At 68.8% G+C, this 56,717-nt stretch carries 52 protein-coding genes and 1 pseudogene (1 of these 53 running past the window's edge); 17 read left to right on the plus strand and 36 right to left on the minus strand.

Going from position 1 to position 56,717, the window contains the following annotated elements; translation table 11 throughout:
* The coding region (locus ABEB28_RS16400) for a helicase HerA domain-containing protein (RefSeq protein WP_345728968.1) at positions 1-1,793 on the minus strand (1,793 nt) is incomplete at its 3' end.
* Positions 1,794-2,073: 280 nt separating this feature from the next.
* Between ABEB28_RS16400 and ABEB28_RS16405 the strand changes: the two genes are divergently transcribed.
* Positions 2,074-2,412 carry a hypothetical protein gene (locus tag ABEB28_RS16405; protein ID WP_345728969.1) on the plus strand — a complete coding sequence of 113 codons (339 nt, stop codon included), beginning with the start codon at positions 2,074-2,076 and terminating at the stop codon, positions 2,410-2,412.
* Positions 2,413-2,507: 95 nt separating this feature from the next.
* On the opposite strand, the gene ABEB28_RS16410 is transcribed toward ABEB28_RS16405, so the two are convergent.
* From ABEB28_RS16410 to ABEB28_RS16435, 6 genes are all read right to left on the minus strand, one after another.
* Positions 2,508-4,322: a VirB4 family type IV secretion system protein gene (locus ABEB28_RS16410; protein ID WP_345728970.1), complete on the minus strand. Its 1,815-nt coding sequence runs from the start codon at positions 4,320-4,322 to the stop codon at positions 2,508-2,510.
* A complete protein-coding gene (locus ABEB28_RS16415; protein WP_345728971.1) occupies positions 4,319-5,254 on the minus strand; it encodes a PrgI family protein in 936 nt (311 codons plus the stop codon). Before ABEB28_RS16415 ends, ABEB28_RS16410 begins: the two co-directional genes overlap by 4 nt.
* Positions 5,251-5,574: a hypothetical protein gene (locus ABEB28_RS16420; RefSeq protein WP_345728972.1), complete on the minus strand. Its 324-nt coding sequence runs from the start codon at positions 5,572-5,574 to the stop codon at positions 5,251-5,253. The genes ABEB28_RS16415 and ABEB28_RS16420 overlap by 4 nt, the downstream gene beginning before the upstream one ends.
* On the minus strand, positions 5,571-6,740 hold the full coding sequence (locus tag ABEB28_RS16425) for a conjugal transfer protein TrbL family protein (RefSeq protein ID WP_345728973.1): 1,170 nt from the start codon (positions 6,738-6,740) through the stop codon (positions 5,571-5,573). Before ABEB28_RS16425 ends, ABEB28_RS16420 begins: the two co-directional genes overlap by 4 nt.
* A gap of 4 nt (positions 6,741-6,744) precedes the next feature.
* A complete protein-coding gene (locus tag ABEB28_RS16430) occupies positions 6,745-7,131 on the minus strand; it encodes a pilin (RefSeq protein WP_345728974.1) in 387 nt (128 codons plus the stop codon).
* A gap of 128 nt (positions 7,132-7,259) precedes the next feature.
* Positions 7,260-8,258: a hypothetical protein gene (locus ABEB28_RS16435; protein WP_345728975.1), complete on the minus strand. Its 999-nt coding sequence runs from the start codon at positions 8,256-8,258 to the stop codon at positions 7,260-7,262.
* Positions 8,259-8,895: 637 nt separating this feature from the next.
* Between ABEB28_RS16435 and ABEB28_RS16440 the strand changes: the two genes are divergently transcribed.
* The 4 genes from ABEB28_RS16440 (at position 8,896) to ABEB28_RS16455 (ending at position 12,935) form a co-directional block, all read left to right on the plus strand.
* The gene (locus ABEB28_RS16440; protein WP_345728976.1) at positions 8,896-10,509 is read left to right on the plus strand and encodes an ATP-dependent nuclease; all 1,614 of its coding nucleotides are present in this window, start codon (positions 8,896-8,898) and stop codon (positions 10,507-10,509) included.
* The gene (locus ABEB28_RS16445; protein WP_345728977.1) at positions 10,506-12,158 is read left to right on the plus strand and encodes a UvrD-helicase domain-containing protein; all 1,653 of its coding nucleotides are present in this window, start codon (positions 10,506-10,508) and stop codon (positions 12,156-12,158) included. Before ABEB28_RS16440 ends, ABEB28_RS16445 begins: the two co-directional genes overlap by 4 nt.
* A 126-nt stretch (positions 12,159-12,284) precedes the next feature.
* A complete protein-coding gene (locus tag ABEB28_RS16450; RefSeq protein WP_345728978.1) occupies positions 12,285-12,464 on the plus strand; it encodes a hypothetical protein in 180 nt (59 codons plus the stop codon).
* Between the two features lie 105 nt (positions 12,465-12,569).
* Entirely contained in the window at positions 12,570-12,935 is a 366-nt protein-coding gene (locus ABEB28_RS16455) for a Tn3 family transposase (protein WP_345728979.1), read from the plus strand.
* A 49-nt stretch (positions 12,936-12,984) separates the two neighbouring features.
* Here the strand turns inward: ABEB28_RS16455 and ABEB28_RS16460 are convergent, their stop codons facing one another.
* From ABEB28_RS16460 to ABEB28_RS16470, 3 genes are all read right to left on the minus strand, one after another.
* Entirely contained in the window at positions 12,985-13,902 is a 918-nt protein-coding gene (locus ABEB28_RS16460; RefSeq protein WP_345728980.1) for a sterol desaturase family protein, read from the minus strand.
* A gap of 61 nt (positions 13,903-13,963) precedes the next feature.
* Positions 13,964-14,680 (minus strand): helix-turn-helix transcriptional regulator, encoded by a 717-nt coding sequence (locus tag ABEB28_RS16465; protein WP_345728981.1) that lies wholly within the window; start codon positions 14,678-14,680, stop codon positions 13,964-13,966.
* Complete coding sequence (locus tag ABEB28_RS16470) at positions 14,677-16,215, minus strand: DHA2 family efflux MFS transporter permease subunit (RefSeq protein ID WP_345728982.1); 1,539 nt, start codon at positions 16,213-16,215, stop codon at positions 14,677-14,679. The genes ABEB28_RS16465 and ABEB28_RS16470 overlap by 4 nt, the downstream gene beginning before the upstream one ends.
* A gap of 72 nt (positions 16,216-16,287) precedes the next feature.
* Here ABEB28_RS16470 and ABEB28_RS16475 point away from each other — a divergent pair, with 72 nt between their 5' ends.
* The 3 genes from ABEB28_RS16475 to ABEB28_RS16485 all read left to right on the plus strand — a co-directional run bounded on the left by ABEB28_RS16475 (position 16,288) and on the right by ABEB28_RS16485 (position 18,085).
* Positions 16,288-16,656 (plus strand): ArsR/SmtB family transcription factor, encoded by a 369-nt coding sequence (locus ABEB28_RS16475; RefSeq protein WP_345728983.1) that lies wholly within the window; start codon positions 16,288-16,290, stop codon positions 16,654-16,656.
* Positions 16,653-17,309 (plus strand): cation diffusion facilitator family transporter, encoded by a 657-nt coding sequence (locus ABEB28_RS16480; protein ID WP_345728984.1) that lies wholly within the window; start codon positions 16,653-16,655, stop codon positions 17,307-17,309. Before ABEB28_RS16475 ends, ABEB28_RS16480 begins: the two co-directional genes overlap by 4 nt.
* A 611-nt stretch (positions 17,310-17,920) precedes the next feature.
* A complete protein-coding gene (locus ABEB28_RS16485) occupies positions 17,921-18,085 on the plus strand; it encodes a hypothetical protein (protein ID WP_345728985.1) in 165 nt (54 codons plus the stop codon).
* Between the two features lie 351 nt (positions 18,086-18,436).
* On the opposite strand, the gene ABEB28_RS16490 is transcribed toward ABEB28_RS16485, so the two are convergent.
* The 10 genes from ABEB28_RS16490 to ABEB28_RS16535 all read right to left on the minus strand — a co-directional run bounded on the left by ABEB28_RS16490 (position 18,437) and on the right by ABEB28_RS16535 (position 28,512).
* Positions 18,437-19,573, minus strand: a complete 1,137-nt coding sequence (locus tag ABEB28_RS16490) for a tyrosine-type recombinase/integrase (protein WP_345728986.1) — start codon at positions 19,571-19,573, stop codon at positions 18,437-18,439.
* On the minus strand, positions 19,574-19,762 hold the full coding sequence (locus ABEB28_RS16495) for an excisionase family DNA-binding protein (protein ID WP_345729036.1): 189 nt from the start codon (positions 19,760-19,762) through the stop codon (positions 19,574-19,576). It abuts the gene before it with no gap.
* A gap of 233 nt (positions 19,763-19,995) precedes the next feature.
* On the minus strand, positions 19,996-21,258 hold the full coding sequence (locus tag ABEB28_RS16500) for a DUF3631 domain-containing protein (RefSeq protein WP_345728987.1): 1,263 nt from the start codon (positions 21,256-21,258) through the stop codon (positions 19,996-19,998).
* Positions 21,255-22,916, minus strand: coding sequence for a DNA cytosine methyltransferase (locus ABEB28_RS16505; protein ID WP_345728988.1), 1,662 nt, complete (start codon positions 22,914-22,916; stop codon positions 21,255-21,257). The genes ABEB28_RS16500 and ABEB28_RS16505 overlap by 4 nt, the downstream gene beginning before the upstream one ends.
* Positions 22,913-24,103, minus strand: coding sequence for a bifunctional DNA primase/polymerase (locus ABEB28_RS16510; RefSeq protein WP_345728989.1), 1,191 nt, complete (start codon positions 24,101-24,103; stop codon positions 22,913-22,915). The genes ABEB28_RS16505 and ABEB28_RS16510 overlap by 4 nt, the downstream gene beginning before the upstream one ends.
* Positions 24,084-24,545, minus strand: coding sequence for a single-stranded DNA-binding protein (locus tag ABEB28_RS16515; protein ID WP_345728990.1), 462 nt, complete (start codon positions 24,543-24,545; stop codon positions 24,084-24,086). The genes ABEB28_RS16510 and ABEB28_RS16515 overlap by 20 nt, the downstream gene beginning before the upstream one ends.
* Positions 24,546-24,558: 13 nt before the next feature.
* Entirely contained in the window at positions 24,559-24,861 is a 303-nt protein-coding gene (locus ABEB28_RS16520; protein ID WP_345728991.1) for a hypothetical protein, read from the minus strand.
* A gap of 163 nt (positions 24,862-25,024) precedes the next feature.
* The gene (locus ABEB28_RS16525) at positions 25,025-27,208 is read right to left on the minus strand and encodes a cell division protein FtsK (protein WP_345728992.1); all 2,184 of its coding nucleotides are present in this window, start codon (positions 27,206-27,208) and stop codon (positions 25,025-25,027) included.
* Between the two features lie 94 nt (positions 27,209-27,302).
* Positions 27,303-28,127 carry an ABC transporter permease gene (locus ABEB28_RS16530; RefSeq protein ID WP_345728993.1) on the minus strand — a complete coding sequence of 275 codons (825 nt, stop codon included), beginning with the start codon at positions 28,125-28,127 and terminating at the stop codon, positions 27,303-27,305.
* 118 nt (positions 28,128-28,245) lie between these two features.
* Entirely contained in the window at positions 28,246-28,512 is a 267-nt protein-coding gene (locus ABEB28_RS16535; protein WP_345728994.1) for a DUF6284 family protein, read from the minus strand.
* Positions 28,513-28,839: 327 nt separating this feature from the next.
* Here ABEB28_RS16535 and ABEB28_RS16540 point away from each other — a divergent pair, with 327 nt between their 5' ends.
* Positions 28,840-30,231 (plus strand): NsdA family TPR-like regulatory protein, encoded by a 1,392-nt coding sequence (locus ABEB28_RS16540; protein ID WP_486323378.1) that lies wholly within the window; start codon positions 28,840-28,842, stop codon positions 30,229-30,231.
* Here the strand turns inward: ABEB28_RS16540 and ABEB28_RS16545 are convergent.
* Both ABEB28_RS16545 and ABEB28_RS16550 read right to left on the minus strand, forming a co-directional pair.
* Positions 30,228-31,139 (minus strand): phosphotransferase enzyme family protein, encoded by a 912-nt coding sequence (locus tag ABEB28_RS16545; protein WP_345728996.1) that lies wholly within the window; start codon positions 31,137-31,139, stop codon positions 30,228-30,230. The two genes, ABEB28_RS16540 and ABEB28_RS16545, sit on opposite strands and share 4 nt — an antisense overlap.
* A 30-nt stretch (positions 31,140-31,169) precedes the next feature.
* Positions 31,170-31,442 carry a helix-turn-helix domain-containing protein gene (locus tag ABEB28_RS16550; RefSeq protein ID WP_345728997.1) on the minus strand — a complete coding sequence of 91 codons (273 nt, stop codon included), beginning with the start codon at positions 31,440-31,442 and terminating at the stop codon, positions 31,170-31,172.
* 392 nt (positions 31,443-31,834) lie between these two features.
* Here ABEB28_RS16550 and ABEB28_RS16555 point away from each other — a divergent pair, with 392 nt between their 5' ends.
* The gene (locus ABEB28_RS16555; RefSeq protein WP_345728998.1) at positions 31,835-33,283 is read left to right on the plus strand and encodes a hypothetical protein; all 1,449 of its coding nucleotides are present in this window, start codon (positions 31,835-31,837) and stop codon (positions 33,281-33,283) included.
* 118 nt (positions 33,284-33,401) lie between these two features.
* Here ABEB28_RS16555 and ABEB28_RS16560 read toward each other — a convergent pair whose 3' ends face one another.
* From ABEB28_RS16560 to ABEB28_RS16570, 3 genes are all read right to left on the minus strand, one after another.
* The gene (locus ABEB28_RS16560) at positions 33,402-34,259 is read right to left on the minus strand and encodes a TIR domain-containing protein (protein ID WP_345728999.1); all 858 of its coding nucleotides are present in this window, start codon (positions 34,257-34,259) and stop codon (positions 33,402-33,404) included.
* Between the two features lie 73 nt (positions 34,260-34,332).
* Positions 34,333-35,061, minus strand: coding sequence for a DUF6414 family protein (locus ABEB28_RS16565; RefSeq protein WP_345729000.1), 729 nt, complete (start codon positions 35,059-35,061; stop codon positions 34,333-34,335).
* Between the two features lie 488 nt (positions 35,062-35,549).
* On the minus strand, positions 35,550-36,437 hold the full coding sequence (locus tag ABEB28_RS16570; protein WP_345729001.1) for a LysR family transcriptional regulator: 888 nt from the start codon (positions 36,435-36,437) through the stop codon (positions 35,550-35,552).
* A 134-nt stretch (positions 36,438-36,571) separates the two neighbouring features.
* Here ABEB28_RS16570 and ABEB28_RS16575 point away from each other — a divergent pair, with 134 nt between their 5' ends.
* The 4 genes from ABEB28_RS16575 (at position 36,572) to ABEB28_RS16590 (ending at position 40,540) form a co-directional block, all read left to right on the plus strand.
* Positions 36,572-37,348 (plus strand): GNAT family N-acetyltransferase, encoded by a 777-nt coding sequence (locus ABEB28_RS16575; RefSeq protein WP_345729002.1) that lies wholly within the window; start codon positions 36,572-36,574, stop codon positions 37,346-37,348.
* Positions 37,349-37,569: 221 nt separating this feature from the next.
* Complete coding sequence (locus ABEB28_RS16580) at positions 37,570-39,753, plus strand: MMPL family transporter (RefSeq protein WP_345729003.1); 2,184 nt, start codon at positions 37,570-37,572, stop codon at positions 39,751-39,753.
* A 158-nt stretch (positions 39,754-39,911) separates the two neighbouring features.
* Complete coding sequence (locus ABEB28_RS16585; RefSeq protein ID WP_345729004.1) at positions 39,912-40,130, plus strand: type II toxin-antitoxin system VapB family antitoxin; 219 nt, start codon at positions 39,912-39,914, stop codon at positions 40,128-40,130.
* Complete coding sequence (locus ABEB28_RS16590; RefSeq protein WP_345729005.1) at positions 40,127-40,540, plus strand: PIN domain-containing protein; 414 nt, start codon at positions 40,127-40,129, stop codon at positions 40,538-40,540. The genes ABEB28_RS16585 and ABEB28_RS16590 overlap by 4 nt, the downstream gene beginning before the upstream one ends.
* Before the next feature lie 10 nt (positions 40,541-40,550).
* Here the strand turns inward: ABEB28_RS16590 and ABEB28_RS16595 are convergent, their stop codons facing one another.
* Entirely contained in the window at positions 40,551-42,503 is a 1,953-nt protein-coding gene (locus ABEB28_RS16595; RefSeq protein ID WP_345729006.1) for an Hsp70 family protein, read from the minus strand.
* A gap of 81 nt (positions 42,504-42,584) precedes the next feature.
* Between ABEB28_RS16595 and ABEB28_RS16600 the strand changes: the two genes are divergently transcribed.
* Complete coding sequence (locus ABEB28_RS16600; RefSeq protein ID WP_345729007.1) at positions 42,585-44,234, plus strand: diguanylate cyclase domain-containing protein; 1,650 nt, start codon at positions 42,585-42,587, stop codon at positions 44,232-44,234.
* A gap of 18 nt (positions 44,235-44,252) precedes the next feature.
* Here the strand turns inward: ABEB28_RS16600 and ABEB28_RS16605 are convergent, their stop codons facing one another.
* From ABEB28_RS16605 to ABEB28_RS16650, 10 genes and pseudogenes are all read right to left on the minus strand, one after another.
* The gene (locus ABEB28_RS16605) at positions 44,253-44,750 is read right to left on the minus strand and encodes a flavin reductase family protein (protein ID WP_345729008.1); all 498 of its coding nucleotides are present in this window, start codon (positions 44,748-44,750) and stop codon (positions 44,253-44,255) included.
* Entirely contained in the window at positions 44,750-45,502 is a 753-nt protein-coding gene (locus tag ABEB28_RS16610; protein WP_345729009.1) for an alpha/beta hydrolase, read from the minus strand. The genes ABEB28_RS16605 and ABEB28_RS16610 overlap by 1 nt, the downstream gene beginning before the upstream one ends.
* Entirely contained in the window at positions 45,499-47,235 is a 1,737-nt protein-coding gene (locus ABEB28_RS16615; RefSeq protein WP_345729010.1) for an FAD-dependent oxidoreductase, read from the minus strand. The genes ABEB28_RS16610 and ABEB28_RS16615 overlap by 4 nt, the downstream gene beginning before the upstream one ends.
* Complete coding sequence (locus ABEB28_RS16620) at positions 47,232-48,563, minus strand: LLM class flavin-dependent oxidoreductase (protein WP_345729011.1); 1,332 nt, start codon at positions 48,561-48,563, stop codon at positions 47,232-47,234. Before ABEB28_RS16620 ends, ABEB28_RS16615 begins: the two co-directional genes overlap by 4 nt.
* 12 nt (positions 48,564-48,575) lie before the next feature.
* On the minus strand, positions 48,576-49,394 hold the full coding sequence (locus ABEB28_RS16625; RefSeq protein ID WP_345729012.1) for an ABC transporter ATP-binding protein: 819 nt from the start codon (positions 49,392-49,394) through the stop codon (positions 48,576-48,578).
* Positions 49,384-50,262 carry an ABC transporter ATP-binding protein gene (locus tag ABEB28_RS16630; protein ID WP_345729013.1) on the minus strand — a complete coding sequence of 293 codons (879 nt, stop codon included), beginning with the start codon at positions 50,260-50,262 and terminating at the stop codon, positions 49,384-49,386. The genes ABEB28_RS16625 and ABEB28_RS16630 overlap by 11 nt, the downstream gene beginning before the upstream one ends.
* A complete protein-coding gene (locus ABEB28_RS16635; RefSeq protein ID WP_345729014.1) occupies positions 50,262-51,143 on the minus strand; it encodes an ABC transporter permease in 882 nt (293 codons plus the stop codon). The genes ABEB28_RS16630 and ABEB28_RS16635 overlap by 1 nt, the downstream gene beginning before the upstream one ends.
* Position 51,144: 1 nt before the next feature.
* Positions 51,145-52,178, minus strand: a pseudogene (locus ABEB28_RS16640) (ABC transporter permease).
* 5 nt (positions 52,179-52,183) lie between these two features.
* The gene (locus ABEB28_RS16645; RefSeq protein WP_345729015.1) at positions 52,184-53,707 is read right to left on the minus strand and encodes an ABC transporter substrate-binding protein; all 1,524 of its coding nucleotides are present in this window, start codon (positions 53,705-53,707) and stop codon (positions 52,184-52,186) included.
* Between the two features lie 47 nt (positions 53,708-53,754).
* Complete coding sequence (locus ABEB28_RS16650) at positions 53,755-55,155, minus strand: LLM class flavin-dependent oxidoreductase (RefSeq protein WP_345729016.1); 1,401 nt, start codon at positions 55,153-55,155, stop codon at positions 53,755-53,757.
* 322 nt (positions 55,156-55,477) lie between these two features.
* Between ABEB28_RS16650 and ABEB28_RS16655 the strand changes: the two genes are divergently transcribed.
* Both ABEB28_RS16655 and ABEB28_RS16660 read left to right on the plus strand, forming a co-directional pair.
* Positions 55,478-56,377, plus strand: a complete 900-nt coding sequence (locus tag ABEB28_RS16655; protein ID WP_345729017.1) for a LysR family transcriptional regulator — start codon at positions 55,478-55,480, stop codon at positions 56,375-56,377.
* On the plus strand, positions 56,377-56,717 hold the 5' portion of the coding sequence (locus ABEB28_RS16660) for a cupin domain-containing protein (protein WP_345729018.1). It continues 169 nt past the right edge of the window; only the first 341 of its 510 coding nucleotides appear in the window; it begins with the start codon at positions 56,377-56,379; its stop codon lies beyond the right edge, outside the window. The genes ABEB28_RS16655 and ABEB28_RS16660 overlap by 1 nt, the downstream gene beginning before the upstream one ends.

Below are 56,717 nucleotides of genomic sequence, written 5' to 3' on the forward strand. Positions count from 1 at the left end.
GACAGCAGCGGCGCGATGACTTGGGACTGCATCGGTAGTGGTGCGTTCTCGTACCAGTCCCAGAAGCTGAGCAGTCCCTCGGAGTCGGTGAGCAGCGTGGTGTAGCGGCGGCGGAAGCCGCGGTCCTGCAGCAGCCGTGGGATGTGTGTCAGGGTCGCGTTGGGTCGCCGGAACAGGGTCAGGCACGCCACCCGGAGGATGTCGTCCATGCGTGGGCCCCAGTGGGAGGCGAAGATCTTGCTGAAGATCGATACGACGTTGTCGACCAGCAGATCGGGGTCTCCGCCGGAGAGCGGGTTGAGGGTGACTCCGGGTGGCTGGTCGGGGTCGAGGAGCACGAGCCGTTTGGCGTAGCGCAGCGGGATACGGTCGAGTAGATCCAGGATGAGGTCGCCTCGCGGGTCGATGACCACGACGCCGCGGCGGGCGTGGATGTCCTCGAGGATCATGTTGAGCAGCAGCGTGCTTTTGCCCGACCCGGTCGAGCCCAGGATGTGCACGTGCTGGCGGGCGTCGACGACGGGTAGCGCCACGGAGTGGCCGCCGACTTCGGCGCGGCCGAGCACTTTGGTGTCCCGGCCTCCGGCCGGTACCGCGATCGGTGCGGGCATCGACCGGGCGCGGGCCCGGTCCAGGCCCGGCACCGCGAGGTCCTGCGGAAGTGCGGCGAGGGTGACGAGCTCGGTGGCCGAGAGCAGGAATCCTCGGCGCAGCACCCGGCCCGCCAGGACCGGCCCGGGACGCCGGACGCGGACGCGGCGCAGGCGATTGCGGCCCGTCCAGGTCCCGAACGCCGAGGCGATGCCGTGCGCGAGGGTGACCAGCCTCGCCCGCAGGTTCTCCGGGTCGACCTGCCGCGGATTGGTGTGGGCGACGCCGTAGCGCATGGCGACCTCCCACTGCCCGTCGGTGAGCTTGTCCACGCCGGCGCGACTATCGCGGTCCCGCTGCGGATCACTGCTCGCGACCGGCATCGCCCGAGAGGTCGGCAGTGTGCGGCGCGCCGGCCCGAGAACCTCGGCTGCCAGGTTCAGCGCGCCACGCAGCCAGGCTGCCGGATCGGCGAGATCGTTCGGTGCTCGTCCGGTCCGAAGCGCCTGCACGCCCGCCCGCAGCCGGTGGACTTGCCGGCGAGTGGCCGGCCGCAGGAGCAATTGCACGCACGCGGACTCGGGGTGACGCAGGCCGGAGGCGGCGGCGATCAGCATGCGCAGCGGATCGGTGTCGTGGTCGGTGGCCAGCGGATACCAGGCCGGGAGCGCCGGAGCGAGCGCACCGCCGACCTCGACTGCGTCCAGCGGCAGCGGCGGGTCGGCGTCGGTGACCGTGCAGGTCGCGCCCGGCCAGGCGCCGACCACGGCGGCGCGCACGGGTCCGATCGGCACCGTCGCCGGGACCCACAAGGCGATCGTGAACTCCCGGCCGGCCCACCGGTACTCCAGCGCGACGTGCGACCGGCCCTCCCGCAGCCGACGACGCGGCGCCACCTGCAGGATCTCGGCCAGATCGGCCCAGAACGCTGAGGTACCGGCGGGATCAACCTCGGGTGGCGGATGGATCGTGAGCAGCTGTGCGTGCCGGGCCATGCGGTGATGCAGGTTGCGCTGTCGCAGCAGGGAGGCGAGGAATGCGGCTGCGGCCAGCGCCGCGGCGAGCGCGGCCAGCCACGGACGGGCCGCGCACCAGTCCGCAGCGGCGGTCAGCGAATCCAGCAGCCATTGCGAGGGACCGGGTAACGGCGGATCGGCCGGCGGAGACGCTGGTGCAGAGGAGAGCAGGGCGAGGGCAAACATGGGTACTCCTTCCGTAAGGCGCGAAGGCCCGCGGACCGCGGCGACGGGCGGTCCGCGGGCCTTCGCGGATCCGGGTTTTCGGAGCTCGGGGAAGCTGGGAGCTCGGGGCGACGGGGCAGATCGGATCCGGGTGATGTGGGCCAGCAATGGCCGGTGCCGGGCCCGGCCGGTGGACCCCGATGGCCGGACGTAGGGACCGAAGGCCAGGGCGCTGCAGGGCTATCGAGGCCCGGCGGTCACGGCCTGGCGTCGGTTGGTGACGCACGGAAGACTGGGTGGCATGGCTGACGGTGGACTTGACCTCACCGCGCCACTGCGTGCGCGACTCGCACGGATGGCACGGTGGAGCGCGACGGGACTGCTGCTCAGTGCCGGCAGCGGCCTGGTGATCTGGGCCGTCATTCGGGCCGGGGAGGAGCCGCCACCGGGCTGGGTGGTGTGGGCAGCCTGGATCGTCTGCGGGGCGTCGGCGATCGTCTCGCTGACAGGACTGGTGCTGACCGCGGTGTTCGGGCTGATCTACCAGCAGCGCCGTCCGCAGCTAGAAGCGCAGATCCGGGACGCGATGTCCGAGATGCAGGAGCGCGTGGAGCGGGGTGTGGCCGGTTCTGACCGGTGATCCGCGTCGGCGTCCGGTGCGGCTGGTCGCCGAGCCGGAGACCCCGGGCATCCGCGTTGTGAGACGGCCGGCGTGTCCTGCGGCCGCCGTGCGCATCATTCGTCGTCGTCGGCGAGTTCGAGGTCGCCGATGCAGAGCCGGTGTTCGCGTGGGGACGCGACGACGTCGAAGGCCACGCGGTGGGTGCCGGAGAGCAGGAGGCCTTCGCCGCGGCGAGCGGCCAGGAGTTGCCGGGCTTCGCCGGTGGTGAGTGCGAAGACGTCGGTGACGACGTCGATGACTTGGGGTGCTTGGCGTAGCAGGATTTGGGTGGCGGCGTTGGCGATGACGATCTGTCCGAGGTCGGAGCCGAGTAGGTCGCCGACGTCCTGGGTGATGACGGCCAACCCGGCTTTGCGCTTGCGGGCGGCTTTGGCCAATTTGGACAGGAAGCGGGCGCCTTCGCCTTCGCGGAGCAGTGTCCAGGCTTCGTCGACGACGACGAGCCGGCGGGGGGTGTGGGAGGGCCGGGTGTTGGGGGTGTCGACGTCGCGCCAGATCGCGTCGAGCGCGAGGAGCATGCCGGCGGCGCGGAGTTCGTCGGGGAGCTGGCGGGTGGACCAGCACACCAGCTGCCCGGCCGGGACGGTGGTGGTGGGGCCGTCGAACATTTCCCGGAACGATCCGGTGACCCACGGCGCGAGACGGGCGGCGAGGGTGGTCGCGGCGTCGGTGCGTTGGGCGGTTAGCGCGTCGGTGACGTCGCGCAGCAGTGGCGCGGGGCGCCGCCAGGTGGCCGGGTCGTTGGTGATCCCGGCGGTGTTGTAGGCGGCGTTGATGGCGCTGTCGAGCGCGGCGCGTTCGGAGGGTGGCGGCTGGTGGCCGAGCAGCACCGCTACGAGGGTGTGGAGGAACAGTCCGCGGTAGGTGCGGGCCTGCGGCCGCCGGTCGGCGGGGGGAATGTCGAGGGGGTTGAGCCGTACTCCGCCGGAGCCGAGGGCGAGGGTGACGCCGTCGACGGCTTCCACGAGGCGGATGTATTCGTTGTCCGGGTCGATGATCGAGACGTGGACGTCGTCGGCGAGCGACCGGAGGATTTTCAGTTTGACCAGGTAGCTTTTGCCGGCGCCGCTGCGCGCGAGGACGACGCTGTTGGCGTTGTGCTGATCCCAGTCATCCCACCAGGCGATGCCGTTGGAGTGGGGGTTGAGGCCGTAGAGCACGCCCCCGGCCGCGGCCGGCTCGCCGGGTAGCGGCGCTGGCAGGTCGGGGCTGGCCAGTGGGAACGCGGCGGCGAGAGCGTCGGTGTCCATGACCCGCCGCATGCCGAGGCCGTCGGTGGCTAGCGGCAGTGAGGTGATCCAGCCCTGCAGTTGGCGCCAGGTGGCCGGTTGGGTGTCCAGCAGCACCGACGCGGCCGTGGCGCGCACGTGAGCCACGGCCTCGTCGAGCTCCTCGAGCGACGGGGCGTGGACGCAGAGGTAGAGGCCGACCTGGAAGAGTTTCGCTTCGCCGCGAGCGACCCGGTCGGCCAGGTCCGCGGCGTCCTCGGCAGCAGCCTCGGCCATCGGATCGGCGAGCCGCCCGGTCTCGGCGTCGGTGCGCCGGGTGGATTCCAGCCGGGCTCGTTGCCGGCGCAGCCGTGCGGCGGCCACCGGCGGTGCGAGGGGTTCGATGTGCTGGACGACGTCGAGGCGACCGGGCCAGGACAGCAGCGGATCCAGCCACGCCGGCCCGACCTCGGCGGGGTAGCCGGTGACGATCAGCGTCGCTGTGTAGCCGTCGGCGACCTTGAGGTAGTGCGGGGCGTTCTCGACGGCGGCCGGGCCGAGCACGGTGGCCAGCCCGGCCTGCCCGACCGACCCCGCCGGTCCCGTCGAACGCGCTGGCGTCGCGTCGCGGTTGGTGCGTAGTCGCAGGCGGAGGCTCATCGGGGTGCTCCTCCGGTGACGGCCTCGCCGGGATGGGCGCGGGGCCACGCGGTGTCGGCGGGGGTGTAGGGGTCCGCGGCGCAGGCCAACACTGCGACGGCGCGCCTGCCCTCCAGGACCGCGGTCTGCGCACCCAACGCGGTTAACGCCGAGGCGGCGTGCTCGGCGCGGCGCAGCACGTCGGTGTCACGGCCGGCGGTGTCGGTGACGGCGACGGTCACGGTGCGCCACAGCGGATCGCGGCGCACGGCGAGTTCATCGAGGAACGCGGCGTAGTCCTCAGCCGCCTCCGCGAGGGCCGGGTTGGTGATCGTCTGCGCGGTCTGCGCGATCCGGTGGGCGTGACCGGACAGGTCGACGCGTTGGGTGGAGACCACGATCTGCACCGGACAGGTGAGGCTGTTGAGCCATCGGCCGTAGGCGCCGAGCAGCGCGGCCTGCTCGCCGCCGGTACGGAGGCCGATGTTGACCGTGGTGCACCCGACCAGGGCCACGGCCTGGGCGCCGGTGTCGATGACGCCGGTGTCGCTGATCGCGTCCGCGGGCAGCCGCAGCGCCGACACGCGCGGCAGCGGCGGACTGGTCTCCGGCGCCCACTCCGGGACGGGCGCGGACCGCCCGGCGGCGGCCGGTGCGAGCCGCTTCGGGCCGCGGTTGTGCTGGATGGCGGCCAGCAGCCAGGCGTCCATCGGCAGTCCGTCGCGACGGCCGAGCGCCAGCACGATCGCCACACCCGCCAACGGAATCAGTAGGGCGAGGAGGACCGGTTGGGGCAGCAGCCCGCCCAGGCCACGGATGAGGCCGTAGCCGAGGGTTGCAGCTACCGCCAGGATCGCCAGCTGCCGCGCGGTGAGCCCGTAGACGATCTTGTCCGGCGTGTCGACATCGGCAGGAATCCGAGCCCGGGGAGCCTCGTCGGGATCGTTCCTCACGGCGCCTCCCGACCAGCGGCGCACGCGGCGTGACGGCGCGCCGCGGCCTTCAGCGCGCGGGTGTAGACGTCGACGCCGGCCGTGATCTGCTCGCGGGTGTAGGAGTAGATCGCCCGGCCGGTGGGCCAGGCGACCGCGACGATGCCGGCCGCGGGCTGACGCCCCGTCGGCCCAGTCGTCGCGACCTCGGAAGCACCAACCGCGGAAGTGGGCGTCGCGGACAGGGGCGGCTCCGATACGGGCGCCGCGAGCCGGGGCGTGCTGCTCTTGGTCGGATCGGTGGCGCGCGGGTGGGTGATGACTGCGATGAGGGTGATCACGGTTGCCTCCTGGGGGTCGTGCCGCCGGTCGTGCGGCGGGTCTTCAACGCGCGGGTGTAGGGGTCGACGCCGCGGGCGAGCTCCTCGCGGGTGTACGGGCGGACCGAGCGGCCGGTGGGGTAGGCGACACCGACCCGGCCGGGGGCGGCGCCGGCAGGCCGGGGCAGCGACCGGGCGGACCCGCTGCGGCCAGAACGCATCGGCCAGGTGTTGATCTGGATCCGGGTCCCGCCGCCACCGGACGGCCGGCCGGTCCCGGGAATGCGACGCAGGGAGCGGGTCAGCTGCTGAACGAGGACGACGCGCGCGATCGTGGCGAGCCCGGACGGTTTGGGTTGGGTCACGTAGCGGCGCATCAGCGCGGGAATCTTGATGACCGCCCACAGCAGGCACACCACGATGAGCAGGTTCATCACCGCGCCGGGCTCCCCGGGCAGCCCCAGCATGGGCAGGTTCGCGGCCGGGTCGAGGAAGATCGTCAGTGTGGTGTGCAGCGCGACCGCCTGCAGGACGACGGTGCCCAGCGCACCGAGCAAGGTCCGCCACCACAGCTTTGCCGCGCCCTCGGTCTGCGGTGTGCCGTGCAGCGCGAGCGCGATCGGCGCGATTCCGACGGCGACGACCAGCACGCCGAGCCGGATGATCCACTGCACGATCAGGACACCGACGAGAACCGCGATCAGCAGGCCGATCAGCACGAGCAGGATCCCGGCGTCGCTGACGGGTTTCCCGGTCCCCAGCGACGCCATCGTCAGGTCGTGCAGCTGCTGCATCGACTTCGGTGAGGTGATGCTCTGGCTGGTCAGCGCGGCGGTCAGCGCATTGGCCAACTGGATCGCCGTCGAGCAGATCGGTTGCGAGAAGTTCGCCGCGATCAGGCCGATGATCAGCCGGGGAACCAGCTCACCGGGACCGACTCGGGACTGCAGGGTGTCGCGCCCCATGATCTGTAGCGCCGTCCACAGGAACGCCAGCACGTAGCAGACATTCACTACATCCAGGCACGTGTCGGCCAGCGCAACGACCTGCGGCATTTCAGTCACGTTGGGGCTGACGAACACCGTGGCTGACAGCAACCCCCACAGCGTGTCCAGCGCGCTCGTGGCGGCCGCAGCCAACGCCACCAGAACGGCGTCGAGGAGGTTGCCGGTGACCCAGTCGCCCACCGGGTCAGCCCCCGATCCAGCCCCGCACGATCCCGAGGAGGACCGGGGCAAGAACGGCGAGGGCGTAGCCGATCAGCGCCGATTTGAATGCGGACTTGGCCTTCTCGACCTCGGTGGGGTCGCCGCCGGCGGCCAGGTACCGCAGGCCCCCGATGGTCAGGAAGAGCGTGGCGACGCCGAGGAGGATGCCGATGATCCAGTTCGTGATGTTGGTGATGATCTGCGGCAGGCTGTAGACGGCGAGGATCTGCGGATCCGCGGCGATCTGCCGTGCGGCGGCGGTCTGGGGCTCGGCGAACGCGGGAGCCGCCCCCAGCGCCATTGCCAGGGAGACGGCGGCCAGCGTCGTGCCGGTGCGTGTGGCGACGCGCAGGATGGTGCGGCGGTTCATGGGTGGACACCTCCCGCCCCGCGGATGCGGGACTTGGTCGGGATGAGGTGCGCCACCGGGAACCTGGACGGGGCCGTGGGAGCGCTGCTCCTTCCAGCCGGAGACGGATCGAGTGCGAACACGGCCACTCAGGCCGGCCGCGCCCCGATCCCCGGGGCGCGACACCGGTCCCCGTTCGGGTCCGATGCCTTGCCCACCAAGGCCGGCGGTTGGGCGGCCAACACGACGCCCGGTTCGGCGACCGAACCCAACGGCGACCCAACCGCGATCGGCTGCGGACCAGCGACGACTGACCGCGCCCGGGACGGTGGCACCTGGAGCCGGTTCGTACGGTCTGGCCGAGGGCTCGTCGCGCCGCGGATGTGGCTCGTGGTGACGCGTGTTGGGGCCGGACGCAGCGGAATGAATGCCAGGTCGCCGTCGCGGATGGCTTCGGCGAGTCGCTGTTCGGCCTTCCGTCGCCAAGTCGAGCCCAGGCTGGCGCTGATGCCGATCCGCGCGCCGGCCTGAGCCAGCGTGGCGCCCTCCAGACGGGTCTCGGCGATCAGGTGGGCTTCGTCGACGTCCAGGACGCCGGCGGCGACCGCGCGCGCTAGCACCAGCTCTGGGTGGTCCCACGGGTAGATCGGTGCGATCGGCCCGGTTGCCTCCACGCGCACCAGTCGGGCGTCGGACTCGGCATCGCGGGCCTTGCGGGCGGCGCGAACACCGGCGTCGATCAACCTGCCGCAGATACGCGGTGGGTCCAGGTCGATGGTCGTGAGATGCGCGACGAAGCCGGTCAGCAGCTCGGCGTCCAGATCATGGGTGTCACCGCGCCAGCCCGCGGCGAGCAGACCGGCGGCACGGCGCAGGCCCGGCATCGCGACGCCGACCGCAGCCACCACCCACGCTGGACCGTCGCGGCGGGCCCGCACCACCAACTCGCGCCACACCATGTCGCGGACGTGCGCGCTGGTCCGCGGCGAGAGCATCAGCGCGCGCAGACGCTCCAACGGAATGATCTTGTCGGGTAAGCCCTCCGTGCCACGGCCGTCGAACCCGACGTGGGTCGGCGGCTGAACGAGCAACAGGAACGCGCGTTCGGCCGCGGCAAGGGGAGAGGAGGGCCAGGAGCGAGCAGACATGACGACCTCGCAAATAGGGACCGGCGCCGCGCTTCGCTGCGGCGTGAGGTCCCTATCCGCGCACACCCACCGAACAGCACCGCCCGCGACCGCCTTCCCTCCAGCGTGTTTGGCCTGCTCAAGCGCGCTGTTCGCCCAACACCCAACGGCCCGGGCCGGTCGGGTGTGCACTGGCTGCGGCACCCAACGGTGCAGGTGCCGATGCTTGTTGGGTGGGGTTGGGTCGATGCGACAAGACGGCCGCCGAACTGCGGGTTCGTGGCCCGCTGCTGGTTCGAGCTGATCGATGTAACGGCGCCGCGCTACCGGATCGAGGAGGCGCTACCTACCTCGGTGATGATCCGAGTTCGATCGACGAGCGATCCGACGAGCGGGGCCCGCTCGATTCCGCAGACGTGACAGGACGGTGGTGGCCAGGTCCGTGAGTAGTGACCGCGTCGTTGGTCGCTTTCGACCAGGGCACGGCCGTTTCGACGACGGCCGACGACTATCGTGATCGGACAGCACAGTCACCGGGGGCGGTGACTTCCTGCCAGCAGTGGTTGATCCTCCGTTCGGATCAGCGCCTGCAGCGATCGTCGGGGCAGGGGGGCCTGGATGCGCGAGCAGGAGGTATGCAGACGTGCGGATAGCTCGGGTGGCATGGACGAACTATCGGCGGATCCCCGATGCCGAGTTGATGGTCCGCGACCGGCTGATGCTGGTTGGTCCGAACGACTCGGGGAAGTCGAGTGTGTTGCAGGCGTTGCACTTGTGCCTGGGGGCTGCCCGCAGCGAACTGTCGTCTGCTATCACCGTCCGGGACTTCACCGATATGACCCAACCTTTGCGCCTATCTGTGACTCTGACCGACCTCACTACTGACGAGGCCGCAGCATTTCCGGATGAGGTTGACGCCACTGGCGCCGAGGACACGGTGACCATCGCCGTGGAGGCGATGTTGGATGCCGCCAGCGGCGAGGACGGCTTCACAAATGACGTGGCCGAGTCCCTGACGGTACGGCGGTTCTTCGTGGACGCCGGCCACTCGCGAGGGCCCTCTCGTGCTCAGTTGGAGGCGATCTCCTGGTTCTTCCTGCCAGCCAGCCGGTCCCTCACTCGGGAACTCGGCGGGCAGAGTGGCATGCTGCGTGCGCTGCTGAACTCCTTGGACCTCATCGATGAGGCCGCCCAGATCGAGGCTGCGACAGCGGCCCTGAAGCAGGCAGTGGACCAGGCGACGACGGTAAAAAGCCTTAGAGAGGCACTAGCCTCCGCGTTGGACAATGCGCTTCCGCGACACGTTCAGCCGGATGACGTCCAGATATCGACCCCCATGGACCTAGGGGAGTCGGCTCTGTCGGCGATGTCCGTCACGATAGTGGACGGTGACCATCTCGCCGGGCTCGCGGCCCAGAGTGATGGACTGAAGGCCTTGTCCTTGCTGGCCGTACTTTCGGTGGCCCAGAGCGGCACGAAAATCGTGTGCGTGGACGAGCCGGAGAACCACCTGCACGTCACCGCTCAACGGGCGGTCATCCGCGCGTTTCAATCCTCGCCGTCGCAGACCATCATGGCGTCGCATTCGGCGGCCATGATCTGCCGCCTGCATCCGTGCGACGTCGTCGCGTTCGGCCCGGACCGCGTGCCACGACAGCTCGCCGCTAACTCGACTTTCGCCAGTGCGACAACCGCAGCGAAGTACTGGACCCCTGCGCTGGTCGAAGCCCTCACCGCGCACAAGATCTTCTTCGTGGAGGGCCAAAGCGACGTGATCGTGGTGGAAACCGTCGCTGACCTTATGGGGCTACGGCTGGACCGCGCTGGCGTCGCCATTGTTGGGCTGGATGGCGGAAGCTCTTTCCCGTCGGCCTACCGCCTACTGAGCACTCCCGGCTTCGGAGTGCCCGCCAGTGGGATGGTCGACGAGGACAAGCGCACTACGTGGGCCGACGGTCTGGGAGTCGACCCGGGCGCCCTCGAGGCGCAGGGCTACCTGGTGTGTCAGCCCGATCTCGAGGCCATGTACATCGATGCGTTGGGAGTGCCGCGGGTGCTGGAGCTGCTGCGGGCCAGCCCAGACGTGAAGGAGCGCAGCATCCTGCAGATGTCTGCTGCTGCCAGCTTGGATGAGGTGACGGCCGACGGGCTGGCGAAGTTCTGCCGCAAGTACAAGGTCCCCGCCGCGGTCGCGCTGTCGCAGGGGATGACAAGAGTCGACGCCGAGTCGATGCCGCTCCTCGTCAGTCACCTGAAGGCAATGCTGGGATGACCCAGCTGAACATAGAGAAGCCCATTGACCTGCTACGGCGTCTCCCGATCGACCGGGAGGTGCTGCTGATCGCCCCGGCAGGATGCGGGAAGACACAAGCGTTGGCGACCCGCGCCGCCGCGCTGATTCAGCAGGGTTCCGTGCGCTCACCGCGCAGACTGCTCGCCTTGACCTACTCGAACAAGGCACGGGACAACCTTCGGGTCCGGTTGCGCAGCGAGCTACCAGCCAGCGCCCAGCAACTGGTCCAGGTCAGCACATTGCACGGGTTCGCCGGCCGAGTGACCGCCGCGCACGGACGATGCCTCGGCCTGGACATGACTCGGACTCTGCCCGAGCAAGGTGCCCTGCGCCGGCTGCGCAGAGACGCTGGAATTTCCTACCAAAACAGCGACTACGTCGACGGCATCCTGACCCGCCACAAGCGGAACGCCGGGATCGACGATCAAGCTCTGCTGGACGCCCTGGCCGACAGTGGCTGCCGGGAGGCGGTCGCGTACGAGCAGGCGCTGCGGGCCGAAGGCCGGGTCGACTTCGATGACATGCTCAGGTACGGCGCCCGGCTGTTGAAGCTTGAGCGGGTCGCACGGCTGTACCGCCAGCATTTCGCCGGCGCATTGGTAGACGAGGTCCAGGACCTGAGCCTGCTGCAGCTAGAGATGATCGAATCGATCGGCGAACGCCGAGTCACCTACGCTGGCGACCCTGAACAGGGCATCTATGCCTTCGCAGGCGCCGAGCCGGCTTCAATCTTCCGGCGTTTGCGCGAGCGCGAGCCCGAGCTGGTGCCGTTGACCGTCTCGTACCGATCCAGCCCCGCCGTGCTGCGAGCGGTGAACGCGTTGGCAAGCGGGACCGGTGCCCCCGTGCTGACTTGCCACGATTCGACCAAGTGGGCGGAGGACTGCGCGTTCGCGAGTCTGGTCTCGACCAACGAAGACGCTGAGGCCCGCCACCTGCTGAGATTCATCCGGGACTATATGCACGGCTATCCCGAACGGTCGATCGGCATCCTCACCCGAGGTAACCGCAGGCTCTCGTACCTCCTACCCGTTCTAACCCACGCCGGACTGACCTTCCAAGACTGGAGCGTGCCCACACACGTTCCGTCGGTCATGGCATTGCTGCGCCGACACGCAGCCGCAGCCTGCGCCGATCCGGGCAGCCCGACGACCCACGGCGAGCGTTTGGTCGAGCTGTGCACGGCAGACGCGGCGCTGGGTGATGTCACTACACATGACGAGGTGCGCTCCGCGGTAGACATCCTCTTGGATCAGGTCACGCCAGGCGTGCCTCTCTCACAGGTAGTCGCGCGAATGCCCACCCCGCAACAACCAGATCGCCCAGTCGCGCCGGGTCTGCACGTTCTAACCGGTCATGCCGGAAAAGGCCAGGAATTCGACCTAGTCATCATCGTCGGCCTAGAGGACGGGAAGATCCCCGACTTTCGGGCCACGACCTCGGTAGCGATCGCAGAGGAACGACGCGTCCTGCATGTGATGCTGTCACGAGCCAAACACTCATTGCTTATAACACGAATCGAGAATGAGACACGGACTCCGAGGTGGGTGGCGCCCGCAAAGCGCTCACCCTGGTGGGACCTGCTCGCCGAGGTCGCAACAGAGATTGGCGCCCGACCGGCGCGGTAGGCGCTGTCCGGCCGAGTAAGCGGTCACTATGCTCGCCATGCGCCTCCGGGTGCCGGTAGAGGCGCTGTCATCCCAGGCAACGGCGAGGTGTTGGACCGCGAGCCGGGACGGCCAATATCACCGCCCGTGAAGCGACAGGTCGAACCCGATGAGCTGGTTGAGCACTGGACGCTGTTGGACGACGAGCAGGAGCGGGTTGTCGACGGGTCGCGAGGAAGCGCGGCACGACGAGGCTCGGAGCTGATCGCGCAGCAGTACGACCAGATGATCCGCTACGCCACCGCGATCCGCATCGGCCTCCACTGAGGCGATCCTGCGCCGGATCGCCAAGACCAACGCGATGCACCCCCACCTACCAGGCCATGATCGAGGTCAGCCGCGCGCAGAAGCCTCTGTTCGTGGCCCGCTACCTTGCCGGATCGGGACCTGCAGTGGGAGATCAACTCCGGTCTGAACGTCGTGGAGTCCTGGAACCGGGCAACGAGATCCTGTTTCTTCGGCAAGGGTGGGGACATCACCACCAACCGCCGCGACGAGCAGGAACTCTCTGTCCTGTGCTGCGGGTCCTGCAGTGCGCCCTGGTCTACGTCAACACCCTCATGCTTCAGGACGGGCTTGGCCGACGAGGGCTGGGACCAGGCGCTCACGCCGGAGGACCGGCGCGGGCTGACCCCGCTGTTCTGGACCCACCTCGCCCCGTATGGCGAGGTCAAGCTCGACATGAGCAGCCGGCTCGCCCTCGGCCGGACACCGCGGGGACCGTCGGCCGGCGCGTAGCCGCGGCGAGGTTCGGCACGGAGCCCTCGCCGCGTCGTGCTGCGAGGTCCTACCTGGCGCGTTCTGCTTCTACCTCTACCGGGGCCGTGGTGGGGGCGGTGGTGCTGCAGTTGCCGGAGGACCGGAAGGGTTCGGTGAGTTGGGCCAGGTATCGGGTCGGGTAGTGGGGTTTGGCGGCCATGCCGAGGTCGTCGCTGGTGAAGCCCCGGGTCGGGTCGTAGGTGTAGGTGCCCAGCAGCCGGTCCCAGACCAAGGTGTAGAGGCCGAAGTTGACGTCGCCGATGCCGGCCCATTTGAGGTGGTGGAACCGGTGGCCCTCGTTGAGGGCGAGGACGCGGCCGAGGGGGCCGACGCGGTAGTCGGCGTTGGAGTGCTGCAGCAGCAGTTGGACGGCGACGGTGAGGGCGAGCGCGGCGGCAACGGTGACGGGTAGGCCGAGCAGCAGGAGGGGCAGGACACCGGCGGTCATCTCCACGGTTTGGTGGAGGGGGTGTTTCATCAGGCCGTTGAGCCCGTACATGCGGGTGACCGAGTGGTGCACGGCGTGGAATCGCCACAGCGCGCCGATCTTGTGGCTGGCGTAGTGGACCAGGGTGATGCCGGCGTCTGCCACAAGGACCGCGAGGAGGACCTCGGCGAGGAACGGCCAGTGGTGCGGCCAGACGCCGTGCCCGGGGGTGAGGGCGGCGAGGGTGGGGATGGCGGCGACGCTGGCGAGGATGAGGGTCTCGTTGACGGCGCTGTGGGTGGCGTCGCGACCGGCGTCGCCGGTGCTGGCGTTCCACTCGGGCCGGTAGGGCAGGACCGCTTCGGCCGTGTAGGACAGAGCTATCGCCGCGCCGAGCAGGGCCAGCAGCCACAGTTTCGGGGCGTCGGCGGCGGCCAGGGCGATGCCGGCGCCGTTGACGCCGATCAGCAGCAGAGGCGCGTATCCGTAGCGGACCGCGGCAGTGAGGATCGTGGACACGCCTTCGAGGGTGGCGCCCAAGGCGGTCAGGGCCTTGCACGGATCCGCTGCGACCGGGGTTTCAGGCTCGCCAGCCTGCGGCGCGCAGCGCCTCGGTGGGGGTGAGGCCGAACATGGCGCGGCAGGTGCGGGTCAGGTGGGCGCTGTCGGTGAACCCCGCGGCATGCGCGGCCTGGGTAAGGGTGGCGCCGGCGCGGACCTGGTCCAGGGCGTTGCGCAGCCGGGTCCACCGCCGCCAGGCCGGGTAGGGCAGGCGTAGCTGGTCGTGGAACAGGTGCCCCAGACGGCTGGCCGAGAGTCCGACGAGGCCGGCCAGGACGGTCAGGTCGGGCGGGCCGTCGGTCCGGCGGGTACTCAGGTCCACCGCCCGGCGCAGCCCGGGGTGCAGAGGCGCGGGGTCGGCCGCCGGCACGATGGCCTCGACATGGGTCCAGGTCGAGGCGTGCTCGGGCGGGCCGAGGGCGGCCAGGTGGTGGGAAGCGGCGCGCGCGCCGGTGCTGGCCGGGTCGAGGTAGGCGATCAGGCCCTTGGCGTCCGGCTCGGCGGTGAGGGCGTGCCGGACGCCGGTGGGAATGATCGCGGTGTGGGCGCGGCGGGTGTCGCCGTGTTCGTCGCTGAGGTGCACCGCGCCGGTGGTCACGTGCAGGATCTGCAGGCAGGCGTGGGCGTGAGCGGCGGCGGTACCGATCCGGCCGGTGAAGGCCAGCAGCCCTGGCTCGACGACCAGGGCCCCCGACCAGCCCGCAGCGGCTGCGTCGGCTGGCGACGACTGGCTCACGCCACCGCCTCCGGATGCGCCCCCGGCTGGGTCACCTGGCCGGTCGGCGTCGGACGGCCGGGCAGGAACACCGCGGTCAGGACCGCGCCGAGCAACGCGACGACGGCGGCCGCGCCCAGCGCGAGGGCCATGCCGTGCACGAACGCGTCCGAGGCGTTCGCGGCCAGGGCGGTGTTGCCAGTGCGGGCGGCGAGGGCGCGCGCGGCGGCGACCGACTCGTCGGCGGCGTGTGCGGCGGGTGAGGGCAGGCCGGTGGTGTCCAGGCGGGAGCTGTAGCCGGCGGCGAGCAGGCTGCCCAGCAGCGCGACTCCGAACGCGCCGGCGACCTGCCGCAGCGCCATCGTCAGCGCCGTGCCCGACCCGGCCCGTTCCGGTGGAAGCACGCCGAGGACGGCGTCCATCGCCGGGGTCAGGCTCATGCCTGCCCCGAATCCGGTGAGGGTCAGCCAGGCAGCCACGAATCCATAGCCGGTCCCGACGTCGGTGGTGGCTCCGGCGGCCAGCCCTGCCGCGGCCAGCAGCAGTCCTGCTGCGACGGGCGTCCGGTAGCCGGCCCGGGCGGCCAGGGACTGCGCGATTGGCGCGCCGAGCACGATCCCGCCGATCAAAGGCAGCAGCCGCAGCCCGGTGCCGAACGCGTCGGCGCCCTCCACCAGCTGCAGATACTGCGGCAGCGTGAACAGCAGCCCGAACAATGCGAAGCTGGCCAGCGTCGCTCCAACGGTGCCCCACGCGAACTGAGCATCGGCGAACAGCCGCAGATCGATCATCGGCGCCGCGGCGCGCAGCTCCCAGACCACGAACCCGGCCAGCAGCCCGATCCCGGCCGCGGACATCCCCAGGACCAGCGGATCAGTCCAACCGCGGCCGGGTGCCTCGACGATGCCGTAAACGAGGCCGACCAGCCCGGCGGTGGACAGGACCGCGCCGGGCAGGTCGGCGCGCGGGGGCCGGGGATCCTTCGATTCGGGCATCAACACCGCGATCAGCGCTCCGGCCGCCGCGGCGATCGGCACGTTGATCAGGAAGATCGAGCCCCACCAGTAGTGCTGCAGCAGCCAGCCACCCACGATCGGCCCCAGCGGAAGCCCGGCACCGATCGCGACCACCACCACCGACAGCGCCTTGCCGCGTTCCCGCTCGTCGAACAGGACCGCCAGCACCGCCAGCACGATCGGCATGATGATCGCCGCGCCCGCGCCCATCACCGCCCGCAGCGCCACCAGCACCGCCACCGACTCCGCCCACGTCGCGGCCAGACACGCCCCGCCGAACACGACGAGCCCGGCCAGCAGCAGCCGCCGGCGGCCGTAGCGGTCACCCAGCGCCCCGGCCGGGAGCATCAACCCCGCGAACACCAGCACGTAGGCGTTGACCACCCACTGCAGCCCGCCGGTGCCCACCGCCAGGTCCCCGGCGATCGTCGGCAACGCCACGTTCAGGATCGTCAAGTCCAGACCCAGCACCAGCACACACAGCACCAGCGCCCCGAGCACCCACCACCGGCGATCACCGGCCCGCTCCGCCACCGCCACCACATCCGATCGTCGCCGAGCGATGTAACCTACAGTTGACGATGAATCCGGCCTAGACGTTATCATCGCTCTGTGGCGATTAAAAGTGATGTGGCGGCCGCGCGATCGGCCGATGACCTGGCGCCCGCGGCGGCGTTGTTCCGCGGGCTGGGCGACCCGACCCGGCTGGCGATCCTGCGGCGCCTGGCCGACGGGGAACTGCGGGTGGTGGACCTGACCGGCATGCTCGGCCTGGCGCAGTCGACGGTCTCGGCGCACATAGCCTGTCTGCGCGACTGCGGCCTGGTCACCGGCCGCCCCGAAGGCCGGCAGATGTTCTACGCCCTCGCCCGGCCCGAACTGCTCGACCTGCTGCGCGCCGCCGAACAGCTGCTCGCCGCGACCGGCGAAGCCGTCGCGCTGTGCCCCACCTACGGCTGCGCCACCGAGGAGGACCGATGAGTACGGCACCGGCCGCCCTCAGCGCGGCGGAGACTGAGCGGCTGACCCGCCGCGGGCTGCGACTGGCGCAGTTCACCGTGGTCTACAACGTGATCGAGGGAGCGGTCGCGATCACCGTCGGGCTGCTCGCCGGCCTGGTGTCGCTGGTCGGATTCGGCCTGGACTCCGGCATCGAATCCGCCGCCTCGGTGCTAGTCGGGCTGCGCCTGGCGGCCCGGCTACGCCACGGCGAAGCCGACGAAGCCAAAGAACGCCGCACCCTCAAGGCCGTCGCGGTCACCTTCTTCGTGCTGGCCGCCTACGTCATCATCGAGGGCGTCCGGAGCCTGGTGGGCGGCGAGGAACCCGAGACCTCGCTCGTCGGGATCGTGCTGCTGATCGCCTCCGTGGTGGTCATGCCGCTGCTGGCCCGGGCCAAGCGCCGCGTCGGGACACAACTGGGCGGGGACCAGCTGATCCTGGCCGACGCCGCCGAGACCAAGATCTGCGTCCTGCTCAGCATCTCCACCCTCCTCGGACTCGGCCTCTACGCCGTGACCGGCGCCGCCTGGCTCGACCCCGTCGCGGGCTTCATCATCGCCGCGTTCGCCGTCTGGGAAGGCAAGGAAGCCTGGGAGGGCGAACTCGTCGAAGACGATGACGACGACGACTGAGTCCTGAACTGACCCGCAGTAGCCCGACGCCAATCTGGTCGGCGCCATTCGGGACGCGGTTCCGATATATCGGGAGCCTGGTCGGTGGCGGCAGTAACCAGGGAGCGGCTCGACGCGGCGCTGGTCGACTACGAGCGGGCGCCGGCAGCCAACGCCGACATCTACGATCACCTCGGCGTGGGCCACACCGTCGCCCGCTGGGAAGGCCTGCCGGCCGCGGCGCCCCGCGCGCTGGACGAGGCCGACCAGCGTCGGTTTCTCCGCCAGGCCGAGAAGCTGGACTCCGCCCGGGACAAGGCGATCGCCTACTGCTCTTCTACACCGGCGTCCGGACGGCCGAACTGGTCGGCCTCGACCTGGACGACGTGCCGATTAGCGCCCGCAAGGGGAAGCGCTCGTCCGATCGGGGGAAGGGTAACCGGTACCGCGAGGTGCCGCTGCACGCCGAACCCCGACCGCCCATCAAGGCATGGATGGTCGAGTGAGCCGGCTGGCCCGGCGCCGACGAGACGAACGCGCTGTTCCTCAACCGCTAGGGCGCCCGGCTCTCCCGGCCGCAGCGTCGACGAGCTGATCGGTAAGAGCGCCGGCCTGGAGGGCCTCACCCGCACGTGCTGCGGCACACCTTCGGCACCCGGCTGCTCCGACAGGTTGCCGACGTCGTCCTGGTCGCCGAGCCGATGGGCCATTCCCTGCTCGACACTACTCGGCGTGACACGCTGCCCACCGCCATCGACCGGGAAGCCGCCATCGACCTCCTCATCGTCGACCGCTGACACGGTCCGCCGTTGCCTGTGGTGACAGTGCTCTTGCCGGCGCCCCGCCTTAGCGGCGGATCTTCCATGCCGGTTGGCGCGGGTCCTGCTGGGCGGAGGTCACTGAGGACAGATGGTGATGTTCGTCTGGGGCTGATTCGGCTGGTGTTCACGTGGTGCGGCGCTCCTTCGTGACGGGAAGCCGCAGGTCAGGGCCGGTGACGGTGGGGCTAGGGGTGTTCTTATGCCGGGACCTCAGCTCCACCCCAAGAAGTAGAACAGACGCCGTGCAGGTCAGGCTAGAGATAGCCCACCCGCACGGCGTCTGTCGTTTCCGGGGCGATTAGGGGCGCGTGCCCAACGCGTGCCCGATCAGGCTCCGGTGCGCTCCCTCGCGGCGTTCAGCATCGCGTCGAGTGACGCTGCGATGGCGTGATCCCGGTCGCTGGTCGCGTGCTGGTAGATCAGGGCCGCCCGCGGGCTCGCGTGGCCGATCCTGGCCATCAGCTCTTTGAGCGTGGCGCCGCTCTGCGCAGACCAGGTGCTCCCGGTGTGCCGGAGGTCGTGCAGCCGTAGCCTGAGTTCGCCGGGGATCTTCGCGTCCTTGAGCGCCTTGTGCCAGACGCGGTTGAAGTTCCGCCGTCGAGGGATGCCGCCCTGGGAACCGACGAACAGGCGGCCGGCCGGACCAGGTTGGGCGAACGTCGACAGGTGCAGCTCGACGTCGGCTTTGAGCGCGGTCGGTAGTGCGATCTTGCGCTTTCCGGCCTCGGATTTCGGGTCTTCGTCGATCTGGGTTCCGTCCTCCAATTCGATGGTCTGGGTTCTGATTTTCAGCTCCATTTTTGTGAGGTCGACGTTCCGGCGCCGTAGGCCGACCAATTCACCGAAGCGGAGCTGAGTGAACGTAGCCAGCAGAACGAGGAGCCGGTATCGGGGCTGAATTGCAGCGGCGATTGCCATTACCTGGGTGAGGGTTGCCGTCGGGCGCTCGGCTGCCTTGTCCTGGCCGGCGCCCTTGATGCGGCAGGGATTGCGGCGGATGATCTCGTCTTCGTCCAGCGCCGTGGCGAAGATCGCGTGAGCGATCCGGTACGCCTTGGCGATCGTCGGAGCACCGACGCCGTTGGCGGTGAGGTCGGCTCGCCATGTCCGGATGTCCGACGGGCGGATGTCTCCGACGAACTTCTCGCCGAGGTAAGGGAGGACGTGCAGCCGGATCACGCGGGCGTGCTCCTGCCGAGTACGGGGCTTCACCTCGCGTTCGGTGATCCAGCGGTCGGCGTAGTCGGTGAGGTAGATCTTTCCGGCATCGGGGTCAGTCCAGGCGTCGTGAAGGATCGCGGCGTTCTGCTGGGTGAGCCAGTCACGGGCGGCCGTCTTGGTCTCGAAGGTGTGCGGAGCGGTGCGCCGAATACCGTCCGGGCCGGTGTAGCGGGCCTGCCACCGTCCCGATTTGAGCTTTCGCGCACTGCCGAACGATGCCTTGGTGTTTTTGCGTGGCGCCATTTATGCGACGCTCCTTACTCGCCGGGATCGCCGGACGGGTTCAACGGTGCATGACTCGATGTAGGCCGTCAGTACCGATTCGGCGATGCGGACGTGTCGTCCGAAGCGTTGGAATTCGATGCGTCGTTCCTCGATCAGTCGGCGGGGGAATCGCTCGGTGGTGCCAAGAATCTCGGCGACCTGGGGAATGGAGAGGTAACGCTCTTTGGTGCTGCGGGCTCCTCGCTTCGTTGCGCCCGCTGGGAGCGCCGTAGGTAGCCGGGTCCGCTGATCGGTGCTCGTTTGGTGACTGCGGTTCGGCCGGACGTCGCGGCCGTCTGCGAGCCCGTTGTGTGGCCCGTGGACGGTCTGGAGCGCGGGGGTCGGTGTGGTGGTGACCGTAGGTGCGCGTCGAGGCGCTGAGGCGGGCCGCTTCTGAGTGGTCATTCGGCGCCTCGCACGAGTCGGAGTGGAGGGGTAGCCGTCCCAGCCGTCCCAGGGTCATTTCCGCTGGTCACGCTGGGACGGCTTGAATTGGCGGTACGGCTGAGCCGTCCCGGTTCGTCGAGCCGTCCCGCGCTGACCTGCACCGATGAGGTTGGGACGGCTGGGACGGCTTCCTCGCTCGGCGGTGCCGATTCGGGGCAGTAGCGCGCCCACGCGTCGGCGAAATCGGCGCGCTGGTAGCCCTTGCTCTGGCTACCGTCGGTGAACCGAATGTTGGACGACCGGATGTCGTACTCGCGGAGAAACTGCCCGAGCTTCATGGCCGACAGGCCGGCCGGACCGTAGTCGAGCCACGGTGCTTCCGGGTCGGTCTTCAGCCGGTCGAGCAGCACGGCGGTCGGCAAGACGGTGTCGGTTCCGAACGCAGTGCGGCAGTCGGCGAGCAGCTGCACGCGGAGCGACGTCTGTCCCTGGTCGCTTGCCTCGGCGGTGAGGGCGAGTGACGCAGCGCGGGCGCGTTCCGGCCAGGTGCCGCCGGCCTGGTCGGCGACGATGACCAGCGGTTCCCAGGTGTCGGCGGTGCGGTCTTCCACGGGCATCGCGGGCTCGGCCGATTCGAGCGCCTTCAGGTCGATGCGCAGCCACTCGGCGAGCTGGTCGGCCAGCTCGCGCAGCGCGGGCCGGTCGCGCCGGTGCCGGAACGGCGACACGGATTCTCCGGCCGTCCGGCGACGCATGTGGATGACGACTGCCCGGTCCTCGATCGTGTCGGGCATCGCGCCGATTCCGGCGAGCGCGGCCATCGCGAACGTCGGGATGTGCTCGACGCGGTTGTTCGCGGCGTCGTACCGGACGGCGGGTCGGTTGCGCTGGTGGCCGGCGTTGAGCAGGCCGCGCAGGTCTTCGTTGCCCTCGGCCTTCGGACCGAAGATGGTGTCCGACTCGTCGACCAGCAGCGTCGGTGGGTCGCCGGTGATCGAGCGGTACACCGCGGCCGGCGACGCGTTGACCGTGATGAGCGGCGCGTGGCTGAGTGCTTCGACGATGTCGAGCAGCCGGGACTTGCCGCAGCGCTTCTCCGGTGCGCGGATCACCAGGCGCGGTGCGTGCGCCCACGCGGGTTGTCCGTGCGTCGCGGCGATCCAGAGGACGACGGCGTCGGTGGCCTCTGGGGTCGGCAGGACGACATAGCGGGTGAGCGACGCGTGGACGGCGTCGAGCAGGCGCGCACCCTCGGATGCGACGACGGGCGTGGTCATGCTGCCTCCCTGAGCGTGTTGTGGGTTGGCGGGACGACGGGGGCGTCGCCGTGGCCGCTGAGTACGGCGGCGATCTGGGTGGCCAGCCATTGGGCGACGTTCGACGAGACGGCGTTACCGGCCTGCATGGTCTGCTCGCCCTGATTGCCGGTGACCAGGTACTCATCCGGGAAGCGTTGGCCGCGCAGGTGCTCGCGGGGCTTGAGCATCCGGAAGGAACAGTCCTCGACGTCGACGGTCGGCCGGACCAGCGCGGCGGACTCGCGGGTCGCCAGGGTGTGCAGCGGCTCGGCGGTCGTCTTGGCCGTGCCCTTGCGATACGGGATGACCAGGGCGTGGTGGTCCTGCGCGGTAAGGACGCCGAGTGGTTCGGAGACCACGCGCTTGACCATGTGCCGTGGCTCGGCGTGGCCACCGTAGTTCTTGACGTAGAACGCGTCTGGCGGAGCCACAGTCAGGTAGTGGTGGTGGCCGCTGGTCGTGATCGTGGACAGAGGTTCTTCGACCGGTTCGGCGGTCGAGTGGTTGCGCATCACGGTCAGCCAGGCCGGCGGGACCGTCAGGCCCTCGAATCCCTTCTCGTTGGCCAGCCGGGTGCGCATCGGCGCGCCGGTGCTTGTCGCTGCGGTGTTCCAGGTGCCGCCGCTCGGTACCAGCAGGGGCGGAATCGCTAGGCCGTCCCCGATGCGGACGGTGCGGGTGGGCAGCGGCCCACCGAACGCCGGGAAGGCTCGGCCATCGGCGGCCAGCGCGCCGTGATTGACGGTGATCATGCTCGGCTCGGTGGCGAACATTTCGAGTCCGGCGGTGATCCGGCGCATGGTGGCCGCTGCCAGCGGCCGGGGTCGGTCGCCGATCCGGGTGCCGAGGTCGGACCAGTCGATCGCGGTAGCGGCAGGGAGAACGTAGGGCTCGACCAGTCCGTTACGGCAGGTCGCGTTCGGGCATCGGTAGTCGTACTGCTGGCGGTACTTTCCGACCTTGCGTTTGCGCAGGTTGCGCCAGGCTTGGACGGCGTTGACGTCGGTCTCGCAGACCGGGCACCAGGCCAGCGGGCGCGGGGCGACGTCCGGCAGTGGGATTCCGGTGCGGGTGAACACGATGTAGAGCCGGTCGCGCCATTGGGGCGCGTGCGGGTTGTCCTCACCGCCGACGTGTGCGGAGGACACGGAGACGAATTGGACCTGGTAGCCGAGCTTGCACATGCCCTCGACCCACCAGTCGAACAGCTCCCACTTCCAGACGACATCGACGACGTTCTCGACGATGACGGCCTGGTATCGGTGCACTTCGGTGGCGCGGATGACGTCGTGGAACGTCGCGCGGGTGCGCTCGAATCCGGCCTGGGCGATCGGGCCGAACTCCAGTAGATCGAGCTGCCCTTTAGCCGACGATTGGCGTCCGCCGGACCGGCCTCCGGCCGGTGACATCTCCGTGCAGATCGGCGAAGCCCACAAGACGCTGGTGCGGGGTAGCCGCCGCATGTCGTAGTTGTTGACGTCGGCACACAGGTGCTCGGCGTCGCGGAAGTTCGCGGCGTGAGTCTCGATCGCTCGCGGCCAGTGGTTGGCGGCCAGCTTCAGTTCGAATCCGGCGGCGGTCAGCCCGATCGACGATCCGCCGGCGCCGCAGAAAATGTCAGTGAACGTGAGCGTCATGCGGCCACCTCGCGGGGGTTGCGGGAACCGGCGTCGAGGCCGGAGCGGACGGCGCGGCTGGTCTCCCCGGGCTCGAGTCCGGCGGCCAGTCCGGCGTCGGTGAGGACGGTGACGACCAGGTCGCGGTCGAGGGCGCCGGAGCCGACGAGTCGGCCGAGGCTGTAGGCGGCGGTGTTGAGCGCGTCGTTGCGGTTGCTGGTCGCGTTCAGGACGCGGTCCCGCTCGCCGGTGAGCGCGGCGGCGGCGTAGGCGTTACGGCGCTTCGCCGTGGCCAGCAACTCCGCCCATGCTCGACTCGGTCGAACCGGTGACGGGGCGGTCGGAGTCAAGGGCAGTGCTAGCCACGGAGGAAGTGGCGCTGGCGGAGCGTCGTACGTCGCGGTGTAGGCGTGGCCGTCGACCAGGGAGCCAGCAGCAACGACGTAGCCACCGTGCGCGCGGGTGTCGATGAGCCAGCCGAGGCGTCCGGCGGTGTTGCGCAGTTCGGGACCGTCGGGGTGCGCGTAGTACAGGTGGAGGCCACCGGACGGCGTGGCGACGGTGTAGGTGTCGAGCGGCAGGTCGGAGCTCGCCTGGTCGGCGAGCACGGCCAGCACGTCTTGCCCGGATCGGATGCCGGGAAGGCGCCACTCCTCCGGAGCGTCGGCGCCGTCCTTTGGGGTGTCGAGGTCGACGACGACGAGTCCGGACGGCCCGGTCGCGATGCCGACGTTGAAGGCGCCGGTTGACCAGCAGCGGCGGATGCGGTCGGGGTCGGTGGTGGCGCGGTTCTCCCAGTCGGTGATGGCGGGGCGCTTCTGGCCGGGGCGGAGCGGGAAGACGTGCCAGCCTCGGCCGGCGGCCGAGAGAGCAGCGTCGAGTAGTGCGTTCTGGCTGGTGTTCACGGGTGGTTCCTCCGGTGCGTTGAACAGGTCGGGCGTGGCGCTGGTCGGTGGTTCGGCGATCGGTGGAGCGGGGGTGCCAGCGGCCAGCTCGGCGGCGCGTCGGGCGTAGATGGCCTGGTTCCAGGCGGCGAAGTTCGCGCGGGCAGTGGCCTCGGGGTCGTCGCCGTTGCTGGCGGCGCGTTCCGACCAGGCAGCGGCTTGGCGCGCGTACCAGGCGGCGACCTGGTCGGGGCCGGTGCCGGCCTGGTGCAGGTCGCTGACCCACACCAGGCCGGGCGTCGGCTCAGAACGGCGGTTCGTCACTGCCGTGGTTCGTCGGCGCGGCGGGTGCGGCGGTCGACCAGGCGTCGTCCGGCGGCGTCTGCCCGGTCGGCCCCGAGCGGGTGGCCTTGCGGACGGTCGCGGTGGCCCAACGGAGCGACGGGCCGATTTCCTCGACGTCGACACCGAACATGGAGCGCTTCTCACCCTGGTCGGTCTCCCAGTGGTGCTGGCGCAGCCGCCCGGTCAGGACGACGCGGGAGCCCTTGGTCAGGGACTGCGTGACGTTCTCGGCGAGCTGGCGCCAGGCGGTGCAGGTCAGGAACATCGCCTCGCCGTCGACCCACTGACCGGACGCCTTGTCGAGGGTCCGGGGCGTCGAGGCGACGGTGAACTTGGCGACGGCCACGCCGGTCGGGGTGACTCGCATTTCGGGGTCGGCGGTGAGGTTCCCGACGATGGTGATGGTGGTTTCGTTGGCCATGAGAGGTCTCCGTTCAGTGCTTCGGGCGACGGGTGGTGTGGTGGGTGCGGCGCAGGTAGTTCAGGACGTGCCGGCCGAGGCGCAGCTGCGCTCCGGTGCCGTCGCAGGACGGGCACATCCGGAACCCGCGGCCGATCCAGGCGGCGCGGTGGCCGGTGCCTCCGCAGCGGCGGCAGCCGGTGAACGGCCAGACGAAACAGAGGCCGAGATAGGCGGGGAGGACGATCAGCGCGGCGAGCAGCAGCCACGCGAGGGGAACCAGGAGGTCACCGTAGGTAGCGGGATCGGGGGTAGAGGTAGCGGCGAGGGCAAGCACGGGATGCCTCCACGGGCTGTTTTTGGGCGTGAGGGGCCAGGGCCGCGACCCGCTACCAGCGGAAATACGGCCTGATGGGATGGGTTGGTGGTGGTAGCGGGTCGGGTAGCGCAGCCGCTACCGGTAGCGCGGGAGTCGCTACCCGACCCGATCGGTCAGTTGGTTACGCTCCGTTCGCCTCGCGGCGTTCGAGCGCGGTCCGGACGTCGGCGGCGCGGGCGCCCTTGAGGTTCTGGCCGTCGCGCTTGACGTCCTTGCTCGGCACCTTCAGTGCGCGCATCTGCGCCGAGATCGCGTCGGCGGTCAGGTCGGCGTAGTGCTCGGGGATACGGTCGGCGAGCCGTGCAGCGATGACCGTCCAGTGCAGACCGGTCTCCGAGACGGTGAACACGCTCGCCACGTCGGCGAGCACGTCGCGGGTCTCGCGGGCCACCTGCTCGCCGGCGGCCATGCCGGAGAGCGTTCCGGTGTGCTCGCGGAGTTTGCGGGCGGCGAGCAGGATCTTTTCCGCGTCCGGTGCCTCGGCGAGGTAGGTCCGCACCATGGGCGTTGCGTCCGAGGCGCCCCGGAGCATCCCGACGCCTTTGTACGTGGGCAGCAGCGTGGAGGAGTCGAAGCCTTCGCTGTAGGCGCCGGAGCCCAGGACCAGGTCGGAGACCTGCCAGGAGCCGGTGCGCAGCGCGAAGCGGACTTGGTGGTTGTCGCGGAAAGAGATGAACTGGCTGGCGACTTGCCCGTTGCCGATGCCCGAGGGTCGCTGGGTGGCGTCGACCAGGCAGATTCCGGCGGCCGGTGCGACCTTGACCAGGTAGACCAGCAGTCCGGCGATCTCCTTGGACTGCTCTCCCAGGTCGAAGTACTCCTGGAATTCGTCCATGAAGACGGCCCAGACGGGCATGCGGTACTTCGGGTCGCGGGCGATCTCGCGGGTGAGCTTGCCTTCCGGGCACACGTCGACCGGGAGCTGGGACAGCCGCTCGTAGCGGTCTTGCACCTCGGCCTTGAGCCAGCGGAGGAAGCCGAGCAGGATGTCGGCCGGGTCGCCGTCGCGGGTGAGCGCGAGACCGAAGGCGTACCAGTCGGCGACCAGCGCGAACCGTCGCCAGTCCGGCTTACCGCCACCGTCGAACACGGCGAGCTTCACGTACGGGTCCAGCGCGGCATAGAGCGCCAGCGTGCGGGCGGCGAACGTCTTGCCCTGCCGGGGCTGCGCACCGATGAGCAGCGAGGTCCACATCAGGTTGACCGAGACGACGTTGCCCCGCTCGTCGAGCCCGAATGGTGCCGGCTGCCAGATGTCGGTCGGCTTGCAGCGCAGCAGCGGCGTCCGGCCCGCCGGGAGCGCCAGCGGGTCACGGTCGGCGACCCACAGCACGTGCCGGCGGTGGCTCGACGGGTCACGCGAGATGAAGACCTGCGAGAGCGCCACATCCATGCCCGACGCGATGGCGCCCCGGGCCTTGACCGCGTCGTCCAGACCCTTGCCGTACGGCAGGTCGACCAGGACGTGCGAGCCACCACCCTCACGACCCATGCGCGAGCCGAACTGGATCTGCTGACCGGCCTTGTCCGGGTCGCCGAGCTTCGCCGCGTAGTACGCCCGCAGCACGACGTCGGAGTTCAGCTTCCGGAAGCGTGGCGCCACGATCGCCGTCCCGATGATCGTGCGACCGGCCGGACGGCCGACGTGGGCCAGGACCAGCAGCGCCCCCACCAGTGCGAGCCCCAGGTACAGGCGCGGGACCAGCGCCCACGCGATGAATCCGCCGATCAGGATCGTGACGGCCTCGGTGCCGAGGACGATGCCGCGCCACAGCCGGGTCGACTTGATCTCGCGGTGGATCTTGAGCCATTCATGCGGGTCGTTGGCGTCGGCGGTGTGCTGGAGCAGCGCGAAGTGGTTGCGCACCCACCACCAGCCGAGCTGGAGCCGCACCACGCGGAGCAGACCCCGGAGAGCGAACCAAAGCGTCTGGAGCAGGTACCAGGGGGAGCGGATCGCGTGGAAGCCGGACACGTAGGCGACCTGCCCGAGGAACCGGGCAAGGGTGTCGCGCAGGTTCTCCGGGCGCAGTGAGACCGGGATGATCGGCCGGCGCGTGCCCTCCGGAGCGATCACCGGGGCGTCGACCAGCTCGCCCACGAGGGGCGTCTGGTCGGCCGAGTCCAGTTCGATCTCGTAGGAGGTGTCCCACACCTGTCCACGCCGACCGCGGGCGGCGTCCAGGTCGACTACCTCGGCGGTGCTCCCGTCCGGGCCGACAGCAGGTGTCGAAGTGTTCAGGTCGTTCTCGGCGCGATTCCAGTCGAATCGGCCCGGGTCGTGCTGGTCGTTGGGGCTCGTCATGATGGGTCTGCCTCCCTGGCAGTCGATGCGGGGTGGTGAGGAAGGCGGACCGACCCGAACACTCTTGGCGGGGTAGGCGGGTCGGTCCGCGTCGTCAGCGGTCGTGGAGTAGGTGGGCGAGCGCGGCGCCCATGCCGAGTACGGCGACGGGCAGACAGGCGACCAGGGTGGTGATCGGCCAGGGCGCCTGGGTGACGTTCGCGGCGGCCATCTGGTGGTAGGCGATCTGCCCGAGCGCGCCGAGCGTCAGTGACCCGATCGCGGACCACTTCGCGAACCGGCGAGCACGCGGCGGGACAGCGGGAGAGAGCCAGGCTCGGAGCGCGTAAGCGGCGTACGCCTCCATGCCGATCGGAAGCGTGATCGCGGTGTTCAGCTCGAACTCGTCCCAGATGCCCGGGAGCGGGTGCACGATGCCGAACCCGGTCAGCTCGCCGAGTCCGACCCAGCCCGACCAGATGGTCACGAACGCGCCGAACGCCAGCAGCAGCACCGGCCACGAGCGGGGCACCCGACCGGTCGTTGGTGTCTCCTCGTGAGTCGGCGTGCCCGGGTGTCCGTCCTCGCTGATCTGCGGCGATGCTTCGGGGGTCGGGGTGGCCTGAATCGGCGCTGACGGCTCAACCGTCACGGTTGTGGTCTCGATCGGAGCCGGGGCCACCTCGACCGGCACCGGGTCCGACTCGTCGGCGGTGACGAGATGCAGGCGACCCATGCCGGTCTCGCGTCCGGTCGGTGCCTCTGAGGTGAGCACGTCGCGGAGCGCACCTGCCTTGGGTGCACCGATCCGGAGTTCCTGCATGAGCTTGTTCCGCGACGGCAGCGAACCCAGAGCTGAGGCCAGCTCTCGGGCGCGCGGTAACAGCGCCTCAATCGAGGCCGGGTAGGTGCTTCCGGGCTTGGTCACGTCGGTGGTCATCGCGTGCGCCCCGTTCCACCGCATGCAGTGCAGCGCTTGTACGTGTAGCCCGATCCGCCCGCGCTGTGCGCAGTCGAGCCGTGGCCGTTGCACGTCTTGCAGGTCTGCTCGGCGGCCATCACGCCACCCCCGGGAAGTCGGACCGGATGGCCGGACGGGCGGCCAGGTCGCGGAGCGCGAGTACACGACGCTCGGCCCGACGCAGCCGGCGCCAGTCGAGCGCGGACGGGCGGACGACCGAGACGATGCGTATCTCGGCATCGACCACGTCCAACTCAGCAGCGATCATCGGCCACTCGGCCGTGATCGCTGCCAGCTCGGCGGCGGATGGCTCTTCGTTGTCCTGGGTGCCGTGCGTGGGCACGGCGGCACTTACGATCGACATGCGTCAACTCCCCTTACCTGGATTGACGTGCTGGTTCTCGCTGGTTGGCGCCAGCGGGAACCGACCTGTAACGCGGCCGTCCGGTGTTGGCGCACCGGGCGGCCGTTGGCGTTCGTGGGCGGCTACCCACAAGCGCAGAGTACTGACTCAGTCAGTACTCGGTCAATGGCCGTTCCGGGCGGAGCCAGCCTCTTCGCTGACCACACCATGAAGTTTGGCGAGGTCGGAGCGACTTCAGCAGGGCGCAAACGGGGGCGCAAAGATGCAAAGCCGTACCGCGTGTGCGCCCCGGTGTGTTGCGATAGCGGGGAGGAGGTGCGGCACGCCGTGGAGCCACCACGCAGGAACGACCAGCTCGCCGGTCTGATGGCCGAAGCGAACATGTCCAACAAGGCGCTTGCTCGCGCCGTCCGGGACTGGTCCACACGCGACAGGCACCCCGTTCGCTGCGATCACACGTCCGTGAACCGCTGGCTCGCGGGCATGCGACCCCGGGGCCGAACCGGTCAGTACATCGCCGATGCGATCGGCGAACGCCTCGGACGAACCGTGACGCTGGCCGACGTCGGCATGTCGGCGACCGAGGCACTCGATCCCGAACTGGGCATGACCTACGGCACCGAACCAGAGGACGTCGGCGCCGTGCTCTCCCGACTGTGGCGCGCGGACCTCGACGACATGCGACCGATCCTCGACGCGCCACCGAAGGCGTCCGCCTGGGCCGAAGCGTCGCTGGCGTGGCTCGTCCGGCCGGGCCGCGACGACCTGGTCGAGCGCGCGGCCGGCGTCCGCGTTGGCCAGTCCGACGTCGACGCTGTGCGCGCCACCACCGCGGCCTTAGATCGGCTCGACAACGACTACGGGGGCGAACGCCCGCGTCGGGCGCTGATTCAGTTCCTGCACTCCGACGTCGCGGGCCTGCTCGCCGGCCGCTACGGCGAGCAGGCCGGGCGGCAGCTGCACGCGGCGGCAGCGGAAGCCACGCTGCTCGCGGCGTGGGCTACGTACGACGCTGGCGTGCACGGGATGGCGCAGCGGTACTTCATTCAGTCGCTCCGCCTGGCACAGGCAGCTGACGACGTGCTGCTGGCCAGCAGCGCACTGGACGCCATGAGCCACCAGGCGACGTTCCTCGGCCGGTCGCGGGAAGCGGCGAACCTCGCGCGGGCGGCTCGGACCGGCAGCCAGCGTTACGCGACACCGACGCTCACCGCGCACTTCTACGCGATGGAGGCACGCGCGCTGGCGGTCGGTGGCGACGTTGTCGGAACGCAGAAGGCACTCGGCGAGGCGGTCAACGTGTTCGAGCGTCGGCAGCCGGGCAACGATCCCGACTGGATCTCTTACGTTGACGACGCCGAGCTGGCGGCCGAGCTGGCGCACAGCTTCCGGGACATCGGGCGCAGCGCCGACGCGGTCACCTACGCCGTGAGCGCGCTGGCCGGCAGCGGCGGTGCGTCCGCTCGGAGCGACTTCTTCGTCACGATGGTGCAGGCAGCCGGACACCTCGGCCAGGGCGACGTCGAGCAGGCATGCGTCACCGCACGGGCCGCACTCGACCTGGGGGAGCAGGTGCGGTCCGCGCGGTGCGTGGAGTACTTACGGCAGTTCCGGAAGCAGCTCGCGCCGCACGCGGCCAGTGCGCACGTGCGCGAGCTGGTCGGGGCCGCTGGCGAACATCATCTGTGGGTGGCCAGCCGAACGGCTCGCGGTTCCTAGAACGGTGCCCAGTCCTTGCGGCTGGCGCCTGTGCGGAGACTGTCAATCCGCTTCGCCAGCTCGGCGTCGACCTTCGCATCACCGTGGCCGGCGTTCTGAGCCATCCACGTGACCATCAGGAACTCTTTCGTTTGGGCCAGCGTCTCGTAACCAGGCCAAGCGAGCATGTCGAAGCCATAGACGTCAGTGAACGCTCGGTACTCGCCCTCGTTGTGCCAGCCGTACCGGTCGAAGAACATGGCGGTCTGCAACAGGTCCCATTCACGCGGGCCGATCGCGAACCCATCCAGGTCGCCGAACAGCGGACGGTCGTTCCGGTCCCGGAAGACGTTCCCGACGTTGGCGTCCCCGTGGACCACGCCGATCGGTAGGGCGAATTCGAGTCCGTCGTAGGCCTCGGTCAGCTCCTTGGCCTTGTCACGCAGGAAGCCTCGCTGGTCTTCATCGAGGCCGTCGGCCTGGTCGACGCGATCAGTCGCGCGGCCGAGCGGTTGCAGGTTCGGTAGGTCGAGGGAGGCCGGCGGCGTGAGCGCGTGCAGCTGGCGCAGCAGCTCGGCCAACTCGGCGGGTGTGCCGTACTCGACTTCGTCGGAGGCAGACTCCCACAGGGTCACAATGCGGCCGTTGACCACGATTGGCTGCTCGAGGTCCAGGTCGAGAACACGGACGGCGGGGATACCGGCCGAGGCAAGCCACTCGGCCACCGCAACCTCGCGGCGGGCGACTGGCAGCAGCGATTCGGAACGCCCGACGCGGGCGATGACGGGAAGGCCGCGTAGGCGGAACACGGCGTACGACCCGAGACGCACCAGTTCGGCGTCTGCCGGGTCGTACGGCAGGTCCGCGGTTGCAGCGGTCAGAGCTTCGTAGGCGGTGTCACGGTCGAAGGGGGCGCGCGCAGCAGCCACAGAGAGCCTGCCTTCCGGACGGAGCTGTCTTCAGTCTGCCGTCTCGACATCGCTCGTGTCCGCCGGCACGGGACGTCCGCCGACGCCGGGGCGCGGGCGCTGCTCGTGCCACTCGACGATGCGAGCCGGACGCCACATATGGGTGCGGCCAACAGTCATGTCGGGTTCGGGCATCTGCCCACGCTGGCGGTAGGAACTGACCGTGCCGACACGCAGATTCAGGTAGGCGGCGACGTCGGACGTCGTCCACCACTCGGCGTCTACTGATGGAGGAGGGACGGGCTCTTCGTTGACGCGGGGCACGCCTCCAACGGTATGCCACGCTCTCTGCGAGCTTCAGACCGGCTGATGCAGGAGATTTCTTAAAACGTCGTCGTTAGGCGAAAGCACCGAAGCCAAGAGTCCGACGAGTCGCGGACGACTGATCTGGCGTGAAACGGTGATGGGATGCTGAGCGGGCTCCTGCGCCGATGATCTACCTACGCCCGGTCCTCAGACGCCCCCTTGATTCCGCTGGCCAGACCGGTACCAGGAACACTCACGAGTCTCGCCATTAGCTTAACAACCCCGAAAGCCAAGCGAACTCAATTTGCCCCATAAGGCCGGTCTCTTAAATCTAAGTTTGGCCCTAGTTCATGCTCGGTCTGCACTTATAGTCGGGAGGTCCCTGTCCATCGTAGAGGGAGACGGATTCGGTGAGGGTTTCCGAGTACTTTGGTCTCGACAGAAATCAGCCAGCCCTGGACTTTCTCGACGTATACGTAGATCGGGACGTGCCCCTTTTCATTGATCCACGGGCTATCCGCATCCAAGAAACTGAGTGGTCCAAGAGCTGCGAAGCTCTGTTGCAATCCTTCTTCACGGAGGTGCTATTAGCCCTGGTGCCAACGAATTACAGTCGCCTTACTGAACTTCTTGGAGAATTAAAGGAGCCAAATGAGACGCACCTAGGCTATTCGAAGACGGCAGGAAGGGGGCGTGGTCTCGGAGGTGTAGATGCGGAGAACTTGATTCAACGTCTCATGGAAAGCCCAGCGGCTCAGTCTGGCCTGCTTTCCGACCTGGAAGACTCTGCACTTTTTGTCGAAGGTATTGACCTCGACATCATGTCGGACATGACCACACACATAATCAGAGGGGCCCTGATTGGCTACACCCAGCGCGCCTGTAGCTATTACGCTATACCGATGGAGTTGCAAAAGAGTGGACCCGTGTGGAGTCCAGATGCTTTGGAGTGGCATGAGGATCAAGTGGAACTGCCGAGCATCGACGGCGAGCGACTTCTGCTAGTGCCCAGATCAATCGCTCGCAAGATCCCCGTTCTCGATAGAAAGAAGTTTTATCGCAGGCTGGTGACGGAGCATTTGATGGACAAAGAAAAGGACTCCGCATCTAAGCTGGTTCAGCTACTCAAAAGTGGTGACCAAGAGGCTTATCGCAAAGAGCTGGCGATGAAGTATCCGGCGTCGAAGCTGGCGATTATCGAGTACAGCACGGAGTTCGAAGGCGCGCTGTCGAAGTATAAGGAAAGTCTAAATAAGACGAGTTCGCCCCCGCTATCGCACGAAAACTTGGCGCGCGAACTTGACGTGCCGACGCCGGACTATGACCAGTTGTTGTCAGATCTGCGCAGGGTCCCCGCTGGGAATGCCGGAGCAACGCTCTACCATCGGGCCGCGGAGAAGCTTCTCACGGCTTTGTTCTACCCGCATCTCGCCAATGTGCAACTAGAGAAGGAAATACATGAAGGTCGGAAGCGCATCGACATCTGTTATGACAACCTTTCTCCATACGGCACATTCTTCTGGCTAACGACCAACTACCATGCGCCCGTTGTTCCCGTTGAGTGTAAGAACTATGCCCGCGATATAGAGAACCCGGAACTTGATCAAATATCCAGTCGCTTCTCGGATCGGCGTGGATGGGTTGGAATGATTGTATGTCGAAGGTTAATGAAGAAGGATCTCTTTTTAAAGCGTTGTCGCGACACTGCTCACGATGGTCGCGGTTACATCCTGGCTTTTGACGACGAAGATTTGGTGGAAATGGTAAAGGAACGCAAGATTGCTGTCAGTGAGTCCAACAAGAATAGGCGGGCGCTGTTCAAGCTGGTTCGAGAGCGCCTAGACTTCTTGATCTCATAGAATTTTGACGCTGGTTAGAGAACGTATAGCAGCCACCTTTAGAGGCCATTCATCCCTAACGCTCACCTTCGCCGGGCACGGCGAAGGTGAGCGTTCGATCGTCAACCGCGGTATGGACCTAACGCGCCGCATTCAAATCGACATCGATGCCCGCCGTCCTCATCTCTCGGCCTAGCTCGAACCGCCAGTCGGATCCGAGGGAGGTGTAGAGCATTCCGCTTACGTCTGAAGGTAGCTCAACATCAGCTTCATGGATTGCGGCGACACGCTCGCGCCCAAGCGCTGAAATAAAGAATCCAAGTTCTAGAATGACGTTTTGTCGTGCACGTAGCCGAAGATCGGCTGAGCCCCGAACGCCGCCCTCATCGTCGCCAGTCAGCAATACGATGGCAAAGCCAATAGATTCTGCATGGTCCTCGAATTTTTCGATGATAGTGCGCCCGGAGTTAGGCATCTCGCGCAAGATCACCGGCTCCCGCTGTGTGACCTGCCTGATGAATCTGGCCACCGTTTGGAGCGTCGCATTGTCGTGGCCGTGCACGATGAAGACATCCTGTGCCGTACTGGGGACATCACGTCGCTTAGAAACCGTCTTAGGCGTGCTTTCCGGGTAGAGGGCGAGGCGATCCTTGATGGAGTTCAGACGCCGTATATCCGCCGAGATGTCTTCGATGAGTTCGCGGTATTCCTCGGCGGGGGTGGATGATCCGCCGAATCCAACGGTGATCCTACTGGAGTATTCATTTGCGAGTTCGGAGGTCGTGAATGAACGCTTCAGAAGCGTGACATTATATTCGCCCCAGCTGTAGTACTCGTTCCGGAGTTCTTTCAGGCTCCCTGGCTGAGCGATCTGCCGACTTTTGAACTCTTCTCCTAGCGCTATCCGATCCTCAAGCGCTGCCTGTAGATCGCCGCGCGAAACCAATAGGTTCGGTTCATTTTCTGTTGATCCGTGAGACGGCGGGTTAGATGCCATGGGAGTCGAGTACCTCGTGAGAGAAGTGAGTTCTTCGAAATCTTTATGAGTGGCGGTCGGTCGTGCCCGACTCCTACTGTTGAATTGCATAGGGACGAATTACAAGTGCCGGACCAGCTATCACAAGATCCTGTGGTTCGCTCGACCGCTTCTGCCCTTTGCGGCCAGATGCTCGCCGCTGCTCGCGGTTCAATTGCGAAAAACTTGCCATCCCAGGAATTTGGATTATTTCCTTCCTGTCGGTCTTGCTCACCCGCTCGACGACGCGGCCGTACACAGTGGCACGGCCGGCGAAGCGATCGACATTCACCTTCGTGTAAGAACGGTCCAAGTAGAGTAGGGCTGGCAGCTCGACTCCGTCGATATGGTCGATCTTGAACAGAACGGGGAATGTCTCGCGTATCAGTTCTTGCAGCTCAGACAACTGTTTGAGCGTTTCATCCTCGTTACCACTGATCGGGAGAAATCCTAGGCGCTGGCCTAGTTGCAGAAGGTTTTGAAGCTGGTCTGCGGCAGAGACCATAGCGATGAGTGGCGGGACGGTAAGTTGCCCAGAAAATTCACAAAAGCTGTTGTCCGTCGCGGTGTTCCACGTTGAGGTCAGGTCGGCTGCGGCGGCTGCCACCGTCTCGTACTCGTCGTTAGTGATTTCTCGCCATAGCTGACGAAACCGCTTGGCATTGCTCGCGTCTTCGGGCTGCTCGCCGCCTGCGGTCGAGGGAGTTCCTGACTCGTCGACCTCAGCAAGTAGGCGCTCGATCGCCGGTGAATCTATGTACAGGAACTCGCGAAACCTGCTCATATCACCTCTTTGTGATTGCGCGCGGTGCCATGTGAAGGATGCACAGACTAGCCGACCTCCCGGCTCGCGCTCACGGATGTGTTCCGACGGAGGTTTGCGCGTGCCCAACCCGTGCCCGATCGAACAGGGTTGGTGGGGGAGCCACGGTGAGTGGCGGTGATCCGGTCGACAGGTGCCCGGCCCGCGCGCTACCGAGGTCACCCGGCGTCGCCGAGGGCAGTCCTGGCAGTGTGGGGGTCAGGGGTTCGAGTCCCCTCAGCTCCACCCCAACAGGTCGACACAAACGCCCTGGTCGCTCGGTACGCCGAGCAGGCCAGGGCGTTCGTCTTCTCCGGCCGCCCTTCCGCGCGAGTCGTGCCGCCCGTGCCTCGGTACGCCTGTGGCCGTGTAGCCGACACCTGAACGTTGTTTCGACCGCCGCCATGACAACACTGAGTTGCAGACCGTGCGGCTGCCGCCGTGATCCGGGTACTGAAACGACTGCGCTGTCAGGCAGGGATCCGGGCATCGAGGGCGGCCTGGACGAACGCGCGGACCAGCGGCGTCTCGTTGGCGCTCCGCCACACCGCTGCGTACTGCAGGACCGGCGCATCGGTGATCGGTACGAACGTGATGTCACGACGCGACCGAGTGACGGCCACATGGACTCCGACGGGGGACACGACGGCACCGGTGGCGATCGCCGCAAGACCTTCCGCGAGCGTGGCCACGGTGTGCGCGCGCCGGATGGGCCGCCCGGCCGGCGTGACCAACGGAGTGTGCATCTCGAAGAGGTAGTCCGGAATGGGCCGGTCCAGACCCAACACCGGGTAATCGCCGAGGTCTTCCATCTCGACCTGATCCCGGTCGGCCAGCGGATGATCGGCGGCGACCGCCAACGCCAACCGCTCCGTGTGCGTGTGCGGCCCCACGGTGAGGTCGGGCTCACGGATCGGTAGCCAGAGCACCGCGATATCGATCCGGCCGGCACGCAGCCCGCCGAACGGGTCGGACACCACGATCTCGCGGAGGCGGAGCTCGCACTGGGGATGCCGCTGCCGGAACAGGTCGAGGACGGCCGCGATCTCCGTGTGGTGGGTGTCGAACGCGCCGACGGTCAGCGTGCCCGCATGCCCGCGTGCGGCGGCCGTAGCCTCGTCGATGCCCGCCATGATCTCGCCGTAGCCGGCGGCGAGCCGGTCGCGCAGTCGCTCGCCGAGTGGGGTGAGCCGCACGCGGCGGCTGGTCCGCTCGAACAGGGCACCGCCGATGCGCCGCTCCTGCTGTTTGATCGACTGACTGACTCGCGCCTGGGACACGCGGAGGTGCTCGGCAGTACGCCCGAAATGCAACTCTTCGGCCAGCTTCAGGAAAATCTCGATGTCGCGCAGTTCCACCCGGCCGGTTCTCCTCCCACCACCGCGCGATCGGGAAGCTACGGCTGGCTGACCTCGAACGATAACCGAGGGCTAATCCGTCGGCTCGATCTTTTGCGTTGTTCGAGCCCTGGACGGGCGCGATCGTCTGTTTCATGAGCGACTGCTTGACCGACATCGTGGCGGTGTCGGATCGTCCCGGGGTCTCGCGGTGGCACGCCGTGGCGCCGAGTGGCTCCGTGGTCGGGTCGGCCAGTCTGCGGCCGGATCTGCCGTTCCCGTCCTCGGTGCCGAGCGTTCCCGAGCTGCGGCTCTACGTGGAGCCGGAACAGCGGCGTCGCGGCATCGGCTCGCGGCTCCTGACCGCCGTGCAGGAGCGGGCCACCGAGACACGACTGGCCACGGACGTGGCCCCGGACTCGCCGGGGGAGTCGTTCTGCCTGCGGCACGGTTTTCGGAACCCACGCATCCGGCGCCATGACCTGCTCACCTACTGCGACGTGCACCAAGCGTGGCTGGGGGAGCTGGTCGATGCTGAGCATCCCGGGTACCGCTTGACCCACTGGACCGGCGACCTGCCGAGCACGGCCGGGGCCGAGGCACTACTGCGCGGCCCGAGCCGGCCCGGTAACGCGGTGTTGACCGCGGCCGACATGGATGGCGACCTGGCGGCCTACGTCGTTGCGGTCGTCGGCGGCCAGCTCCAGCCGCGGGCCCGCCAATACGGGCCGACAGTGTTTCCCGAGCACCGCGGGCGGCGGCTGGGACGCTGGGTCAACGCCGCCTTGATTCGGCGATTGCGTGAGGTCCATCCGCATGTCAGCGAGATCGAGACCGCCACTGCCGGGGACGGCCGCCACTCGGTCGGGACCCTCGAGGATCTCGGATTTCGCCTTCTCCGCCGGATGCGCCGCTACGAGCTGACCCTTTAACGCCACTCCACCACCGAAGGTAAGGACGAAATGACCGCGCACCAGCTAGCGCGCAGAGTTGTGCCGGTGCTGTTCACGATCGTGGTGGGCATCTCCCACGTCGCGTTCCGCCGCTTCCTGTCGCCGACGTCTGGCTCCTGCTCCCCCCGTGGCTCGCCGTCGCGCCCGGCCTCACCGCGAACTTGCTCACCCTCCACCGCGCGAATGCTTGGGGTCTTCAGATGTTCACGAAGTTCGGGCGACTCGTCGTCCACCATCCATGGAAAGTCGTCGCGATCTGGCTCGTGCTGCTCGTCGGCTCGTTCTTCGCGCCGTCGCTGGCTGACCAGGTCAGCACCGATCAGGCCAGCTTCCTGCCCTCCCGCTACGAGTCGGTCCAGGCTCAGGAGTTAGCCGAGCGCGCGTTCGACCAGGGCGACGGGGCGACCGCCACCATCGTCGTGAAGCGGAACGACGACCAGGCTCTCGAACCGGCCGACACCGAGCGCGTCGGCAGGCTCGCGCAGACGCTGCAGAGCGCCGGTATCGAGCACGTCGGCGCTGCGGTCACCGGGCCGCAGGCCGTCTCCCCGAACAAAGAGGTCCAGCTCGTCAACATCGCGCTCATCGGCGCACCCGCCGATCCGGTGCTCGGCGACGCGATCGTCGCGATCCGCGACAAGGCACGGTCCACGCTGGCGGACTCCGGACTGTCCTACGCGGTGACCGGAGACGTCGCGCTCATCGTCGACAACCAGGACGCGTTCGACAGCGCGCTGATGATCGTCAGCATCGTGACGCTCGTCCTGGTCGTCGGCCTGCTGCTGGTGATCTATCGCAGCCCGGTCGCGGCGTTCCTGCCGGTGGTCGTCGTCGGCGTGGTGTCGGCCGTGTCCAGCGCGACCATCACGCTGTTCGTCAAGGCGTTCGGCATGCAGGTCGACCAGTCCCTGCTGACGATCCTCACCGTCGTGCTCTACGGCGTCGGTACCGACTACATCGTCTTCCTGCTGTTCCGCTACCGCGAGCGGCTCCGCGCTGGGGACGCCTCGAAGAGCGCGCTCACCACCGCCGTCAGCCGGGTCGGTGAGGTCATCGCGTCGGCCGCCGCGGCGATCGTGATCGCGTTCGGAGCCCTCCTGCTCGCGGTGTTCGGTGGCTTCCGGAGCCTGGGACCGGGCCTCGCCATCGGCGTGATCGTCATGGCGGTCGCGTCGGTCACGCTGGTGCCGGCCATCGTCTCGCTCATCGGCCCCAAGGTCTTCTGGCCCTCGAAGTCGTGGCAGCGCACTCCTCGCGGCAGCGTCTTCGCAAGCCTCGGCCGGTTCACCGGACGTCGACCGGCGATCGTCGCCCTCGCCTCTGGCGGCGTCATGGTCGTCCTGGCGCTGGGCGTGTTCGGGCTCAAGGTCGACTACGACCAGGTCGGCCAGCTCCCCGCCGACACCGAGTCGGCGCGGGCCCTCGAGGACCTGAAAACCGGGTTCCCCGCCGGTGCGCTCAACCCCACCACCGTCTACCTCCGCGCGGACGACGGTCAGCGCATCGATCCGGCGACGATCCCTGCCTATGCGCAGGCGTTGACCCGCGTGCCGGGCGTCGGGAGCCTGATGCCCGCAGCCGACGGCAAGCCCGCCACGATCACCGACGACGGCACGGCCGCCCAGATCAACCTGTTGCTGGACACCAGCGCGTACTCGACCGCGGCGCTCGACCTGGCCGGCGACGACCTGCGGCGCATCGCGCACGACCAGGCACCGTCCGGAACGACGGCGCTGGTCGGTGGCGTCAGCTCGGTGTTCGCGGACATCCGTGACGCGAACAACCGCGACCTCCGGGTGATCTTCCCGGTGGCCGGAGTGCTGATCGCGGTGATCCTCGGGCTGCTCCTGCGTAGCCTCGTCGCACCGCTCTATCTCATGATCGCGGTCGGCCTCGGCTTCATGGCGACGCTCGGCGCCACGGTCCTGGCCTTCCAGGGGGTCGGTGACCGACCCGGCCTGTCGTTCTCGCTGCCGATCATCCTGTACCTGTTCGTGGTCGCGATCGGCACCGACTACAACATCCTGATGATCGCCCGGCTCCGCGAGGAGGCCCGAGCAGGCAACGAGCCGCGCGCTGCCGCATCCCTGGCGATCCGCCACGGTGGTCCGTCCGTCGCCGCAGCCGGGCTCATCCTCGCCGGTACGTTCGCGTCGATGCTGTTCGCCGGGGTGTCGTTCCTGGCCGAGATGGGCTTCGCGGTCTCGGTCGGGATCGTGCTGTCCGCGTTCGTGATGTCGTTGTTCCTCGTCCCCAGCGTCACCGCGCTGCTCGGTCACGCCGCCTGGTGGCCCGGGCACGGCGATGCCCGCCGATCGTCGCCACCTGCGGGCGAGGAGCAGCCGACCGGTGAGCCGCAGCCGGAGGTGGCACGGGCCCGCTGACCGATCGCGGTGCGCGGTGGGCCGGAGCGATTCGCTCCGGCCACCTGCGTGCTCGACGGGTCCGGTGGAGAGCGATGTCGAGCACGGGATCGGCCGGTCCGGAGCCGGTATGTTGGTGATGTGGTTGGAAGACCAACATCGCCAACAAGGAGGAGTCGATGACCGTCACTCAGATCGATCTTGATGACGAGGCACTCGCCGAGGCGATGCAGCTCTCCGGTGCGAAGAGCAAGAAGGAGACGGTGAACTTGGCGTTGCGTGAGTACGCCGCCCGCCATCGCCGTATCGCAGCGTTGGAGCGCCATGCGGAAGCTGCCCAGACTTGGGACTACGAGGGGTGGCGTGAACTGCGTCAGCGAAGCAAGGCGCCTGAGTGATTCGTTATCTGGCGGACTCATCTGCGCTGTGGCGACTGCTTCGTGACCAAGAAGTGCGCGAGGCATGGAGGGATGTCGTTTCCGGTCAGGCGATCGGGACCTGTTCACCGCAGCGCACCGAATTTCGCCGGTCCGCTCGTACTCTCGCTGAGTACGAGCAGATGGGCGAGATGCTCGTTGAACTTTATCCAGACGTGCCGGTACCGAAGACCGTATGGCAGTGGACGGAATCGGCTCAGTATCGGTTGCTGCGCAGCGGTGCGCATCGGTCACTGTCTTGCGTTGATCTCTTGATCTGTGGGTGTGCCGCCCTTCGAAGGCTCGTTGTTCTTCATGACGACAACGATTTCGTGACCGCTGCGAAGTACTTGCCGGACGTTGCCGAGCGCCGTGTACGCAACCTGCCTTGAGGGCGCCCGTTCAGCGTCGTCGACCACCGCTCGGACTCGGCACCGACAGCCGTTCAGCCAGCCCGGCCTGCACCGCGTCGGCCACGCGAGTAACAGGCATCGAGTAGGCGCCGAGATCCATCACCCGTAAGGCTTCGGAGCTGCGGACCGGGCGGAGGAGCGCGGGTGGCTCCACTCCCGGCTTCAAGGCGACGAACAGCGTCCGGCTCTGCCGCCATCCGAAGGGGCGGATCTCCGCTGCGGTGAGCGTCTGCCAGTCCAGCTTCGCCTCGGCGCTCGCCGCCGACGCAGCGGTGTCGATGAGCAAGAACCTTCGCCGACGCCGACTCCACCGCACGATTTCCCCCGCGGCAGCGGCAAGGGACAGCGCGAGGCCGGCGCCGCACGCGATCGCTACGGCCCATGCACCTCCGGTACTCATACCGTTCCAGATCACCGCGAACAGGGCCGCCGCGAACGCACCCCCGACCAGCAGATGCCCGACCAGCCGCACCAGGAGGTGTCCGAGCCTCGGGACGAGGCGCACGATCAGGTGGTCGTGGTCGATGCCGAGTTCAGCCTTGTCGAACGCCCGGGCCAACACTCGGATGCCGCACTCGAAGACGCCCACGCCGACGAACAGCACGCCGCCGCCGGGATCCGACAAGTATTCATAGCGAACGGGGAGCGCGAACAGCGTCGCGCCGATGGTGATCACGGCGAGTAACGCCACCACTCCACCGACCGCGGACAGAGCGAGGCCACGGAGTGCGACCAGCCAAGGACGCGACTCGATCGTGATGCCGGCCGGGCCGACCTCGACCGCCGAGGTGGGGAGCGCTCGCTCCGGCTTTGCCGACTCGGCCCGCTCGTTCCGGGACGCAGCGCCCGTTGCGACCGGTTCTGCGTCGGCAGAGGTGCGCTGGACGACGGCGTGGAGCGCGCCTTCGGCGACCACCAGTTCGGGATGGTCGAGGACCGTCGGAGCGATCCCCAGCCGTTGGTGGAGGAGCGTGGCGACGAGCGGCACCCGGGTCGAGCCGCCCACGAGGAACACGCCGCCGATGCGGTCTTTCGGCACTCCGGATGCGCGGATCGCGGAGTCGGTGACCGCGACGGAGCGCTCAAGCATCGGCCGGGCGGCAGCGTCGAAGGCTTCCCGCGTGACGTGGACATCCCGGTCCAGCAGAGGAATCGGAACCTCGGCCGACGAGTTCCTGGACAGGGCTTCCTTGGCTCCGCAGGCGTCGTCCCAGAGTTGCCGGAACGCCCGACGCTCGACCAGTGAGTCGGGGTGGATCAGCTGCTGCCACGTCGGCGTCGCTTCGAGCGCCGTATTGATCTGATCGACGACGAGCGCGTCCAAGTCCAACCCGCCGAGATCGTCGAGGCCCTGGTACGCAAGCGTCTCGAAGCCGGACCGCCCCCGGCGCACCACGCTCACGTCGAAGGTGCCTGCGCCGAGGTCGTAGGTGACGACCGACTGGTCGTCGGTGATCCGGCTTCCCAGGACGCCGACGAAGTACGCCGCCGCCGCTACCGGCTCGGGTACCAGCTGCGGCGTGGGAAGACCTGCCTGGGCGCTGGCCTCGATCAACACCGCCTGACGGCTGGCGCCCCAGGCGACCGGGCACGTGATGATCACCGACTCGGGGAACTCGTTCGCGGTTCGGTGTGCCTCGTCCCGGACCATTCGAAGGGTGGCTGCTACCGCCGCGACGATGGGCACCTCGTGCTCGCCCAAGAGCAGCGTTCCCTCGTCCACCCGTCGCTTCGGATTCGGCTCGTAGCAGGCGGGCTGCAGCCGCGCCGAGCGGACAGCGTCGCGGCCGGCTCGGAGCGCACCGCCCGGTTCGAGGAACACCGCCGACGGAAGCAGGGGCGAGCCGTCGAACAACAGCGGACGGGTGCGGCGGTCCGGCCAGCGCAGCATGGCGACTGTGTTCGACGTACCGTAGTCGATGGCCAACGTGGTACCCCGCACGCCCGGGAGCCTATCCGCCGCCCTTCGACCGGGGCCGATCAGCCGGCTGACCACCCAAAGCAGGCGAGTGCTTACGGTCAGATGTATCAGCGTCCGGTCGTCGATGCCGATGAGATTGAGGTGCGCGTGCGATGGCGGAGACCGCAGAGGAGTAGCTGCGTCGCCGTGATGTTGGTGGTCGCTGTGCTGGCGACCGGGGGTCTCATCACCAGCGCTGCGTTCAACACGGTCGACCGAAGCGGTATGCGCGACGCGGGGCGGCTCATGGACCGGTACGCCGACGATCTCTCGGCCGGGGTCAGCGATCGTGCCGCCCACTACGGCGATATCTTGCACGTCCTCGCCGCCGCGGTCGGTGCCCAGTCCAGCCTGTTCAGCGACGACTACGCTCGACTCACCGCGGGTCTGGAGAGCGCGCGGCTACCCGGTGTCGCCGGTATCAGCTTCGTCGTTCCCGCCACCACCGCACAACTAGGCACCGTGCAACAGAACTGGCGCGCTCGTGGCGCGACGGGACTGATGCTGCGACCCGCGCCAGGAAAGGCGGAGCACGCGTTCGTCATATTCGACCGGGCCTTCGGCGGAAATGCGGTCGTTCCGGGCCTGGACGTGACCCACATTCCGCAATTGGATAATGCACTGCGCCGCGCATGGCAGGGCCACACACTGGCGGTCAGCTCCGCATTCCACCTCGTCCGGGATCAAAAACTTCCGGAACAGCTTCGGCAGTCGTCGATAGTGTTCGCCGAACCGATCTATACAACGCAAGGATCGGCGTTGCCCGATCGATTCGCAGGCTGGATCGTGATGAGCGTGCGCGGTCAGGACTTCCTGTCCCAGATCCTTCTCGACCGTGGCCAGGGCGCCATTCAGGCCAGCGTGACCGAGTCCGACGAGAACGGCGCCGTCCTCACCGCGGTGCGCCCCGGCCAGCGGGCACAGCAGGGATCGCTGACCCGGCACCGCACTCTCTTCATCGGTCAACGCCGCTGGCAGATCACCATGTGGCCGACCACCCGTCTACTGGAATCCACTGATCGGGGGATGAGCTGGCTGACGCTCGCGGCCGGTGCTGTCCTGACTCTTCTGCTCGCGGCCCTGACCGGAATACTCGCCGGCAGCCGCAGCCGCGCGCTGCGCAAAGTCGATCAGGCTACGGCAGCGCTGCGACGCGACATCGCTCAACGCGAACACGTCGAAGCCCGACTCCGGGAACGCGAGCAGCAACTGCAGCACCTGGCCTTCCACGATCCGTTGACCGGTTTGGCCAATCGGGCGCTGTTCTACGACCGCCTCACCCACGCGCTGACGGCCCGCCCCGAACGTCTCGTCGGGCTCCTCTTCATCGACCTGGACGGCTTCAAGCAGGTCAACGACGAGCTGGGACACCATGCCGGTGACACCGTCCTGCGCGCGGTCGCCGACCGGCTCCGCGTCGCCCTGCGCGCCGGCGACACCATCACCCGATTCGGTGGCGACGAGTTCGCCATCATTCTCGATGGTCTCGCCACTGCCGCCGAGGCCCGTACCACCGCTGAACGGGTGATCGCCGACGTCCAGGTACCGATCGACGTCGCCGGCACGCAGGCTCGCGTCTCCGCCAGCATCGGCATCGCGATCAGCCGCGCCGGTGCCGCCGCCGATGATCTGGTTCGCGACGCCGACACTGCCATGTACGTCGCGAAGAGCAACGGCAAGAACCGCTACGTCGAAGCAGGCCTACTCACCTGAGGATCGAACGGCGGCCGGTCACTCCAGGCGCCGGAACTGGCTGGCGTGGAAGACCAGCGGGGTGACGTCGTGGTGCGCGTCGAGATCGCGTACCCGCAGCACGACGATGTCGTGGTCACCGGCGCGGACCTCCTGTTCGATGCTGGTCTCGAACCATCCGCTCGCCTGCTCCAGCAGCACGGCGCCGTCCTCCGTGGTGCGCCAGGACAGGTCGGCGAAGCGGTCCGCGGCCCGTCCGGCGAGCTGGCGGCCGGCGCGCTCCTGCGCCCCGCTGAGGATGCTCACCCCCAGCCGCGGTGCGGTGCGCAACGTGGGCCAGGTGGTGGACGTGTGCGCGATGCAGAACGACACCAGCGGCGGGTCCAGCGAGACCGAGGTGAACGAGCTGGCGACGAGGCCGACCGGAGCGGCGGAGACCAGCGCGGCGACGGCAACCACACCGGAGGGGAACGTTCCGAAGACCTGCCGCAGCCGCTGCTGATCGGTGAGCGAGGAGACAACGGTGGTCATCGTCATCACCAGGCACTGGATTCGACGTCGACGATCGGGACCAGCGGCGTGCCGTCCCGCAGCACCTCCAGGAACGTGACGATCTCCGCGGCGACCGAGCGGTGCTGCAGATCGTTGAGGACGTCGTGATGGCCGCCGCGCACCACGGCCAGGCGCGCACGGGGCAGCGTCTTGGCAGCGCTGGTCAGTGCGGCGCGGTCCGCATACGGGTCCGCGTCGCCGACGAGCAGCAGGTGCGGGACGTCGACCGCGTTGCCGTACGCCGCGTCCAGGAGAGCGCTCGGCACCGCGCGGTCCAGCGTCCCCCGGGCGACCTCGGTGTCGTCGCTGAGCACTCCGCGGTGCACGGCGCAGTGCGTACGGGCGTCGAGTTCGTCGTCCCAGGCGTCCGATCCGTGGGTGCCGTACCCCGGCAGCGCGGCGAGCACCACCGCGTCCGGCCACCACGCGGCACCCGTCTCCTCGCGTGCCACCAGCGCGGCGAGCGCGGCGGCGCCGAGGTCCGAGCCGATCAGGACGAGCGGGTGAACCAGGTCGGGGCCGAGGTCGGTCACGGCCGCGGTCAGCTCGGCGGCCAAGCGATCCGCGGACCCGGCGTCGGCGTCGGGTGCGGCCAGGACCCGCACCCGATAGGAGTCCGCGGCCAGCCGGGTACCGAACCGGGCGTAGCTCCGCCGGGTCTCGCCGCGCCCGGGAAGAACCAGGACGGTGCCGCGGGTGCGCAGACCCTGCGGCCCGAGATAGTCGTGCTCGGTCATGAGACCGCCTCCGAAGTGAGAATCGTGGGGAGCAAGGGCTGGGACTCGGGAGCCGTGCTGACGCCGAGGATCCGGTCGAGGACCGCGGCGGTGCCGCCGACCGGCAGGGCGTCGCCGCGCCAGGCGACGTGCTGATCCGGCCGGACGAGGACGTTGTCGGCGCCGTAGAGGGCGCGCACCTCCGGATCGATGAGGTGGATGACGGTGAACGGAAGCCCTCGGCCGGCCACCTCGCCGAGGAACGCCGCCTCGACGGTGCGGTCGGACGAGAGCACCAGCAGCGCGAAGTTGTTGCCGATGCGGTCGTAGAGCGTTCCGCCGTACGGATCGATCAGGCCGTCGGGGGCGCGGTGCCCGGGACGTGGGTCGTCGGCGTACACGTCTCCGCGCCAGTCCGGCTCGGGACCGTCCTCGTACCAGATGACCGACGAGGCGTCGTAGCGCTCGTCGAACGTCACCCCGACCGCGTCCACCCGGTCGGCGTCGATCCGACGGGCGATCTCGGTGCGCCGTCCCTGCGCCTGGCTGCTCGGATCGGCGTCGTCCGGAACGCCGATCCGGCGGATCTCGGCGAGGGTCGCGGCCGCGCGCCGCGCGCGGGCCAGCGCGAAGTCCGCGACCCGCCAGTTGTGCGGACGTCGCTCCTGGTCGTAGGAGTCGAGCAGACGATCGGGGGCGGAGCCGGCGAGTACGGCGGCGAGCTTCCAGCCGAGGTTCACCACGTCGCCGAAGCCCTCGCCGAGGTTGCCGCCCGGGGTTCGGACGTGCGCGGCGTCGCCCGCCAGGAGCACCCGGCCAGCTCTGAACGTCCGCGCGATTTGGGTGGCCTCGTAGAACGTCGTCGCCGACGCGATCTCCAAGTCGAGGTCGAACCCGAACGCGGCTCGGGCGATCCCGAGGAGTTCCGGCTCGGACGGCTCGTAGTCCAGCGGGTACGGGCCGGCGTAGACCCGCCACTCCCGGGTGCTGACGGCCGCGAGGAATCCCGAGGCTTTCTGGTTGAAGACGATGTTGGTGCCGCTCGGGGCGGGGCCGACGCGGTCGGAGATGTCGCCGGTGCGGACGATGAGCCGCAGGCGCTTCTCGGTGGCGCGCTCCCCGTCCCGCGCGATGCCGGCCAGCCGTCGCACAGTGCTGCTGGCACCGTCCGCGCCGACGACGTACCGGGCACGGATCGTGCGGGCGGATGCGTGGTCCACCTCGGTCAGGTCGGCCTCGACGCCGTCGTCGCTCTCCCGCAGCGCGGTCAGTCGCCAGCCACCCGCGACGCTCACGCTGCGTTCGTCCAGGTGGTCGAGGAAGACCCGCTGGAGTGCGGACTGCGGACGGCGGAGCGCCTCCTCGGTCGAGTTCCGCCGGGTGCCGGGACTGGCGAAGGAGGGCGCACGAGTGGGCGCCAGCTCGTGCCCGACCAGCGAGGTCACCAGCCGGATACCGCGGTTCCACTCGGGCGGGAACGTCCACTCGTCCCGGATCCGCTGGAGCAGTCCCCAGCGCCGGAAATGCTCGACCACGCGCGGCGTGTGCCCCATGGCTCCCGCGCGGATCAGCGTGGCGACGCGGGCCTGGTCGACCACGGCCACCTCGACCCCGCGTCCGGCCAGCTCGACGGCGGCGGACAGCCCGACCGGCCCGGCTCCGACGACGAGAACGTCGACGTCCGCGGGCGGCGTCGCGGCCGGGAAGTACACCGTGTGGACGTCGCGCCCACCCGTTGCCGAATGAGCGCTCATCCGACCGACACCCGCGTGTACCGGTTGGCCGGGATCGGCAGGCCGAGGTGTCCGCGCAGGGTGTCCGCCTCGTACTCGGTACGGAACAGGCCACGCTTCTGCAGGAGCGGCACCACGCCGTCGGCGAAGTAGGTCAGCTCCTCCTCGGTGCGGAACGCGAGGTTGATGCCGTCGAAGGTGCCGGCCTCGAACCACGTCTCGATCGTGTCCGCGACCGTCTGCGGAGAGCCGACGAACGGCGACTGCTTGAACTCGGTGGCGCTGTCGACCACCTGGCGCAGCGTGAGGTTCTCCCGGCGCGCGCGCTCGACGATCTTCGCGGCGCCGGTGCGCCCGCCCCGCTCGGCGAGGTGGGCGACGTCCGGGAAGGGGCCGTCCGGGTCGTACTGGCTGAAGTCGTGCGCGCCGAAGCCGCGGCCGAGCAGCGCCAGGTTGCGCTCGAAATCGTTGTCTTCGGCGAAGATCTCCCGCTCGCGCTCCCGTGCCGCGGCGTCGGTGGCGCCCACGATCGGGCCGCCGTGGATGAAGATCTTGATATGGTCCGGGTCGCGCCCGGCGGCTGCGGTGCGTCGCTTGATGTCCGCGTAGTACTCGCGGGCCTGCTCCAGCGAGCCGCCCGGGGCATAGATGCCCTCCGCGACCTCCGCGGCCAGGTTTCGCCCCTCCTCGGAGACGCCCGCCTGGAAGATCACCGGCTGTCCCTGCGGCGAGCGGGACAGGTTGAGCGGTCCGGCGACCCGGAAGTGCTCGCCGACGTGGTCCAGCGCGTGCAGCTTGGTCGGATCGAGGAACACGTTGCGCTCGACGTCGGCGGGGAAAGCGTCGTCCTCGTAGGAGTCCCAGAGACCCCGGATCACCTGGACCGACTCGAGCGCGCGACCGTAGCGGGTGGCGTAGTCGAGGTGCTCGTCGAGGCCGTAGTTGCGGGAAGTTCCGGTGTCGAAGCTGGTCACGACGTTCCAGCCGGCGCGTCCACCGCTGATGTGATCGAGCGAGGCGAAGCGGCGGGCGAGGTTGAACGGCGAGTTGTAGGTCGAGCTCGCGGTGCCGACCAGGCCGAGGTGGGTGGTGTGCACCGCGACGGCGGAGAGCAGCGTGAGCGGCTCCAGCCGGTTGAGGTAGTGCGCCGGGTAGGTGCTGTTGATGAACTGGCTGTCGACGATGAAGAGCGCGTCGAAGAGCGCCTGTTCGGCCAGCTGCGCCTGCCGGATGTAGTACCGGATGTCGATGCTGGCGTTCTTGGCGATCCGCGGGTCTCTCCACAGGCCGTGCTGACCGGGGCCGCCGACGCCGTACGGGTGGAGCGCGAGGTGGATCTTTCGAGGCATGAGGGTCCCCTCTCAGGCGTGCAGGAGCTCGCGAAGCGCTTGACGTTCGGCTCGGTCGACGGTCGCCGCGCGCAGCATCGGGGCCGAGCTGACGAGTAGCCGGGTGTAGACGTGCTCCGGAGCGGTGATGACGCGGTGCGTCGGGCCGTCCTCGACCAGCTCGCCCTGGTAGATCACGGCGATCCGGTCGGCGACGCCGGCGACCGATCCGAGGTCGTGGGAGATGAAGATCAGCGCGACGCCGGCGGCCCGCAGGTCCTTGAGGATCTCCAGGATCTGGACGCGGTTGGCTGCGTCGAGCGCGCTGACCGGCTCGTCCAGGATGATCACCGCGGGGTCGGTGACCAGTGCCCGCGCGACCGCGACACGCTGCCGCTGCCCGCCCGAGAGGCCGCTCGGCAGCCGACCCAGCAATTCGTCGTCGAGCTGAACGCGCGCGAGCATCAGCCGGGCCCGGTCCACCGCGTCGCCGCGGGCCACGCCCTGGACGAGCAGCGGCTCGATCAGCGAGTCGGAGATCGTGAGTTCGGGGTCGAGGCTCCGCAGCGGATCTTGGAAGACGTACTGGATCACGCCACGACGGCGCAGCGCTCGCCACTGGCGCTTCGTGTAACGGGTGACGTCCTCACCGTCGACGAGGATCTGGCCCGCGGAGGCCGGCACCAGCCCGAGAACGGCGCGGGCCAGCGTCGACTTGCCCGATCCGGTCTCGCCGATCACGCCGACCGTCTCGCCGGGGCTCACCCGCAGCGAGACGTCGCGCAGCGCGTGCCGTCGGCCGTATCGCACGTCCAGACCCGAGATCTGCAGAAGCGGGGCGTCAGAGGACATGGGCCGGCTCCGTGGTCTCGAGGTACCGCTCCAGGCCGTACTGGTCGTGTTCGCTGATCAGCAGCCGGGTGTACTCGTGCTGGGGGTGGTGCAGCACTTCGCTGGTCGAGCCCCGCTCCACCACTTCGCCGTGGCGCATGACGAGGACTTCGTCGCAGATCTGGGCGATCACGGCGAGGTCGTGGGAGACCACGAGCAGCGCGAGCCCGGTCCGTTCCCGCAAGTCGGCCAGGAGGTCGAGGATCTCCGCCTGCACGATGACGTCGAGCGCCGTGGTCGCTTCGTCGGCGATGAGCACCGTCGGGTCGGCCGCGATCGCCGCGGCGATCAGGACACGCTGCAACATCCCACCGGACAGTTCGTAGGTGTACTGCTCGTAGACCAGTGCCGGGTTGCGGATGTGGACCGCGGCGAGCAGGTCGATCGCGCGGCGGCGGGCCGCTCGCTTGGAGAGCCCCTTCTTGACCTTGATGACCTCCGCGATCTGGGCTCCGACCCGCATCGACGGGTTGAGATAGGACGCTGGATCCTGGAACACCGCGCTGATCGTGGAGCCGCGCAGCCGGGTCCAGTCGGCCGCGGACAGCCCGGCGATGTCGCGTCCGTCGATCTCGATCGAGCCGCCGGAGACGACGAGGCGCTCGGGGAGGATGCCCAGCGTGGCCCGGCAGGTCAGCGTCTTGCCGCTACCGGATTCGCCGACGATGCCCACGACCCTGCCCGGGGTGAGCTCGAACGAGACGCCGTGGACGATGTCCCGGTCGTTGACCTGGTCGTGCACGTGCAGGTCGCGTACGGCCAGCACGACCCGATCGGAGGGCTCCGGCGACGCGCTGCGCGCCGCCGCGACTTGGGTGGACGCGGTCATCAGGGCTTTCCTTCCGCGGAGGCGGGCTCGACGCTGGTGCGGTGGGCCTTGCGGGCGTCAACGAGAGCCCGACCGGATTCCCCCGAGACGTCGCGGATGGCGTCGGCGAGCAGGTTGCAGGCCCAGACCGTCGCCATGATCAGCGCGGCGGGGGCGACCGGCGCGAAGGGCCGGTAGTGCAGGTAGTTCAGGTCCGAGGCGAGCAGGCCGCCCCACGTCGGCGCGGGCGGCTGGACGCCGATGCCCAGGAACGTGAGGCTGGAGACGACGATGAAGCCGACGCCGACGGTCTGGGCGAACGCCACCGCGATCGGCGGGAGCACCTTGCCCCAGACGTGGCGCCGGATGATCCAGCCGACGGAGGCACCGGAGATCAGCGCGGCCTCCACGTACTGCGAGTGCGCGACCGACAGCGTCGCTGCCCGCGCCACCCGGAAGAACAGTGGTGAGACGAGCACCCCGACCGTGAGCATGGCCTGGGTGAGGCCGTTGCCCAGCAGCGAGGTCACCGCGACGGCGAACACCAGGAACGGCAGCGCGACGAGGGTGTCGGTCAGGCGCAGCGTCGTCCACTCGAACACCCGCCCCAGCAGGACCGAGAGCAGGCCGGGAACGACCCCGACGACGAGCGCCACCAGCGCGACCTCGACCGAGCCGACGACGCTGTCGCGGGATCCGGCGAGCAGCCGGCTGAACACGTCGCGACCGAGGTAGTCCGTGCCGAGCCAGTGTTCACCGGAGATGCCCGCGAGCGGCTTGGCCGCGGCTTGCAGTGGATCTTCCGGCGCCACGATCGGACCGACGATCGCCAGCAGACCGATTCCGATCAGGATGCCGATCGCGAGCCGGCCCGAGGGCAACGCGAGGATTCTCTTGACCATCTCAGACTCCCCGCTGCGCGGCCGGCGTGACCTTGCCGAGCACCACGTTGACGATCAGGTTGAAGCTGACCACCAGGACGATCGAGACCACCAGGACGCCCTGGACCGCGGGTACGTCGCCGGCTTGGGCGGAGTCGTTGGCGAAGCGTCCGAAGCCCTGCAGGCCGAAGATCCATTCGGTGACGACCGCGCCGCCGATGATCGTCGGGAACTTCAGCCCGAGCACGGCCAGCGACGGCCCCACCCCGTTCGGCAGGACGTGCCGGAGGAAGATCCGCCGCGGACCGAGCCCGCGCACCACCGCCCCGGTGACGTAGTTCTCCGAGTACGCGCCGACCAAGCCTGCGCGTAGCTGCCGCGCCACGTCCGCGACGGTGTCGAAGCTCAGCGCGAGCGCGGGTAGCAGCAGGTGTGCGAACCAGGGCGACACACCGACCTCGAACGGCACGTAACCGCCCGAGGGGAACCACCCCAGCCCGACCGCGAAGATCTCGACGAGCACGATGCCGACCACGAACGGTGGCATACCGAGAAGACGGTCAGCACCGAGGTGATCGCCCGATCGATCCACGTGGTGCGTCGCAGCGCGGCGAGGGTGCCCAGCGCGAAGCCGAACACCACGCCGATGATCATCGCGAGCGTGGCCACCGAGAGGCTGATCGCCAGCCCTTCGGCGATCAGCTGCGAGATGCCCACGCCGTTCGACCAGCTGCGACCGAGGTCGCCGTGGAGGACCTGGTTGAGCCAGTTCCAATACTGGACGAGGAACGGCTCGTCCAGGCCCCACTCGTGCTCGATGCGGTCCACCGCGGCCGGGGTGGCCTCCTCACCCAGCTGCAGATGCGCCGGGCTCAGCCCGCTCAGCGCCCGGAGCCCGAAGGCCACGAACGTCGCCACCAGGAAGACCGGCACGACGATCGCGAGCGAACGGGCGACGGTGATCAGGGTGCGGCCGAGGGCCCGCCGCACCCGGATCCCCGCGAGCGCGGCGCGGCTGGATACGAGCGGGGGCGCGTAGACAGCTGCGTTGGCCATGGAACTCAGCTGACCTTTACGCCGGTCCAGTCGATGTGACCGGGGTTGGCGGGCAGCGCCGAGATGGACTTGCTCTTGGCGAGCAGGTTGGGCGAGGAGTACGTGAAGATCAGCGCGTTGCTCGCCAGGCCGGTCCGGGTGGCCGCTTGCAGCACCGAGGCGTACTCCGGCGAGTCGGGCGACGTCTGCCGCACCTTCGCGATCGCCGTGTCGAAACCGGCCGGCTGGTAGGGCGAGCTGAGGTTGAGCGGGCCGTCCGGACCGAAGTGCGCGGTCAGCGTCTGGACCGCCGAGTCACGCCCGGTCGTCCCGTAGAGGGACAGGGTCAGTTCCTTGGCGAAGAACGGCGTCGCCCAGTTCTTGTCGACCTTGATGTCGACCGTGATGCCGACCGCGGCCAGCTGCGACTGCACGATCTCCGCGGCGGGCTGGGCGTCCGGGATGACCAGCGTCAGCTTGATCTTGCCCGGCTGGTAGCCGGCCTCGGCGAGCAGCTGCTTCGACTTCGCCGGGTCGTACGGGTACTTGTCGGCCGACTGCGGGTCGTAGGCGATGTAGTCCTTGGGGAACGGCTGGTCCGTGGCCTCGCCGTAGCCGAAGCCGAGCTTCTCGACGAACTCCTTGCGATTGACGGCGTAGCGCACGGCGTCGACGACCTTGGGGTTGTTGAACGGCGCCTTGTTCACGTTGAGGCTGATGTTGCTGGCGTTGAAGCCCGGCTGCACGAACACGTCCAGCCCCGCCGCCTTGGCCGCGGTCGCGTTGCTCGGGGTGATGTCGGCGAAGTTGTAGACGCCGGTCTGCAGGCCCGAGACCACGGTCGCGGCGTCCGGCGCGGAGATCAGCTCCACCTTGTCGATGTGGATGTTCTTGGCGTCCCAGTAGTCCGGGTTCCTCTTCAGCACCGCCTTGGTGCCGGGGATCAATTGGGTGACGATGAACGGCCCGGCGCCGACCGGCTTCTGGTCGAGCGTCGTCGGGTCGGCAGCCGCCTTGGGGCTGGCGATCTGCAGCACCCGCTGACCGAGCAGCAGCGGGATCTGGTAGTCGGTCTGCGTCAGCTGCACGACGACGTCGAGCTCGCCCTTGGTCGTCACCGACTTGATCGAGGTCAGGTCACCGAAGAGCGCCGAGTTCTTCTGCGTCTTGGCCCGCTCGATGGCGGCCTTCACCGCGGCGGCGTTCACCGGGGTGCCGTCGCTGAACTTCAGCTCGGGCCGCAGGTGGAACGTCACCTCGTCGCCGGTGCTGTTGTACTTCCAGCTCTCGGCGAGGTCGGGCACCGCGTTGCCCTTCTCGTCGGTCCTGGTCAGCGAGGCGTAGACGAGCGCGAGTTCACGGAACTGCGCGCCGCTGCCGGAGACCACCGGGTCCCAGTGCGTCGGGAAGTAGGACGAGGCCCACTTCAACGTGGCCGAGCCGCCGCCGGCGGCGGTGGACCCGCTACCGGCGCAGGCGCTGAGGACGAGGGCCAGCGCGGCCACCAGGGCCGCGAGTACAACGCTGGGCCGGGAACGGCGTCTGGGCATCGGACTTCTCTCTCTGCTGGAGGGATACGGCACGGTGGGGGAGGGGCTCACCGGACGGCGGCGGGCTGGGCCGCGTGCGAGGACTGCGGCGCGGCGGGTTCCGCCTTGCGCGCGGCGGTGCGGTGGTTCTCCGGACTGTGCCGATTCGCTGGAATGGGCAGGCCGAGGTTGCCGCGGAGGGTCGTCGCCTCGTAGTTCCTGCGGACGACGCCGCGCTCGCGGAGGATCGGCACCACCTCGTCGGTGAAGCGAGCGAACTCGCGCGGCGAGGTGACGCTGACGCTGATGCCGTCGAAACCGCCGCCGACGAACCAGCGCTCGATCTCGTTCGCCACGGTCAGCGGCGAACCGACGAACGGGGAGCGCTGCGCGGCCAGCTGGTGCTCCACGACCTGCCGCAACGTCAGGCTGTTCTCCCGTGCGTGGCGCGTGATCGCCTCGGCTTGGGTTCGGAAGCTGTTGGCGGCGGCGGGGTCGACGTCCGGGTACGGCGCGTCCAGGTCGTACTGGCGGAAGTCGTGCCACCCGAACGGCCGACCGAGCTCGGCCAGCGCCCGCTCGAAGCTCTTGTTGCCGAGGATCGCGGCCTCCTTGGCCCGCGCCTCCTCGTCGGTGTCGGCGATGATCGGGAAGATCCCCGGGACGATCAGCACGTTCTCCGGATCGCGGCCCTTCGCAGCAGCCCGCCGGCGCAGCTCGGTCCGGTAGGCGCGGGCCTGTTCCAGGGTCTGCGAGTGGGTGAAGATCGCGTCGGCGATGCTCGCCCCCAGGTCGCGACCGTCCTCGGAGTCACCGGCCTGGAAGATCACCGGCTGGCCCTGCGGTGAGCGCTCGAGGTTGAGCGGCCCGACCACGGAGAAGTGCTCGCCCTGGTGGTTGAGGGCGTGCTGCTTGCTCCGGTCGAAGAAGACGCCGCGCTCCTTGTCCCGCGGGAAGGCGTCGGCCTCGTAGGAGTCCCACAGCCCCTGGGCCACCCGGACGTGTTCGAGTGCGCGCCCGTACCGGGTGGGGTAGTCGTAGTGCTCGTCCCGGCTGTAGTTGCCCGCGGTTCCGGCGTCGCCGCTGGTGACGACGTTCCAGCCGGCGCGGCCACCGCTGATGTGGTCCAGCGAGTAGAGCCGCCGAGCCACGTTGAACGGCTCGTTGTAGGAGGTCGTGAGCGTGCCGACCAAGCCGATGTGGGTGGTGTGCACCGCGATCGCCGACAGCAGGGTCAGCGGCTCCAGGCGACTGAGGTAGTGGTTCGGCGAGTCCGGGGTGATGAACTGGCTGTCGACGATGAAGACGAGGTCGAACTTGGCCGCTTCGGCCTCCTGAGCGCGCGCGATGTACCAGCGGACGTCGACGCTGGCGTCGGCGGCGACATCGGAGTCGAGCCAGGTGTTGTGCTGACCTGGTCCGCCGACTCCGAGGAGAATGGCGCCCAGCTTGAGGGTGCGGCGAGACATGGATTTGCCTTCCGTGCCGAGTGCGAGCGAACAGGTGGAGGCCGGCCCGTCTCGGACAGGCGGCGTGATCGGGCGGGCTCCGCGTCGGGTGCGGCTCACTCGCGGACGCCGTTCGACGGTCGTCCGCGGGCCGGGTCAGTGCGTCAGGGACAGACCGCGGGTCCGTGGCACACGCGGTCGCTGCAGCGACAACGTGCGTGCATCACACTGACCGGCGGCCTCATGTCCACTATCCTGATCAACTAGGTAGGGAAAGTCCAACGACGTATCGCGATGGTGACCCATCACATCCGCTAATGAATCGTTGAGCAGAGGGGTGGAGATGGCGTTGACCTTGGACATCGCACCGTTGCGCAGCTTCGTCGCCGTGGCCGACTGCGGCGGTTTCCAGCGCGCAGCACGGGCGCTGCAGCTGAGCCAGAGCGCGATCAGCCAGCACGTCCGCCGGCTGGAGGCGGCCGTCGATCGCCCGCTGGTCGTTCGCCACGGACGGGGATCCCGGTTCACGCCGGACGGTGAACAACTACTCGCCCACGCTCGACGAATACTGGCCGTGCACGACGAGGCGCTCCGCGCGTTCGGCGTCGAGGCGGAGCGTTTCGTCGTGATCGGCTCGACGGAGCACGCCGCCGCGCAGCTGCTGCCCTGCTTGACGGCGGCGCTGGAAGAGAGCCTCCCGGACTGGCGGACGCGGTTCCGGATCGACCGCGGCGCACGCCTCCGCGACGGCCTGGCGGCCGGGAGCATCGACTTGGCGTTGCTCCTCGGCAACAGCGACGACCCGCGTGCGGTGCCGGTCGGGGAGCTGGAGCTCACCTGGTACTCGGGCCCCACCTGGACGCCGCCGGTGCCCGGCAGGCCGATCCCGATCGCCGCCTTCGACGACCCGTGCGCTCTCCGCAGCCGGGCGCTGGAGACCCTCGCCGAGCACGGTCTACCCGCGGAGATCAGCGCGGAGTCGGCTCAGCTCGCCGGAGTGCAGGCCGCAGTCGGTGCCGGGCTGGGCGTGGCGCTGATGGCGACGCTCGGCCAGACGCCGGAAGGCCTGATTCCACGCGACGACCTGCCGAAACCCCGGTCGCTCACCCTCAACATCTGGTCCCGGCCGGGCCTCCCGTCCGACGTCACCCGCGCCGCCGCCCGTGCGGTGGCGCGCTTACTGAACTCGCCGGGCGGCCCGGTGCCGCTCGTCTCCGCCATCGCGCTAGCAAAGGGTGCCTGATGTCCGCTCTGCACGTCCCCGCCGGTTCGACGCCCAGCGGCGTGGTGCTGCCCGCCGACATCGACCCGTTCCACCGCCGCCTGCACCGCATCGCACCGTCCGGCCTGGTCGGCCAGACCACGCAGACGTCGGGCATGCGTCGCGTCGAGGCGATCAGCGGCAAGACGGTCGGCGCGCAGAACCTCTGGATGGGGCAGACCCATGTCCCCGCGTCCACCAATTCGGGCAACCATCACCACGGCGCGTCGGAGACGGCGATCTACGTGGTCTCCGGTACGCCCGCGTTCGTGTTCCTCGACCTGGAGGGCGACGAGCCGGTCGAGACGCGCATCCAGACCGG

This window comes from Cryptosporangium minutisporangium (genome assembly GCF_039536245.1).
In the GTDB taxonomy this organism is placed as follows: domain Bacteria; phylum Actinomycetota; class Actinomycetes; order Mycobacteriales; family Cryptosporangiaceae; genus Cryptosporangium; species Cryptosporangium minutisporangium.

What these genes read in the sequence shown, in the direction of transcription:
- ABEB28_RS16405 (WP_345728969.1), top strand. Translation starts at nt 2,074, where the DNA reads ATGGCTGACGGTGGACTTGACCTCACCGCGCCACTGCGTGCGCGACTC.
- ABEB28_RS16410 (WP_345728970.1), bottom strand. Translation starts at nt 4,322, where the DNA reads ATGAGCCTCCGCCTGCGACTACGCACCAACCGCGACGCGACGCCAGCG.
- ABEB28_RS16430 (WP_345728974.1), bottom strand. Translation starts at nt 7,131, where the DNA reads ATGAACCGCCGCACCATCCTGCGCGTCGCCACACGCACCGGCACGACG.
- ABEB28_RS16435 (WP_345728975.1), bottom strand. Translation starts at nt 8,258, where the DNA reads ATGTCTGCTCGCTCCTGGCCCTCCTCTCCCCTTGCCGCGGCCGAACGC.
- ABEB28_RS16445 (WP_345728977.1), top strand. Translation starts at nt 10,506, where the DNA reads ATGACCCAGCTGAACATAGAGAAGCCCATTGACCTGCTACGGCGTCTC.
- ABEB28_RS16480 (WP_345728984.1), top strand. Translation starts at nt 16,653, where the DNA reads ATGAGTACGGCACCGGCCGCCCTCAGCGCGGCGGAGACTGAGCGGCTG.
- ABEB28_RS16490 (WP_345728986.1), bottom strand. Translation starts at nt 19,573, where the DNA reads ATGGCGCCACGCAAAAACACCAAGGCATCGTTCGGCAGTGCGCGAAAG.
- ABEB28_RS16500 (WP_345728987.1), bottom strand. Translation starts at nt 21,258, where the DNA reads ATGACCACGCCCGTCGTCGCATCCGAGGGTGCGCGCCTGCTCGACGCC.
- ABEB28_RS16505 (WP_345728988.1), bottom strand. Translation starts at nt 22,916, where the DNA reads ATGACGCTCACGTTCACTGACATTTTCTGCGGCGCCGGCGGATCGTCG.
- ABEB28_RS16515 (WP_345728990.1), bottom strand. Translation starts at nt 24,545, where the DNA reads ATGGCCAACGAAACCACCATCACCATCGTCGGGAACCTCACCGCCGAC.
- ABEB28_RS16525 (WP_345728992.1), bottom strand. Translation starts at nt 27,208, where the DNA reads ATGACGAGCCCCAACGACCAGCACGACCCGGGCCGATTCGACTGGAAT.
- ABEB28_RS16530 (WP_345728993.1), bottom strand. Translation starts at nt 28,127, where the DNA reads ATGACCACCGACGTGACCAAGCCCGGAAGCACCTACCCGGCCTCGATT.
- ABEB28_RS16535 (WP_345728994.1), bottom strand. Translation starts at nt 28,512, where the DNA reads ATGTCGATCGTAAGTGCCGCCGTGCCCACGCACGGCACCCAGGACAAC.
- ABEB28_RS16560 (WP_345728999.1), bottom strand. Translation starts at nt 34,259, where the DNA reads ATGGCATCTAACCCGCCGTCTCACGGATCAACAGAAAATGAACCGAAC.
- ABEB28_RS16565 (WP_345729000.1), bottom strand. Translation starts at nt 35,061, where the DNA reads ATGAGCAGGTTTCGCGAGTTCCTGTACATAGATTCACCGGCGATCGAG.
- ABEB28_RS16575 (WP_345729002.1), top strand. Translation starts at nt 36,572, where the DNA reads ATGAGCGACTGCTTGACCGACATCGTGGCGGTGTCGGATCGTCCCGGG.
- ABEB28_RS16580 (WP_345729003.1), top strand. Translation starts at nt 37,570, where the DNA reads ATGTTCACGAAGTTCGGGCGACTCGTCGTCCACCATCCATGGAAAGTC.
- ABEB28_RS16585 (WP_345729004.1), top strand. Translation starts at nt 39,912, where the DNA reads ATGACCGTCACTCAGATCGATCTTGATGACGAGGCACTCGCCGAGGCG.
- ABEB28_RS16600 (WP_345729007.1), top strand. Translation starts at nt 42,585, where the DNA reads ATGTATCAGCGTCCGGTCGTCGATGCCGATGAGATTGAGGTGCGCGTG.
- ABEB28_RS16605 (WP_345729008.1), bottom strand. Translation starts at nt 44,750, where the DNA reads ATGACGATGACCACCGTTGTCTCCTCGCTCACCGATCAGCAGCGGCTG.
- ABEB28_RS16610 (WP_345729009.1), bottom strand. Translation starts at nt 45,502, where the DNA reads ATGACCGAGCACGACTATCTCGGGCCGCAGGGTCTGCGCACCCGCGGC.
- ABEB28_RS16615 (WP_345729010.1), bottom strand. Translation starts at nt 47,235, where the DNA reads ATGAGCGCTCATTCGGCAACGGGTGGGCGCGACGTCCACACGGTGTAC.
- ABEB28_RS16620 (WP_345729011.1), bottom strand. Translation starts at nt 48,563, where the DNA reads ATGCCTCGAAAGATCCACCTCGCGCTCCACCCGTACGGCGTCGGCGGC.
- ABEB28_RS16625 (WP_345729012.1), bottom strand. Translation starts at nt 49,394, where the DNA reads ATGTCCTCTGACGCCCCGCTTCTGCAGATCTCGGGTCTGGACGTGCGA.
- ABEB28_RS16630 (WP_345729013.1), bottom strand. Translation starts at nt 50,262, where the DNA reads ATGACCGCGTCCACCCAAGTCGCGGCGGCGCGCAGCGCGTCGCCGGAG.
- ABEB28_RS16635 (WP_345729014.1), bottom strand. Translation starts at nt 51,143, where the DNA reads ATGGTCAAGAGAATCCTCGCGTTGCCCTCGGGCCGGCTCGCGATCGGC.
- ABEB28_RS16645 (WP_345729015.1), bottom strand. Translation starts at nt 53,707, where the DNA reads ATGCCCAGACGCCGTTCCCGGCCCAGCGTTGTACTCGCGGCCCTGGTG.
- ABEB28_RS16650 (WP_345729016.1), bottom strand. Translation starts at nt 55,155, where the DNA reads ATGTCTCGCCGCACCCTCAAGCTGGGCGCCATTCTCCTCGGAGTCGGC.
- ABEB28_RS16655 (WP_345729017.1), top strand. Translation starts at nt 55,478, where the DNA reads ATGGCGTTGACCTTGGACATCGCACCGTTGCGCAGCTTCGTCGCCGTG.